The organism is Pediococcus ethanolidurans, from assembly GCF_001437405.1.
GTDB lineage: Bacteria > Bacillota > Bacilli > Lactobacillales > Lactobacillaceae > Pediococcus > Pediococcus ethanolidurans.
This window is the reverse complement of sequence record NZ_JQBY01000014.1, coordinates 1-57,671: the sequence shown is the minus strand read 5'-3', so window position 1 is coordinate 57,671 and position 57,671 is coordinate 1. Positions and strand designations below refer to the sequence as shown.

54 protein-coding genes, 1 tRNA gene and 1 pseudogene (1 of these 56 running past the window's edge) are annotated in these 57,671 nt (G+C 36.2%); 43 read left to right on the top strand and 13 right to left on the bottom strand.

Annotated elements, in window-relative coordinates; all coding sequences use genetic code 11:
* From IV87_RS07145 to IV87_RS07130, 4 genes are all read left to right on the top strand, one after another.
* Positions 1–616, top strand: partial view of an amino acid ABC transporter ATP-binding protein gene (locus IV87_RS07145; RefSeq protein WP_057806854.1) — the 3' portion only. It extends 128 nt beyond the left edge of the window; 616 of the gene's 744 nt are visible here — the last part of the coding sequence; the start codon falls outside the window, past its left edge; its stop codon occupies positions 614–616.
* A gap of 177 nt (positions 617–793) precedes the next feature.
* Positions 794–2,587: an excinuclease ABC subunit UvrC gene (gene uvrC / locus IV87_RS07140; RefSeq protein ID WP_057806852.1), complete on the top strand. Its 1,794-nt coding sequence runs from the start codon at positions 794–796 to the stop codon at positions 2,585–2,587.
* 120 nt (positions 2,588–2,707) lie between these two features.
* Positions 2,708–4,003 carry a GTPase ObgE gene (obgE, locus tag IV87_RS07135; protein ID WP_057806850.1) on the top strand — a complete coding sequence of 432 codons (1,296 nt, stop codon included), beginning with the start codon at positions 2,708–2,710 and terminating at the stop codon, positions 4,001–4,003.
* Positions 4,004–4,111: 108 nt separating this feature from the next.
* Positions 4,112–6,043 carry an acyltransferase family protein gene (locus IV87_RS07130; protein WP_057806861.1) on the top strand — a complete coding sequence of 644 codons (1,932 nt, stop codon included), beginning with the start codon at positions 4,112–4,114 and terminating at the stop codon, positions 6,041–6,043.
* Positions 6,044–6,105: 62 nt separating this feature from the next.
* On the opposite strand, the gene IV87_RS07125 is transcribed toward IV87_RS07130, so the two are convergent.
* Together IV87_RS07125 and IV87_RS07120 are read right to left on the bottom strand one after the other, a co-directional pair.
* Positions 6,106–6,891: a hypothetical protein gene (locus tag IV87_RS07125; RefSeq protein ID WP_057806848.1), complete on the bottom strand. Its 786-nt coding sequence runs from the start codon at positions 6,889–6,891 to the stop codon at positions 6,106–6,108.
* A gap of 16 nt (positions 6,892–6,907) precedes the next feature.
* Positions 6,908–7,180, bottom strand: a complete 273-nt coding sequence (locus IV87_RS07120) for a hypothetical protein (RefSeq protein WP_057806846.1) — start codon at positions 7,178–7,180, stop codon at positions 6,908–6,910.
* Between the two features lie 178 nt (positions 7,181–7,358).
* Between IV87_RS07120 and rnz the strand changes: the two genes are divergently transcribed.
* The 5 genes from rnz to IV87_RS07095 all read left to right on the top strand — a co-directional run bounded on the left by rnz (position 7,359) and on the right by IV87_RS07095 (position 12,445).
* Positions 7,359–8,285: a ribonuclease Z gene (gene rnz / locus IV87_RS07115; protein ID WP_057806844.1), complete on the top strand. Its 927-nt coding sequence runs from the start codon at positions 7,359–7,361 to the stop codon at positions 8,283–8,285.
* 15 nt (positions 8,286–8,300) lie between these two features.
* Complete coding sequence (locus IV87_RS07110; protein WP_057806842.1) at positions 8,301–9,116, top strand: SDR family NAD(P)-dependent oxidoreductase; 816 nt, start codon at positions 8,301–8,303, stop codon at positions 9,114–9,116.
* An 11-nt stretch (positions 9,117–9,127) separates the two neighbouring features.
* Positions 9,128–9,469, top strand: coding sequence for a lipopolysaccharide assembly protein LapA domain-containing protein (locus tag IV87_RS07105; protein WP_057806840.1), 342 nt, complete (start codon positions 9,128–9,130; stop codon positions 9,467–9,469).
* A gap of 111 nt (positions 9,470–9,580) precedes the next feature.
* Positions 9,581–11,926: a single-stranded-DNA-specific exonuclease RecJ gene (gene recJ / locus IV87_RS07100; RefSeq protein ID WP_057806839.1), complete on the top strand. Its 2,346-nt coding sequence runs from the start codon at positions 9,581–9,583 to the stop codon at positions 11,924–11,926.
* Complete coding sequence (locus IV87_RS07095) at positions 11,927–12,445, top strand: adenine phosphoribosyltransferase (protein WP_057806837.1); 519 nt, start codon at positions 11,927–11,929, stop codon at positions 12,443–12,445.
* A gap of 54 nt (positions 12,446–12,499) precedes the next feature.
* Here the strand turns inward: IV87_RS07095 and IV87_RS07090 are convergent, their stop codons facing one another.
* Positions 12,500–13,825: a replication-associated recombination protein A gene (locus IV87_RS07090; RefSeq protein ID WP_057806835.1), complete on the bottom strand. Its 1,326-nt coding sequence runs from the start codon at positions 13,823–13,825 to the stop codon at positions 12,500–12,502.
* 504 nt (positions 13,826–14,329) lie between these two features.
* Between IV87_RS07090 and IV87_RS11370 the strand changes: the two are divergent.
* The 4 genes and pseudogenes from IV87_RS11370 to IV87_RS07070 form a co-directional block, all read left to right on the top strand.
* Positions 14,330–16,483, top strand: a pseudogene (locus IV87_RS11370) (KxYKxGKxW signal peptide domain-containing protein); the annotation flags it as partial.
* Positions 16,484–16,988: 505 nt separating this feature from the next.
* Positions 16,989–19,259, top strand: coding sequence for an LPXTG cell wall anchor domain-containing protein (locus tag IV87_RS07080; RefSeq protein WP_057806831.1), 2,271 nt, complete (start codon positions 16,989–16,991; stop codon positions 19,257–19,259).
* Positions 19,260–19,350: 91 nt separating this feature from the next.
* Positions 19,351–20,064 carry a hypothetical protein gene (locus IV87_RS07075; protein WP_057806828.1) on the top strand — a complete coding sequence of 238 codons (714 nt, stop codon included), beginning with the start codon at positions 19,351–19,353 and terminating at the stop codon, positions 20,062–20,064.
* A gap of 13 nt (positions 20,065–20,077) precedes the next feature.
* The gene (locus IV87_RS07070; RefSeq protein ID WP_057806826.1) at positions 20,078–21,631 is read left to right on the top strand and encodes a glycosyltransferase; all 1,554 of its coding nucleotides are present in this window, start codon (positions 20,078–20,080) and stop codon (positions 21,629–21,631) included.
* A gap of 86 nt (positions 21,632–21,717) precedes the next feature.
* Here the strand turns inward: IV87_RS07070 and IV87_RS07065 are convergent, their stop codons facing one another.
* The 3 genes from IV87_RS07065 to IV87_RS07055 form a co-directional block, all read right to left on the bottom strand.
* Complete coding sequence (locus IV87_RS07065) at positions 21,718–23,235, bottom strand: glycosyltransferase (RefSeq protein ID WP_057806825.1); 1,518 nt, start codon at positions 23,233–23,235, stop codon at positions 21,718–21,720.
* 1 nt (position 23,236) lies between these two features.
* Entirely contained in the window at positions 23,237–24,742 is a 1,506-nt protein-coding gene (locus tag IV87_RS07060; RefSeq protein ID WP_057806823.1) for a glycosyltransferase, read from the bottom strand.
* Between the two features lie 144 nt (positions 24,743–24,886).
* Positions 24,887–25,462, bottom strand: coding sequence for a TMEM175 family protein (locus IV87_RS07055; RefSeq protein ID WP_057806821.1), 576 nt, complete (start codon positions 25,460–25,462; stop codon positions 24,887–24,889).
* 131 nt (positions 25,463–25,593) lie between these two features.
* On the opposite strand from IV87_RS07055, the gene IV87_RS07050 reads away from it, so the two are divergent.
* The 14 genes from IV87_RS07050 to IV87_RS06995 all read left to right on the top strand — a co-directional run bounded on the left by IV87_RS07050 (position 25,594) and on the right by IV87_RS06995 (position 37,621).
* Entirely contained in the window at positions 25,594–26,010 is a 417-nt protein-coding gene (locus IV87_RS07050) for a flavodoxin (protein WP_057806818.1), read from the top strand.
* A gap of 48 nt (positions 26,011–26,058) precedes the next feature.
* The gene (locus IV87_RS07045; RefSeq protein ID WP_057806816.1) at positions 26,059–27,480 is read left to right on the top strand and encodes an NAD-dependent succinate-semialdehyde dehydrogenase; all 1,422 of its coding nucleotides are present in this window, start codon (positions 26,059–26,061) and stop codon (positions 27,478–27,480) included.
* Between the two features lie 128 nt (positions 27,481–27,608).
* Entirely contained in the window at positions 27,609–28,001 is a 393-nt protein-coding gene (locus IV87_RS07040; protein ID WP_057806814.1) for a MerR family transcriptional regulator, read from the top strand.
* A 44-nt stretch (positions 28,002–28,045) separates the two neighbouring features.
* Positions 28,046–28,696 carry an NAD(P)H-binding protein gene (locus IV87_RS07035; protein WP_057806811.1) on the top strand — a complete coding sequence of 217 codons (651 nt, stop codon included), beginning with the start codon at positions 28,046–28,048 and terminating at the stop codon, positions 28,694–28,696.
* A 168-nt stretch (positions 28,697–28,864) separates the two neighbouring features.
* Positions 28,865–29,629 carry an MFS transporter gene (locus IV87_RS11235; protein WP_236698985.1) on the top strand — a complete coding sequence of 255 codons (765 nt, stop codon included), beginning with the start codon at positions 28,865–28,867 and terminating at the stop codon, positions 29,627–29,629.
* Positions 29,610–30,218 carry an MFS transporter gene (locus tag IV87_RS11230; RefSeq protein WP_236698984.1) on the top strand — a complete coding sequence of 203 codons (609 nt, stop codon included), beginning with the start codon at positions 29,610–29,612 and terminating at the stop codon, positions 30,216–30,218. Before IV87_RS11235 ends, IV87_RS11230 begins: the two co-directional genes overlap by 20 nt.
* 491 nt (positions 30,219–30,709) lie before the next feature.
* Positions 30,710–31,129, top strand: coding sequence for a MerR family transcriptional regulator (locus IV87_RS07025; protein ID WP_057806808.1), 420 nt, complete (start codon positions 30,710–30,712; stop codon positions 31,127–31,129).
* 96 nt (positions 31,130–31,225) lie between these two features.
* Positions 31,226–31,750, top strand: coding sequence for a cation:proton antiporter (locus tag IV87_RS11225; protein WP_236698983.1), 525 nt, complete (start codon positions 31,226–31,228; stop codon positions 31,748–31,750).
* On the top strand, positions 31,711–32,811 hold the full coding sequence (locus tag IV87_RS07020) for a cation:proton antiporter domain-containing protein (RefSeq protein ID WP_236698982.1): 1,101 nt from the start codon (positions 31,711–31,713) through the stop codon (positions 32,809–32,811). Before IV87_RS11225 ends, IV87_RS07020 begins: the two co-directional genes overlap by 40 nt.
* 24 nt (positions 32,812–32,835) lie before the next feature.
* A complete protein-coding gene (locus IV87_RS07015; RefSeq protein ID WP_057806806.1) occupies positions 32,836–33,441 on the top strand; it encodes an NAD(P)H-binding protein in 606 nt (201 codons plus the stop codon).
* A gap of 48 nt (positions 33,442–33,489) precedes the next feature.
* Complete coding sequence (locus tag IV87_RS07010) at positions 33,490–33,867, top strand: nuclear transport factor 2 family protein (protein WP_057806804.1); 378 nt, start codon at positions 33,490–33,492, stop codon at positions 33,865–33,867.
* Between the two features lie 253 nt (positions 33,868–34,120).
* The gene (locus IV87_RS07005) at positions 34,121–35,593 is read left to right on the top strand and encodes an FAD-dependent oxidoreductase (protein ID WP_177159943.1); all 1,473 of its coding nucleotides are present in this window, start codon (positions 34,121–34,123) and stop codon (positions 35,591–35,593) included.
* A 258-nt stretch (positions 35,594–35,851) separates the two neighbouring features.
* On the top strand, positions 35,852–37,171 hold the full coding sequence (locus tag IV87_RS07000; protein WP_057806801.1) for an MATE family efflux transporter: 1,320 nt from the start codon (positions 35,852–35,854) through the stop codon (positions 37,169–37,171).
* A gap of 132 nt (positions 37,172–37,303) precedes the next feature.
* Complete coding sequence (locus IV87_RS06995; protein WP_057806799.1) at positions 37,304–37,621, top strand: DMT family transporter; 318 nt, start codon at positions 37,304–37,306, stop codon at positions 37,619–37,621.
* A 31-nt stretch (positions 37,622–37,652) separates the two neighbouring features.
* Here the strand turns inward: IV87_RS06995 and IV87_RS06990 are convergent, their stop codons facing one another.
* Both IV87_RS06990 and IV87_RS06985 read right to left on the bottom strand, forming a co-directional pair.
* Positions 37,653–38,261, bottom strand: a complete 609-nt coding sequence (locus tag IV87_RS06990; protein ID WP_057806797.1) for a CadD family cadmium resistance transporter — start codon at positions 38,259–38,261, stop codon at positions 37,653–37,655.
* 21 nt (positions 38,262–38,282) lie between these two features.
* Complete coding sequence (locus IV87_RS06985; protein ID WP_074693928.1) at positions 38,283–38,603, bottom strand: ArsR/SmtB family transcription factor; 321 nt, start codon at positions 38,601–38,603, stop codon at positions 38,283–38,285.
* A 159-nt stretch (positions 38,604–38,762) separates the two neighbouring features.
* Here IV87_RS06985 and IV87_RS06980 point away from each other — a divergent pair, with 159 nt between their 5' ends.
* The 3 genes from IV87_RS06980 (at position 38,763) to IV87_RS06970 (ending at position 42,110) form a co-directional block, all read left to right on the top strand.
* On the top strand, positions 38,763–39,323 hold the full coding sequence (locus tag IV87_RS06980; RefSeq protein WP_057806793.1) for a MarR family winged helix-turn-helix transcriptional regulator: 561 nt from the start codon (positions 38,763–38,765) through the stop codon (positions 39,321–39,323).
* Positions 39,324–39,351: 28 nt separating this feature from the next.
* Positions 39,352–41,121, top strand: coding sequence for an ABC transporter ATP-binding protein (locus IV87_RS06975; RefSeq protein WP_057806791.1), 1,770 nt, complete (start codon positions 39,352–39,354; stop codon positions 41,119–41,121).
* A 137-nt stretch (positions 41,122–41,258) separates the two neighbouring features.
* On the top strand, positions 41,259–42,110 hold the full coding sequence (locus tag IV87_RS06970) for a TMEM175 family protein (RefSeq protein WP_057806788.1): 852 nt from the start codon (positions 41,259–41,261) through the stop codon (positions 42,108–42,110).
* A gap of 43 nt (positions 42,111–42,153) precedes the next feature.
* Here the strand turns inward: IV87_RS06970 and IV87_RS06965 are convergent, their stop codons facing one another.
* A complete protein-coding gene (locus tag IV87_RS06965) occupies positions 42,154–43,023 on the bottom strand; it encodes a DegV family protein (RefSeq protein WP_057806787.1) in 870 nt (289 codons plus the stop codon).
* 131 nt (positions 43,024–43,154) lie between these two features.
* On the opposite strand from IV87_RS06965, the gene IV87_RS06960 reads away from it, so the two are divergent.
* The 3 genes from IV87_RS06960 to crcB all read left to right on the top strand — a co-directional run bounded on the left by IV87_RS06960 (position 43,155) and on the right by crcB (position 44,158).
* A tRNA-Ser gene (locus IV87_RS06960) sits at positions 43,155–43,242 on the top strand.
* A gap of 176 nt (positions 43,243–43,418) precedes the next feature.
* Positions 43,419–43,808, top strand: a complete 390-nt coding sequence (locus IV87_RS06955; protein ID WP_057806785.1) for a fluoride efflux transporter FluC — start codon at positions 43,419–43,421, stop codon at positions 43,806–43,808.
* A complete protein-coding gene (crcB, locus tag IV87_RS06950) occupies positions 43,805–44,158 on the top strand; it encodes a fluoride efflux transporter CrcB (protein WP_057806783.1) in 354 nt (117 codons plus the stop codon). The genes IV87_RS06955 and crcB overlap by 4 nt, the downstream gene beginning before the upstream one ends.
* 370 nt (positions 44,159–44,528) lie before the next feature.
* On the opposite strand, the gene IV87_RS06945 is transcribed toward crcB, so the two are convergent.
* A complete protein-coding gene (locus IV87_RS06945; protein WP_057806781.1) occupies positions 44,529–45,959 on the bottom strand; it encodes a DHA2 family efflux MFS transporter permease subunit in 1,431 nt (476 codons plus the stop codon).
* 230 nt (positions 45,960–46,189) lie between these two features.
* Between IV87_RS06945 and IV87_RS06940 the strand changes: the two genes are divergently transcribed.
* Entirely contained in the window at positions 46,190–47,356 is a 1,167-nt protein-coding gene (locus IV87_RS06940; protein ID WP_057806859.1) for a hydroxymethylglutaryl-CoA synthase, read from the top strand.
* A 42-nt stretch (positions 47,357–47,398) separates the two neighbouring features.
* On the opposite strand, the gene IV87_RS06935 is transcribed toward IV87_RS06940, so the two are convergent.
* Complete coding sequence (locus IV87_RS06935; RefSeq protein ID WP_057806779.1) at positions 47,399–48,031, bottom strand: hypothetical protein; 633 nt, start codon at positions 48,029–48,031, stop codon at positions 47,399–47,401.
* A 141-nt stretch (positions 48,032–48,172) separates the two neighbouring features.
* On the opposite strand from IV87_RS06935, the gene IV87_RS06930 reads away from it, so the two are divergent.
* Together IV87_RS06930 and IV87_RS06925 are read left to right on the top strand one after the other, a co-directional pair.
* Positions 48,173–48,415 (top strand): hypothetical protein, encoded by a 243-nt coding sequence (locus IV87_RS06930; protein WP_057806777.1) that lies wholly within the window; start codon positions 48,173–48,175, stop codon positions 48,413–48,415.
* Between the two features lie 10 nt (positions 48,416–48,425).
* Positions 48,426–49,556, top strand: coding sequence for a glycerate kinase (locus IV87_RS06925; protein ID WP_057806775.1), 1,131 nt, complete (start codon positions 48,426–48,428; stop codon positions 49,554–49,556).
* Positions 49,557–49,613: 57 nt separating this feature from the next.
* Here IV87_RS06925 and lexA read toward each other — a convergent pair whose 3' ends face one another.
* Positions 49,614–50,243, bottom strand: coding sequence for a transcriptional repressor LexA (lexA, locus tag IV87_RS06920; RefSeq protein WP_057806773.1), 630 nt, complete (start codon positions 50,241–50,243; stop codon positions 49,614–49,616).
* 135 nt (positions 50,244–50,378) lie between these two features.
* Here lexA and IV87_RS06915 point away from each other — a divergent pair, with 135 nt between their 5' ends.
* The 4 genes from IV87_RS06915 (at position 50,379) to IV87_RS06900 (ending at position 54,672) form a co-directional block, all read left to right on the top strand.
* Positions 50,379–50,630: a DUF896 domain-containing protein gene (locus IV87_RS06915; RefSeq protein ID WP_177159944.1), complete on the top strand. Its 252-nt coding sequence runs from the start codon at positions 50,379–50,381 to the stop codon at positions 50,628–50,630.
* Positions 50,631–50,791: 161 nt separating this feature from the next.
* On the top strand, positions 50,792–51,019 hold the full coding sequence (locus IV87_RS06910; RefSeq protein ID WP_057782644.1) for a YneF family protein: 228 nt from the start codon (positions 50,792–50,794) through the stop codon (positions 51,017–51,019).
* 106 nt (positions 51,020–51,125) lie between these two features.
* Entirely contained in the window at positions 51,126–52,889 is a 1,764-nt protein-coding gene (locus IV87_RS06905) for an ABC transporter ATP-binding protein (RefSeq protein WP_057806770.1), read from the top strand.
* Positions 52,879–54,672 carry an ABC transporter ATP-binding protein gene (locus tag IV87_RS06900; RefSeq protein WP_057806767.1) on the top strand — a complete coding sequence of 598 codons (1,794 nt, stop codon included), beginning with the start codon at positions 52,879–52,881 and terminating at the stop codon, positions 54,670–54,672. The genes IV87_RS06905 and IV87_RS06900 overlap by 11 nt, the downstream gene beginning before the upstream one ends.
* A 69-nt stretch (positions 54,673–54,741) precedes the next feature.
* On the opposite strand, the gene IV87_RS06895 is transcribed toward IV87_RS06900, so the two are convergent.
* The gene (locus IV87_RS06895; protein WP_057806765.1) at positions 54,742–55,365 is read right to left on the bottom strand and encodes a lysophospholipid acyltransferase family protein; all 624 of its coding nucleotides are present in this window, start codon (positions 55,363–55,365) and stop codon (positions 54,742–54,744) included.
* Between the two features lie 85 nt (positions 55,366–55,450).
* Between IV87_RS06895 and IV87_RS06890 the strand changes: the two genes are divergently transcribed.
* The 3 genes from IV87_RS06890 (at position 55,451) to IV87_RS06880 (ending at position 57,544) form a co-directional block, all read left to right on the top strand.
* Entirely contained in the window at positions 55,451–56,203 is a 753-nt protein-coding gene (locus tag IV87_RS06890) for a tRNA1(Val) (adenine(37)-N6)-methyltransferase (protein ID WP_057806762.1), read from the top strand.
* Positions 56,193–56,477 carry a GIY-YIG nuclease family protein gene (locus tag IV87_RS06885; protein WP_057806761.1) on the top strand — a complete coding sequence of 95 codons (285 nt, stop codon included), beginning with the start codon at positions 56,193–56,195 and terminating at the stop codon, positions 56,475–56,477. Before IV87_RS06890 ends, IV87_RS06885 begins: the two co-directional genes overlap by 11 nt.
* 71 nt (positions 56,478–56,548) lie before the next feature.
* Positions 56,549–57,544, top strand: a complete 996-nt coding sequence (locus IV87_RS06880) for a D-2-hydroxyacid dehydrogenase (RefSeq protein ID WP_057806758.1) — start codon at positions 56,549–56,551, stop codon at positions 57,542–57,544.
* Positions 57,545–57,671: the final 127 nt, after the last annotated feature.

The window sequence follows — 57,671 nt, the reverse complement described above, 5'->3', positions numbered from 1 at the left end:
AAAAAGTACTTTTCTTCGTTGCTTAACTTTGTTAGAACAACCGACTGATGGGCATGTTTTATTCGAAGGCACTGATCTTACTAATCTTAAGGAAAAACAGCTAGACGAACTGCGTGAAAAAATGGGAATGGTTTTTCAAAGCTTTAATCTTTTCCCAAATATGACGGTGTTAGACAATATTAAATTAGCTCCGATGAAGGTCAAAAATCTGTCTGATGAACAAGCAACCAAAACTGCTCAGAAACTCCTTGAGCAAGTTGGTTTGTCAGACAAGGGTTCGGTCTATCCGAACAGTTTGTCAGGTGGTCAGCAGCAACGAGTGGCGATTGCTCGTGCGTTAGCGATGGAACCAGAGGTTATGTTATTCGATGAACCTACTTCTGCGTTAGATCCCGAAATGGTAGGAGACGTTTTGAAGGTAATGAAGGATTTAGCGAAGGAAGGGATGACAATGGTTGTTGTCACCCATGAAATGGGATTCGCTCGTTCAGTAGCTGACCAAATTTGGTTTATGGACGGTGGCTACATTCAAGAAAAAGGAACTCCAGAGGAATTTTTCAGTCATCCTAAGAGTGAACGTGCACAAGACTTTTTATCTAAAGTTCTTGTTCAATAATAAGCAGTGAGATTAGGAAAGTGTTCTTAATCTCACTGTTTTTTTATCTAGTACAAATATGAAGTCTAGAATTTATGGACAAACTTACAAACGAATGTATGTTTGCCTTTATTGTTGCTCTGAATCCTGAAAGGCGTTATAATGTTACAAGTTTATTACGCTGGGAGGTGAAATCGGTTGGCATCAGAACATATTGAACATAAATTGGCTTTATTACCAGATTTACCTGGCTGTTATCAAATGAAAAATATTAATAGTCAGATTATTTATGTCGGTAAAGCAAAAAATTTAAAAAATCGTGTTCGCTCTTATTTCAAAAGTTCCCATGATGGAAAAACTGCTCGTTTAGTATCTGAGATCGCCGATTTCGATTATATTGTAACTTCTAGTGATAAAGAGGCGTTTTTGCTAGAAATTACGTTAATTAAAAAGTATCAACCTTATTTTAATATCAAATTAAAACGAGGAACGGGGTATCCCTACATTAAAATCACCAATGAAAGAGATCCGCAAATGCTAATTTCTGGTGACCTAAAAAAGGATGGTGCGTACTACTTCGGCCCATATCCTAATGTTTATGCGGCAGAAGAAACTCTCCATTTTTTACAAAAAGTGTACCCATTACGACGATGCACCGGCTTTCAGCATCGGCCTTGCTTGTATTACCATATGGGACAGTGTTTAGGGGCATGTTTCAAAACAGTTCCAGAAGAAAAATATGCTAAACAAATTGCCCGGATTAAATCATTTCTAAATGGTAATGTTAAAACAATCAAAAAACGACTTGTTGTACAAATGAATGAAGCTGCACAAGCATTAGAATTTGAACGAGCTGCAGATATTCGTGATCAGATTCACTATATTGAAGTAACGGTTGAAAAACAAAAAATCATTTCCAACGATCATACCCCACGTGACTTGTTTAACTTTTATATTGATAAAGGATGGTTGTCAATTCAAGTATTCTTTATTCGCCAAGCCCGGTTGATGAAACGCGAAAAAAGACTTTTTCCGGTTGTTAGCACTGCTCCAGAAGAATTAACGACATTTATTCTCCAGTTTTATAACCAGAAGAATAATTTACTTCCAAATGAAGTTCTTGTGCCGTCCGGACTCGAGAATCAAGTCATTAGTGATATTTTAAAAGTACCGGTTCGGACACCACAACGAGGCCAGAAACGTGACTTAATGAATTTGGCTCAAGAAAATGCAAAAATTACATTAGAAGAAAAGTTTCGTTTGCTTGAACTGGATGATTCAAAAACAGTGGGTGCGATGAAAGAAGTTACAGACGCTTTAGGAATTCCGGCGGGTCATCGAATTGAAGCATTTGATCATTCGCATATTCAAGGAGCAGATCTAGTTTCGGCCATGGTTGTTTTTACAGATGGACAACCTGATAAAAAAATGTATCGCAAGTATAAGTTAACCACGGTTGACCATGCAGATGAAGCAGCTAGTACCCGTGAAGTTATCAGAAGACGTTATACACGGCTTTTAAAGGAGCATCAGAGCCTACCTGACTTAATTTTGATGGATGGTGGTGAGATTCAATTAAATGCGGTTAAGGACGTTTTAGTTAACGAATTGAATCTCCAAATTCCAGTAGCGGGAATGGTTAAAAATGATAAGCATAAAACCGCAGATTTACTTTTTGGACCTGAAGATCGACACGTTTTATTGGATCCTAAAAATCAAGGATTTTATTTAGTTCAGCGGATTCAAGATGAAGTGCATCGGTTTGCGATTACTTTTCATAGGCAAGTGCATACAAAGCATTCATTGAGTTCACGGTTAGATGACATTGCAGGTGTGGGTCCAAAGACACGGAACAAACTTTTGCGAAAGTTTGGTTCTATGCGGCGGATTGCAGAGGCAAGTGTCTCTGATCTACGTGGATTAGGTATTCCGGAAAATGTGGCCAAAACAATTAAAATTTCTTTAAGTGGAACGGTAAAAGGTAATGCTTAAATTAAAATGAACCTTGAAGTCAGAAGAGAATAGAAAGAATCATTATAAATTACCAACAATATCTGCTAGAATAAGAATATTAGAGTCGAAAAGTCACGCTAAATAGTATTGGAGAAAAATATGTTTGTTGATCAAGTTAAAATTAATATAAAGGCTGGTAACGGTGGTAATGGAGCCGTTGCTTTTCGTCGGGAAAAGTTTGTGCCTAATGGCGGTCCTGCCGGTGGCGATGGTGGCCGTGGTGGTGATGTTGTCTTTAAGGTAGATTCTGGATTAAGAACTTTAATGGACTTCCGTTATCAACGTAAATTCAAGGCTGCTTCCGGTAGCAATGGTATGAATAAGCAAATGACCGGACGAAGTGCCGAGAATTTAGTTGTTCGCGTACCGGGCGGAACCATAGTTAAAGATACTGAGACTGGTAAAGTTATCGGCGATTTGGTTGATAATGGTGATACTTTAGTAATTGCAAAAGGTGGCCGTGGTGGTCGTGGTAATATTCATTTTGCAAGTCCTAAAAATCCTGCTCCTGAAATTGCAGAGAATGGCGAACCTGGACAAGAAAAAAGTGTGCAATTAGAGTTACGTTTGTTAGCTGATGTTGGACTTTTAGGATTCCCATCTGTTGGTAAGTCTACTTTACTTTCCGTAGTGACTAGTGCAAAACCAAAAATTGCTGAATATCATTTTACGACATTGGTTCCTAATTTGGGGATGGTCCAATTAGACGATGGTCGTGATTTTGTTATCGCAGATATTCCTGGATTAATTGAAGGAGCTTCACAGGGTGTGGGGCTTGGTTTTGAATTTCTCCGTCATGTAGAACGAACGAAAGTTTTGTTACATTTAGTTGACATGAGTGGTGTTGAGGAAAGTAATCCATTTGAGAGTTATCAAAAGATTAATCAGGAATTAAGCAAATATGATCCTGATTTAATAAAACGTCGCCAAATCATTGTACCAACAAAAATGGATATGCCTGACGCAGAGGAAAATTTAAAGAAGTTTCGCGAAAAGATGCAAAAGGCGGTTGGCGCAAATGACATGCCGGACATTTTCCCGATTTCTTCTGTTACACATAAGGGATTACAGCCATTAATGCAACATACTGCTGATGTTCTTGAAGCGACACCAGACCCAATTAAAGCACCAGTTGTTTCTGATCAGTCAGTTACGTATGCTTATGAAGCTAAAAAGCCATTCACAGTTGAACAAGATGAGGATGGTACCTGGGTATTATCTGGTGAAAAACTCGAAAGATTGTTTAAGATGACTAATACAGAGCATGATGATAGTTTAATTCGATTTGCCCGTCAAATGCGTGGAATGGGTGTGGATGATGCTTTACGTAAAGCAGGTGTCAAAAATGGCGATTCGGTTCGTATTCTTGATTTTACGTTTGAATTTGTTGAGTAAGTTAATTTAGTTATAGAGGAATCGCGTATGGATTATGAAAAACAAGCTTCTCTGGGGAAACCTAAGAGAAAAAACGGCCCGATCCACGAAAATAGAAAAACGAGTAAAATGCCAACAGGAAAAAGGCTAAAAAATAGCCGGTATATTGCGGGCTTTGATGGTCTTAGAACGTTAGCATTATTAGGCGTTATTCTGTATCATCTCTTACCGTATGATCTTCAGGGAGGCTATTTAGGAGTCCCAATCTTTTTTGCCATATCAGGTTATTTAATCACTGATTTGTTTGTACAAGAATGGGATCAAAATGGGTCGATTAAAGTACTTTCTTTTTATGGACGACGCATAAAACGTCTTTATCCAACGCTATTAATTGTGTTAATAACCAGTACTGCCTATATGACCTTGTTTGCCCGTAATTTATTAGAAAATATTCGTAGCATAGTATGGACAAACCTCTTGTTTGTTTATAATTGGTGGCAAATTGGTCACGGACAATCCTACTTTGATCGTTACAATGGTGAGTCTCCGTTCACACATCTATGGTATTTATCAGTTATTGGACAATACTACTTTATTTGGCCGATTGTTCTTATTGGATTATTGATTGCTTTTAAAAATCGTGGTCATATCCTAGGAATTTTAAATGGCTTAGCAATTGTTTCGGCGATTCTAATGTTTATTCTTTATGATCCTTCTAATACCAACCGGGTTTATTATGGTTCGGATACGCGCATGACTCCTTTCTTGTTAGGGGCGGCCTTGGCATTCTTTTGGCCCTCTACACATTTGAATCCAAAACTAAATAAAAATGGCCGGTGGTTCTTAAATATTATTGGGCTGGGTTCTCTGGGAATGATTATTTGGATGGCCTTCTCATTAAGTGGAACTTCAAGTTTTACTTATCATGGCGGGATGTTGCTATTTTCAATTTTTTCTGTCATTTTAATTGCAGTGATTGCGCATCCTGGGACTAAGTTTGGTAATTGGTTTAGTAATCCACTTTTTGCTTGGATAGGTAAACGAAGTTATGGAATTTATTTATATCAGTTTCCGGTAATGATCTTCTATGAAAAAGCAGTGGTAAACATTGCTAATCACCCTATTCTTAATCCATTGATCGAAATTGCTATTATTGTTGCAATCAGTGATTTGTCTTATCGTTTTATCGAAAAGCCACTGATTCATTTTAATTATGCCTATTCTTTTAAATTTCTTAGAGATCTGGTCAAACGAGATTCGAAAATTGGTAATAAGCGTTATATAGCAATTCCAGTTATTCTGATTCTGCTTATTGCAGGTGTGGGAGTTGTTAGCGGATCAGGTAATAGTAATCATCATAGTAGTGCATTGCAAGTTAATATTTTAAAAAACAAAAAGAAATCAACGGCTCAAAATAATAAGGCGTTAAAAGCCCAAAAAGAAGCTCGTTTGAAGCGAAAACAACGTGCTGCTGAATTGGCTAGAATTAAAAAAGAAAAAGCAATAAAATTAACCGATGCTGAAACTAAAATTAAAACAAAATACCGGTTGGAACCTTCTGAAGTAAAACTAGCACAAAAAATGACTGTCACGGGTGTCGGCGATTCGATTATGGCGGATACTTCTGATGATTTACAAGAGGTATTTCCAAATGCTTACATTTCAGCTAAAGTAGGTAGACAAGTATGGCAGGCGGCTACATTATTAAAGCAGCTTGCGGCGCAAGGAAACTTAAGCAGTAATGTTTTAATTAATTTGGGTACTAATGGGCCATTTACGACTCAACAGTTAAAGACAATTGTTTCAATCGTTGGGACTAAACGACAAATATTTTGGGTAAACGTTCATGTACCAACGCAGAATTGGGAGTCGAAAGTAAATAAAACAATTACGGATGCAGGAAAGAAGTATAAAAACATTCACGTTGTAAATTGGTATGGGGCTAGCTTAAATCAAACCAATTGGTTCTATGGTGATCATGTCCATCCGAATATTGAAGGCAGTAAACAATATACGACGCTTATCACTAAAGCCATCGTAAAGTATGGTAGTGAAAACTAGTTTTAATCGTTTGCGTGATTAAAAAATGAGATCGGCAATTTAGCCAATCTCATTTTTTATTTTTAGAAATCAATGTCGGTTACAAGTGATTCTTTAGACAAATTTTTGCCATCAGTGCGATAACTACCCGAAAATTGAATGGTACAAGTTTTTAACGAATGAACGAGATTATCGGGGACCAATGTCATGACATTGGTACTGATTGTTTTACCAGAGCCAACATGTTTACCTGCAGAACCGTCAACCATATTACTGAGTGGTGTTCCTGCATAGCTACTAGACAGTTTTACGTAGTTAAGGACACCGATAATTGCTTCAGTATTTCCATCATTTTTAATCGTATATTTGATTTGCAAGGTATAGTAAGTTGAATTGATATCGGTATTGTTGAACGCTGTGGCAACCACTTTTTTTGCCTTTTCAGTTTTGGCTTCGTTTTTTAGAAGTCGAACTTGTGTAATTTGATATTTTAGCGGGCGGGTAATAATGGTTTGATTTACTTTTTTAAATTTATTCAGAGTAAGTTTTGTGCCAAACGAATCATATGAGAACTGCTTTGGTTGAGTTAAAGCACCATGAGACACATACTTGGCACTTTTTTTAATACTTTTTGGTACGACATACTGAGATGTCGTTTTAGAATTTTTGGCGTTTTTGGTCGAAGGTATCCGACTTGAAACAGATGAACTATTTTTTTGTTTGTCAGATTTACTAGGTACATGAGCATTCTTATTTTGATTTTTAAAAGCGGTCTTTCCCTTAGCCTGATAACGAGCTTCATGAGCGGAATTGCCACAACCACCTAGAATTAATGTGCTGAGAAGTAAAAATATAATGACTTTTTTCATTTTTTGAGTTCTTTCCTTATCCTAAAATCAACTTATCATTACGCAAATGATAGCCAAAAAGTTTGTGCGGTATTTGATCTAAAAATCCAAGCTGGGTAGCACCATTAATGTTTTGGGTCCGACTTTCAAATTGATTGAGTGTCAACGGTTTTTTACCAGATACCATAATGAGCCAGTGTTCGCTAATTTTTAACGAGTTTACAGGCAGATCATGGTTATCTTTAACAAAATACAATTGCAATTGCGGATCAAGTTCAGCTATTGATAAATTAAAATCAACTAATCGCATCAATTATTCTCCATTATATCGTTTGAATTTGGTTTATTTGTTACAAAATTAATTATAATTGATTACAGATGCCATTTGAAGTGTAAACTAAGTGGGTTGTCATAGCAAATTAGGTGAAATTTGTGGTATGGTATTTAGGTAGGATTTATAAACAAGAGTAAATGGGGAACGACGTGTTATGGAATTAGAATTTTTAGGAACCGGAGCAGGTGTTCCCGGTAAATTTAGAAATGTGACAAGTGTAGCTTTAAAGCTTTTAGATGAACGTAACTCAATTTGGTTATTTGACGTTGGTGAAGGAACGCAACAACAAATACTCCGGACAACAATTAAGCCTCGAAAAATTGATAAGATTTTTATCACACATTTACATGGTGATCATTTATTTGGGTTACCTGGATTATTAAGCAGTCGCTCGTTTCAGGGCGGTGAATCAGAGCTAGTAATTTATGGTCCTAAAGGGATTAGGCAATTTGTTCAAACCGCCATGCGAGTTTCCGATTCTCATCTATCTTATCCAATTCGTTTTGTGGAATTAGGTGACGAGGGCGTCATTTTTGAAGATGCAAAATTTAAGGTTTCTTTCTTAAGATTAGATCATCGAATTGAAAGTGTTGGTTATCGAATTGTTGAAAAATCACATCCAGGACAGTTACAAGTTGAAAAACTAAAAGAAATGCATATACCATCTGGACCAGTTTATGGCCAACTAAAACGCGGTGAAAAAGTGATGCTTGATGACGGTCGTCAAATCGATGGTCAAGATTTCTTAGGAGCACCACAACCAGGTCGAATAGTGACTATTTTGGGTGATACACGTAAAACCAAGAACAGCTTTTTACTTGCTCAAAATGCTGATGTACTAGTGCATGAAAGTACATTTGCTAAAAATGAAAGTAAACTTGCCCGTAATTATTATCATTCGACAAATGTTCAGGCTGCAAGCATTGCCAAAGAGGCGCATGTGCGTCGTTTAATTTTGACGCATATTTCTGCTCGCTATACTGGTAAAATGGCTAACGAGCTTCAAAAACAAGCTCAAACAGTATTTAAAGCAACAAAGGTTGTTCACGATTTTGATATTATTAACGTTCCACTTAGATAATTGAGGAGTGATCATATGTTAGCAAGGCTAAAAGAGTTGCGTGATTTAGATGGCAAACTGGTTTTGATTACCGGTGCGTCGAGCGGATTGGGTGAATTAGTTGCATATGAAGTAGCAAAACGCGGCGCAAGGGTGGTTTTATGTGCCCGAAATCTAGAAAAGCTTCGACAAGTGGCTGAAAAATGCAAAGAAATATCTCAAACAAGTGCTTTTGTGGTTCAATTGGATGTTTCTGATTCCGATGCGATTGATCAGCAACTGAACCACGTCTTAAAAGATATTGGTCCAGTGGATGTTTTAGTAAATAGCGCGGGTTTTGGTTTATTTGAAACTTTTCAACAAATTGATATGCATGTGACTGAAAAAATGTTTCGCGTTAATGTATTAGGTTTGATGTATGTCACACAAAAGATTGCCCAACAAATGATTGAGTCAGGCCGTGGACAAATCTTTAATATTGCTTCAGTAGCTGGTAAGATTGCGACGCCCAAATCAACAGTGTATTCGGCAACTAAATTTGCGATAGTTGGATTTTCTAATGCTTTGCGCCTTGAATTGCGACCTTTAGGTGTTCAAGTGACAACGGTAAATCCAGGACCAATGGCTACGAACTTCTTTAAACAGGCAGATCCTAGTGGTCGCTATTTTGATGCTGTGAAATTATTATCGCTATCACCAAATCGCGTGGCACATCAAATCAGTGAGGCAATAGGATATCGACGACGTGAAATAAATGCTCCGCTATATATGGAAGCCATCCACCGTGGGTATGAACTTTTCCCAAATTTTGGTGATTTGTTAGCAAGCAGTTCATTTTTTAATCGAAAGTAAGGAATTGAAATATGAAAAATCAATGGCGTGTTATTGTTATTTTGATCTTGGTTTTGGTAGTTGCCGTTTTTGCTGTGGTAAATGTGAATGAGGTTCCTTTAAGTTTATTGTTTACGACCGTGCATTGGCCGCTAGTACTTGTCATTTTGCTCTCTTTAGTTGCTGGTGCCCTAATTACTTTTCTAGTATCAATGGGGACGATGCTAGCACAAAAGAAGCAGCAAAAAATGGAAATGGATGTCGCAACTAAAAAAATTGATGCCCTTCGTGATGAAAATGCTGCCTTAAAGCGACGGGTAAACAATGTCAGTAACGAAGGTGCACAAAAGAATCGTAAGTTAGAGAAACTCTAGTTCTGGTTAGAGTTGTGAAGAATTAAATATTAAAAAATTTGGACGAAAGCGAAAATCTCAATGGAGAACGACTTTCGTCCACTCTGTTTTTATTGATTAGGAAGTGGAATCGTGCTAAAACCAAAATACCAGTGGCAACTATCTAGTGAAAAAACGTCACCTGTTCAAATTAAAGCTATCGCGGAGGCCTGCCAATTAAGTGAAGTTGCGGCAAAAGTCTTGATTAATCGTGGCTATGACACCCCTGAAAAGGCTAAAACCTTTTTAACTCCAGATCCGCAAAGTATTCATGATCCTTTTTTGTTGCATGACATGCAAAAGGCTGTGGATAGAATTCAAACTGCGATTGTGAATAATGAAAAGATTATTGTGTACGGCGATTATGATGCTGACGGTGTTACAAGCACGACAATCATGTTTGAAACTTTGAACGAACTTGGGGCAAACGTGGATTATTTTGTACCAGATCGTTTTAAAGATGGTTATGGACCAAATTTGGATGAATATAAACAATTCATTGAAAACGGTGTGACATTATTAGTAACCGTCGATAACGGTGTTGCAGGAAATGAACCAATTGAGTATGCGGTAACTCACGGAATGGATGTTGTGGTTACTGATCATCATGAATTGCCGGAAACCTTACCTAATGCCACTGCAATTGTGCATCCGCGTTATCCTGGTGCCCATTATCCTTTCTCAGATCTTTCGGGAGTGGGAGTGGCTTTTAAGGTTGCTTCCGCTTTACTTGATGAAGTTCCGGAAGAATTTTTAGATTTAGTTGCTATTGGAACCGTTGGAGATTTAGTTTCATTAACTGATGAAAATCGTTTTCTAGTAGCGAGTGGATTAAAAGTTTTGAGTGAAGGGCAACGAGTAGGACTCAATGCGTTATTGAAGGTTAGTGGCTTAGAAAATCAACAGATTAATGAACAAGATATTGGCTTTACGCTTGCGCCACGGTTAAATGCGGTTGGTCGAATTGGTAACGCGGGTGAAGCAGTGGAATTATTGACTACCTTTGATGAAGAGAAAGCGGAGTTAATTGCAAAACATATTGATTCTGTTAATGATCAACGAAAACAATTAGTTGATACTGTGTATAATGAGGCCATTTTACAAGCTAAAACGCCTGATAATCTTGCTCAAAAAACGTTAGTTATTACCGGCATCGGCTGGCACCAAGGTGTTCTTGGCATTGTGGCCAGTCGTTTGGTAGAGGCAACTGGTAAACCCACGTTAGTTTTAAGTGGGAACACCGAAGCGGATGACTTAAAAGGTTCTGGTAGAAGTGTTGACGCACTGAACTTGTTTGAGGCATTAAATGTTAATCGGCAATTATATGTGAATTTTGGTGGTCATCACATGGCAGTGGGCCTAACAATTAAGAGAGAAAAAGTACCAGAATTACGGAAGATCTTAGAGAACGCCGCAGAAACTGCTAATCTGGATGAAAATAAACTTGCACCTTTAACAATTGACGGTGTGATTAAAGCTGATCAAATTACAGTAGCAGCAATTAAAGATTTGGCTAACCTAGGACCGTTTGGTACGGATAATCCAACACCAGAATTTGAAATAGAATCTGAAAAGGTAACAAATGTGAAACAAATTGGAGCCAATCAGGATCATTTGAAATTTCAATTAAGTGGGAAAGATCAAACCATTGATGCAATTGATTTTAAACAGGGAAGATTAATGCCTTATTTGCAGGCACTTCCGGAAGATGTTCGTGTTGTGGGTACTTTGGAGCTGAATACATGGCGGAATCAAACTAAACCGCAAATTATGGTAAAAGATGTATTGATTGATGCAGTGCCAATTATCGATAGACGAACCACCAAACTTACTGTTGAAATGTTTAAGTCACAGACGACCTATGTTTTCTTTCACAAAAAAACTTACGAAAAATTACAAGCGTACTTGAAGCCAGAAATTCAAGTAGCGGTTCTAGATGATTCGGAACCATCCAATATCTCATTAGAGGGAAATTTAGCACTTGTGGATTGTCCTGATTCACTTGTCCAGTTTACAGATTGGTTATCTAAACAGAATCCGGACGCCATGACGGTATATTTTTATCAGCAAAATAATGCTTATTTAGATGGTATGCCCACCCGAGAACAGAGTGCAAAAGTCTTCAAGTTCTTTGCTAGTCATTCAGATATTGATTTAAAAAAACAGTTACCTGACGTAGTAAAACACTTGCATGTTGACAGAAGTATGTTAGTTTTCTTAATTCAGGTGTTTTTTGAACTGAAATTTGTTAAAATAGAAAGCGGTCGTGTTTCATATATTTCCAATCCAAAGCCACAAAAATTAAGCGTGGCTCCGGCCTATCAATTGAGAAAACAACAAATTGAAACACAAGAAAAGTTATTGTACAGCAAATCTGCCGATCTCACAACTTGGATGCAAGCATGTCTGACAGATAAAAACAAAGGAGTTGCTGATTAAATGGCATTAGATTTACATGATTATGTAGCAAGTATTCCTGATTACCCAGAAAAGGGTGTCATTTTTCGTGATATTTCCCCATTAATGGGTGATGGCAAGGCTTATAAACAAGCAACTAACCAAATCGTAGATTATGCACGTGGTAAGGGTGTTCAAATGATTGTTGGTCCTGAAGCTCGGGGCTTTATTGTGGGCTGCCCAGTTGCATATGAACTTGGAATTGGATTTGCTCCCGCACGTAAAAAGGGTAAATTACCTCGTGAAACGGTCAAAGCAACGTATTCACTGGAATATGGAACTTCTTCTCTTTATTTGCATAAAGATGCGGTTAAGCCAGGACAGCGAGTATTAGTTACAGATGACTTACTTGCTACGGGTGGAACTATTTCGGCAACGATTGATTTAGTTGAGAAACTCGGTGGCATCGTTGTTGGAACAGCATTTATTATCGAATTAAAGGATTTACATGGTCGCGAAAAAATTAAAGATTATGATATGCTTTCATTAATGCAGTATTAGATAAAATAAAATAAAAAATCCTGTTAGCCATTTTACTTGGTTAACGGGATTTTTTTAGTTTTCGTGTTCTTGATGCCAAGTTTTGATATAAGCCAAGCGTTGTTTAAAGCGTTTTTCATTGCCTTCTTCGGTTGGTTCATAATATTCGTGACCTTCTAAGTCAGGTGGCATAGTTTTCATTGTGGTGAGCTTATCTTTTTCAGAATGAGCGTATTGGTAGCCTTTGCCGTAACCCAAATTATCCATTAATTTTGTTGGGGCGTTTCTAATCTGAAGTGGTACAGGTTCGTTTCCCGTTGCCTTGACATCTTTTTTGGCTGCCAGTCGTGCCTTATAAATGGCATTTGATTTTGGTGCCAAGGATAAATAAACAACTGCCTCGGTCAAATGAACATCACATTCAGGCATACCAAGAAACTGGCAGGCTTGGAAGACATTGATTGTAAGCTCAAGTGCTTTTGTATCCGCGACGCCAATATCTTCACTAGCGAAACGGACCAATCGGCGGGCAATGTAAAGTGGATCTTCGCCTCCATCTAACATGCGTGATAGCCAGTAAATGGCAGCATTCACATCACTGTTGCGCATTGATTTGTGTAAAGCAGAAATGATGTTGTAATGTTCCTCACCGTGCTTGTCGTAACGCAACGATTTAGTGTTAATAAACTGACTCAAACTTGCTTCAGTAATAGTGACGTGATTATTTGAATGATCAGCGTTTAGTACTGCCATTTCAAGTGTGTTTAATGCTACCCGAGCGTCTCCATTGGCGAATTCGGCAATCAGTTTTAAAGTGCTTTTATCAATGTCAACAGTCAACTTCGGAAAAGCATTGGGATGATTGATCGCTTTTTGAAGAAGATTAATAATTTCGGTTAACGATAATTCTTTTAGCACAAACACCTTACATCGCGACAGTAATGCTGAATTGATTTCAAATGAAGGATTTTCCGTGGTCGCGCCAATTAATGTAATACTTCCTCGTTCAACAAATGGTAAAAAAGCATCTTGTTGTGCTTTATTGAAACGATGAATTTCATCAACAAAGACAATTGTTTTTTGACCAATTTCACGATTCTCTTCAGCCTCTTCCATAATTTTACGAATATCTTTAATTCCACTTGTTACAGCGCTAAAGGTAATAAAGTGGGATTTTGTTCTGTGAGCAATGATTTGTGCAAGCGTGGTCTTGCCAACACCAGGTGGTCCCCAAAAAATAATTGAAGGTAATTGGTCTTGATCAATAATTTCGCGTAGCACTTTGCCCTTGCCCAGTAAATGAGATTGACCAGTAAAGTCATCTAGGTTTTGCGGACGCACTCGATTAGCCAGCGGGCTATTTTGACTGTTTTGATCTGCAAATAACGATTCTTGTTTCAAAATGTCCTCCTTAAATTTTGTCATTTACTTGAATTTACCATGAAAACCAGGAAAAAGGTAATGAATGACGTTGATAGACTAATTTCTTTTTTTGATTTGAAGCTATAAGTACAAAATTTAAAAAACTTTTTTTAATATTTTTGTATTTTTTAAAAATAATGGTAAGCATTAATACATCAAATCTTAGAAACGATTGATAGACTATTTATTTATTCAAATCGAAAAATAAGTTATAATTTATACATATAAATTAATTTTTTATGATATTTGAACAACAAAATACGATAAAAGCTTTTTTATACTGTTTTTTAAAACAATTTGTACTTTTTACTATTAAAAAGTTTACATTCTTCAAAAATTGTTTATTATAGTATTTGAATACCTATTATTTATATTTTGATGTAGTATTGAACTTTATAAATGGTTTATTTTTATCACAGAGAAGCTAAAAATGAACTTTATTGTAATTTTAACCATTTAAAACAATTTTAAGGAGATGTTCGTATGCAACAAGGGTTCAAAAATCTATCAAGTCGGAATAGAAAGTTGCAGTTGCGTAAGGAAACCAGTAAGGTTCGTTATCGGATGTATAAGGCTGGTAAATTCTGGCTTTTTGCTGGTTTAACAACCTTTGCATTGGCAATTGGTTCTGGAGCTGTTGTGCAAGCTGATACAACCAATACTAACAGTGTTGAAACTGTTAGTCAGTCGTCCGCAACTTCTACTTCTTCTAGTTCATCGGTAAGTTCTGCTAGCAGTACCACAAGTTCGGCAAGTAGTTCTTCTGAGAGTGACAGCTTAAGTAACTCAAGTACAAACAGTACCTCTACTGATTCAAGTTCGACTAGCTCAAGTGTAAGTTCTGCTAGTTCGACCAAAAATACAAATACAAGTAGTGTTTCTTCGACATCAACTGATGCAACTAAAACATCTAGTGTTTCCAGTAATGAAACTAGTAGTGCTAGTGCATCTGTAGCATCAAGTAGTGCAAACTCTGAGAGCTCTAGTTCAGCTGTAAATTCAACAGCAACTAGTTCAACCGCAGTGACGGCATCAAGTAGTGCTGTTTCTTCTGTAAGTACAAGTACTGCTAAGAGTGCATCAAATACGTCAAATGCATCAAATGCATCAAGTTTGGTGGCAGTTGCTTCAGCAGTATCAACCACAACTGATTCCAGCAGTTCAACAGAGGATGCTTTATCGGCCGTTGAAGCTAATTTGGCTGCGAGTTCTGCGGCTTCAGTTATCACATTAATTGATCCTTCATCTGAAGAATTAAAAGCTGCATTGTCTTCTGCAGAAGCAGTTTATGAGGCCACCGGTGTAGCACAAGCAGTAGCGGTTGCATCAGCCACAACAACGGTTACACCCAAAGAAACTCCTTCTGCAGACGCTGTAACTATTTTTGGAGTTTACTTGACAACTGGAATTGATACCCAACCAACAGACTCAAACGTTTTAGTTGGTGGAGATGCAAGTATCATTACTAACCTTCATGAAGGAATTCTTGATGATTTAACTTCGATTTCTTTAACCGCAGCTTGGGGTGCAATCACATATACGCCAAGTTATACTTTATATTCAAGTACGGATGGTGTTACATGGACTCCTGTATCTGGTGATATTGATTCAAGTAGTGCAGACTTTACGGTAGATACTTCAAAAGTAGGAACAACTTACTATCAAGTTGAAGCAGATTTAGCATTTAAATACTATAATTTGCTAACTGGTAAGTATGTTACAGTACCGTTTACAAATACATCCATCTATTATACCAGAGTCGCATCGGTAACAGTGTTGGCGCAGGATGTGAATGCAACTACTGTAACTGCGGATGTAGATGGCTCAGATAGTATTAGTTTGATTACAGGAGCACAAACCACTATAAATGGGAATACTTCAGACCTTAACGGAACTGCTCAGGCTGAAACAACAACTAATCCTGAACATACTACCTCCAAAATTTCTTGGAATACCAGTGATGGTGCAGTCGTATCTGTAAGTCCCGATGGCGTGATTACCGCTGTAGGAAAAGGTACCGCGAAAGTTACAGCCACTGCTACCAATGCTGATGGTAGTACAGTTACTTCTAATGCAATTACAGTAACAGTTGGAACGGGTATTGATGATGAGACAGTTGCTGCAGGTGAAACAGCTACCTTTACGTTAAGTGGATTACCATCAGATGTTTCAGGAGCAACAATTTCTTATCAATGGTATGACAGCAATGACAACGCAATATCAGGTGCTACTGGAGATTCATATACAACGCCAGCTACTACACTTGATGATAACGGGAACACGTATTATGTAATTGCTACAGTTACTGCTGACAGTCAAAGTGAAACAATTAAAATAGCACCAGCAACCTTAACTGTGACTGATGCGAATGGAAATTCTGGTACCGGTAACTCTGGCTCGAATAATACCGGTGATAACAACACTGGGAACAGCAATAGCGGTTCCGGTAACACTGGAGACAACAACAGCGGAAACAGTAACTCCGGTTCCGACAACACTGGCTCGAATAATACCGGTGATAACAACACTGGGAACAGCAATAGCGGTTCCGGTAACACTGGAGACAACAACAGCGGAAACAGTAACTCCGGTTCCGACAACACTGGCTCGAATAATACGGGTGATAACAATACTGGANGTAACTCTGGTTCTAACAACACTGGTGATAATAATACTGGGAACAGTAATAGCGGTTCCGACAACAGTGGTTCTAACAACACCGGAAATAGTAACAGTGGTTCTGATAACAGTGGCGACAACAACACTGGAAACAGTAACTCTGGTTCCGATAACAGTGGTGATAACAATACTGGTAACAGTAACTCTGGTTCCGACAATAGTGGCGATAACAACACTGGGAACAGTAACTCTGGTTCCGACAACAGTGGCGACAACAACACGGGGAACAGTAATAGCGGTTCCGATAACAGTGGTGATAACAACACTGGAAATAGTAATTCTGGTTCCGATAACAGTGGTGACAACAACACTGGGAACAGCAACTCTGGTTCCGACAATAGTGGCGATAACAATACTGGGAACAGCAACTCTGGTTCCGATAATAGTGGTGACAACAACACTGGAAACAGCAACTCTGGTGATGGAAATGTAGGAAACAATAATTCCGGTTCTAACAACACTGGTGATAAATAATACTGGGAATAGTAACAGCGGTTCTGACAACAGTGGTGACAACAACACTGGAAACAGTAACTCTGGTTCTGACAACAGTGGTGATAACAATACTGGGAACAACAACTCTGGTTCTGACAATAGTGGTGACAACAACACTGGAAATAGTAACAGTGGTTCTGATAACAGCGGTGACAACAACACTGGAAACAGTAACTCTGGTGATGAAAACGTAGGCAACAATAATTCTGGTTCTAATAACACTGGTGATAATAATACTGGGAACAGTAACTCTGGTTCTAACAACACTGGTGATAATAATATTGGGAACAGTAATAGCGGTTCTGATAACAGTGGTAATAACAACACCGGAAACAGTAACTCTGGTTCTGATAACAGCGGTTCTAACAACACTGGGAACAGTAACTCTGGTGATGGAAACGTGGGCAACAATAATTCTGGTTCTAATAACACCGGTGATAATAATACTGGAAACAGTAACTCTGGTTCTAACAACACTGGTGATAATAATACTGGTAACAGTAACTCCGGTTCCGATAACAGCGGTGATAACAACACTGGGAACAGCAACTCTGGTGACGGGAATGTAGGAAACAATAATTCCGGTTCTAATAACACCGGTGATAATAATACTGGTAACAGTAATAGCGGTTCCGACAATACTGGTGATAATAATACTGGTAACAGTAATAGCGGTTCCAACAACAGTGGTGACAACAACACTGGGAACAGCAACTCTGGTTCCGATAACAGTGGTGATAACAACACTGGAAATAGTAACTCTGGTTCCGGAAACAGTGGTGATAACAACACCGGAAATAGTAACTCTGGTTCCGGCAATAGTGGTGATAACAACACCGGAAACAGTAACTCTGGTTCTGATAACAGTGGTGATAATAATACTGGTAACAGTAATAGCGGTTCCGGAAACAGTGGTGATAACAACATTGGGAACAGTAACTCTGGTTCTGATAACAGTGGTGATAACAATACTGGAAACAGCAACTCTGGTGATGGGAACGTAGGAAACAATAATTCTGGTTCTAATAACACCGGTGATAATAATACTGGAAACAGCAATAGCGGTTCCGACAATACCGGTGATAATAATACTGGTAACAGTAACAGCGGTTCCGATAACAGTGGTGACAACAACACTGGAAACAGCAACTCTGGTAACGGGAACGTAGGAAACAATAACTCTGGTTCTAACAACACTGGTGACAATAATACTGGAAACAGTAACAGTGGCTCCGGTAACACCGGTGATAATAATACTGGAAACAGTAATTCAGGTTCCGATAACAGTGGTGATAACAATACTGGAAACAGTAATTCAGGTTCTGACAACAGTGGTGATAACAACACTGGAAATAGTAACTCTGGATCTGACAACAGTGGTGACAACAACACTGGAAACAATAATTCTGGTTCTAACAATACTGGTGATAATAACATTGGTGACAACAATGATGGTTCCGACAATGTTGGTTCTGGAAATGTTGGTAATAATAATGTTGGTGACAATAATGTTGGAAACAACAATGTTGGAAACAATGATGTTGGTAATAACCTAGTTGGTGATAATTTAGTTGGTAACAATTTGCCATATGAATCCTTAGTTGGTAAAAACATTACAGTTAAGAACTCTGCCAATGGTGGAACTTGGACAATTACTGATAGCATTTCAACAATAACGGATAACCAAGGTAAAAATGCAAAATCAGAAGCTCGATACAAGAAAGTTTCAAGTTTTGATAGCGCAGATGTGCTTACCGGAACAGTTGAATATATTAGCAATGTCAACTTGTCCAAAGCGGGTGTTTATACAGTTAAAATTGAATATGTATCAACTGATGGTGTGATCAAAGAAGTCACAACCACAGTAACTGTTTTAGCTGCAACATCTACAGGCTCGAACAACGGTGGAACCACAGGTACTCATACTGGTGAAACCACTTCGAATGGTAAAGGCACAGGACACGGATATGTTTCTGAAAAGACTGGATTAGAATCTGGTACTAATGTAAATTCTTCCAGTTCTAATGCAACTGAAAACTCGCAAAGCAACACTAATTTGAATGAAAGCAATGTGAATGCAGGTGCTAAGGCAAATGAAAATAGTACTAGCACAAATAAACTTCCACAAACTGGTGAATCGGATGAGAATTCAGTTTCGATATTTGGTCTTTTGATGATGGCTTTGGCTTCGTTATTTGGATTTGGAGCTTGGCGTCAACGTCGTAAAGAAGATAAATAGATAGACTGAAAAACCTGATCGTAAAAGTTCAGGTTTTTTCATACATAGGTATAAAATTAATGTAAAAATATAGATAACCTAGGAGAAAAAAATGAATTACTTTTTTACAAAACAGATTCAGGATACTAATGATTATGATTTTCAGTTATTTCAAAATTTACGTAAATCTCAAGAAATTAAATTTGTGACTACTGATTATGATCGTTTTTATACTCGTAAAATACAACAATTGAATATTTCCGAAAATGAAGTTATTAACATGTTTAATAGCTTACAAGTTAAAAACAAAGAAGAAAGTAAGGCTGTTCATTTTATGCAACTCAATTTAAAAAGTGATCAAGGGCCACAAAAATTGAGTGATGGAAGACTAGCATTATATCACGAGGGGTATTGTTATTGTATAGTTTCCTTATTTCAAGAGACGGACTTAATTAATCAACTGACTTTCTATGACCAATTTCAGAATGTAATTGAAATCGATTCTTATGACGTTCGTGGTTTCTTAAGCTTAAAGACCATTTATGGACAAAATGGTGGGGTGGCAACGGATAAAATGTTTACTCCCAACAAAAAATTGGTTTACGAAGAATTTTACCAACGTATACCAAATAGTCAGAAAATTGAAAGTACTTTAAGTATTATTCATGCAAAAAACCAAATTAGCTTATTTGACAGTCGAACTGAACTTATCGCTAATTTTTTTCACGTATTAAAAGCGGCAAATACAGACAAAATTTATGCTTCACAAAACTTTCTCAATCAATATAATTTTGATAATGACATAAATTTTGTTGTAGCAAATTAAGGAGATTACAAAAATGTATTATTTTATCTCGGGAATGCTTTACTTCCGACTTTCAGGAATTGAAATTGCTCAGGTCAAAAGACTTAGTTTATTTAAAAAGCATCATGTCGATGCTAAAATTACAACACTCGAATATAATGAGTATATGCATGTCAATTTACCTATTTATGATCTTCACGATGAGGATGTTGTAAATTTATATGATTATTTTCAACAAGCAGAAATTGTAAAAGACAATCCGACAACTTTGAATGATATTGGAATTAACAAGCAATTTGAAAAACAAAAAGGACATCAAGATACCGTTACTTATACTAAAAATGGAAAAAAAAGAATTGAATATAAACTTTTTCCAACTGAAGAATTTGGGCATCATTTCCCTAAAGACCAAATTCATAAGGTAACCTACTTTGATTATTTAGGCCATCATATTCGTCAAGAAATATACGACGTAAGAGGATTTTTAAGTTTAGTTCAAACTTTTGGTCAAGACGGTGGTGTTAATCAGGAGAGTTTCTACACACCTGGTGGAAAATTAGCGATAGTTTGTGATTACGCTGAAGATGATAATCAGAAAAATGTAATTAGTTTAGTTCGAGCACGTTTTGGAAAATCATGGCATACGTTCAGTAACTTACTGGAACTAAGAGGATTTTTTTTAGACTGCTTAAACCTCGAAACACACCAACAAACAACTTTTATGTCTGATAAATCTAATTTAGCTGATGATGCGATATATAAAATGCAAACAAAAGCCATCAAAATTGTTGTTCGGCATTCGACACATACCTATGATCCGACTAAGCCTTTAACAAGTCGATTAAATGATGTCATTTTAAAACAGTATCAACATCGTAAAGAGTTATCAGCTGAAATTGTCTCAACGAAACAACAGGCAATCGATATGAAAATTCGTTTTAATCAGGAACTTCCAGTTTATACAATTCCGGTAGGATATGTTTCTAATAGCCTTGTTGCTAGCCGAGAGGCGAACACGGTAACAAGAAAATCACATACAATGTTAGCAATTGCTCGTGTAAATGGCGAAAAAAGAATTGAGCATATGGTTGAAGTGGTCAAGCTTGTACGACAGACCGTGAAGGATGCAAAACTGGAAATTTACGGGTATGTTCCGGACATTAAATATTTTGAGTCGTTACAACAACAAATCAAAAAAGAAAAGCTAGAGAATGCAATTAGTTTTCATGATTTTCAACCAGATTTGAATATGATTTATAATCAGTCCGCTATTCTCTTGCTTACTAGCGCATTTGAAAGTTTCAACCTTGCAATGCTAGAAGGAATTTCTCATGGAGTTGTACCGATTGCTTATGACATTAACTATGGACCCTCATCTTTTATTGATAATGATGAAAATGGCTTTTTAATCAAAAATGGAGACATTCATGAAATGGCAAAACGTGTAACTGAACTCATGACTAATGAAAAATTACTCAAAAAAATGAGCAAACAGTCATATAAAAAAGCAAAAAGTTTTTCTGAGAATAATGTCTGGAAACTTTGGCAGTCTTTGTTAATTGATAACGTCAATTTAAAAATTAAATAGTAAAAAACCTAGAATTAAATTGGCTTATCACTTTTGTGAATCACTAAATTTAATTCTAGGTTTTTATTTTGAAATTTATTTGAATTTTATTGAATAACTAAACTATTTTTCCATTCTTGCCATACCTGGTCAGTAGAATAAGTTTGACGAATTTTATAAGCATTCTGGCTCATTTGGATTAATAAGTCGGGATTCTTCAAATAAGAAATTGCAACTTTAGCCATTTCTTGATAATCTCCTTGAGGAACGATACTACCATCAAATTTGGATTTAATTATCTCCTCGGGGCCATAATTAATTTGGTACGAAATAACCGGAACACCATGTGATAGGGCTTCTACAACAGCTAAACCGTAACCTTCATAACGACTAGTAAGCAACATAAGTTGTGCGGTATCATATACGGCATTTAAATTGCGGGTGTATCCCTTTAAAGCTATTTTTTTGGTTAGATGCAGATCGTTAATCTGATTTTGCAAAAATTTAAATAGTTTTTGATCGTTGCTATATCCCCAAATATCGAGTGTTGCATCTGGAATTGCCTGCTGAATGAGATTAAATGCTGCAATCATATCTGGTAGATTCTTTTGTTCATGAATTCTGGCAATTGCAATAATTTTATGTGTGATACGATCGAATGAGTTGATTTTAGGTGCTTTATTTTGCTTGGAATTAACATATCCAAAAGGTAATGTAATTATTGGAAATATTGGATTAAATCTACTTTTAATATCTGCAGCTTGTTTTTTTGTGGGGACAATTAAGCCATCAAAACTAGCTGCATTTTTTAGTTCAAATTCATAATTAGCATAAATTGCACTATTCAGATCTGTAGGATCAGTTGTATGAATATTATGCCAAACTAAGAATTTTCTCATTTTGGTTGTTAACCAGGTCATGGGACGATCATAAACATAATCTAAATCTGCTAGAAGGGTATTTGGCTGTTTAGGATGAATAAGATTTAATTCGTCCAAAACAAATCGAATCAACTGATTCATGTTATCAAAATACCAATCGTTTCCTGCATAATTAAGAACACGATACAAAGTTACGGGGTACTGATTACCTTGATGACGGTAGCTGATTTCCACAGCCGGTTGATGATTTACAGTGTACATGATTTCTGTCACCACGCCACCACCATTTTGATCCATAAACTGAGAAAAACTTAGAAAACCACGCGTGTCATAGAAATCCTTTTGCACAATATGACCCGAAAAATCAAGATAGTGAACTTCACTCACTTGATTACTATCAAAAGAAAAGGGAATTACCTTTAAAATGATCTGTTTATTTATTATATAATTAATGTTCTCACCATCATGTATGATTTGATCACAGTTTCCAGGACGTTCTACGTTTGTGACCATGAATTTTTTCCCATGATAGGTTTCTGTGTGTTGTAACCAATCAAAGAGATTTAAAATTTCCGTATCATTTAATCCATTTTGTGAAGCATTATAATGAAAAAAACGGTCATATGCGTTTGTGAATATTTTTGCTTGAACATGATTTTCCTCAAATAAACGAAGTCTTTTAATTTGAGCATGTTCAATACCAGAAGGGTGTTGGGCTATTCTTTCGCTCAAAAAGTAGTACATACTAATTCTCCTCCTTACGCTCATTTATGATTGGTAACCATGCTTGCCAGGCAGCGTCATTTGAAAACTGTGGTCGACTGGCATAAGCATGAGTACTCATTATTTGTAACTGCGATTGGTCTTGTAATAGTTTAATTGCTTGGTTTGCCATTCCTGAAATATCTTTCTGTTTAAACAAAAAACCATCATAGTTTGATTGTATAATTTCGTTTGGACCATAGTTGATATCATAAGACATTACAGGCACACCATGAGACAAGGCTTCCATAATTGCTAATCCATAACCTTCGTAACGACTAGTAAAAAGAAATAACTGAGCAGTATCATAAATTTGATCTATATCTGATGAATAGTTTCTAAAGGTAATCGCAGAGTTCAAGTTTAATTGATTTACCAATGAAATTAGTTTTTTACTTAGGGGGACATCGTTAACATAACCATGTATATCAAGAGTCGCTTTTGGAATTTTATCATGAATTAATTTAAAAACATTAATTGTGTCTTCAAGACGTTTTTGTTCATGAATTCGAGCAACATTGATTAATTTGTATGGTATTCGTTCAGACGTTTTTACTGGTGTTGCGTTTAATTGTTTTTTTGAAATTGATCCGACTGGAATTTGATATTGTTTAAATTTTGGATGCCATCGTTGTTTAATGTCATCTAATTGATGCTGAGTGGGTGAAATAAGCCCATTTACTCTACTTTGATGCGCTAAGTATGCATTAATTGTTGTAAATGGTTTACTATTTTGAGGATCATTAGCGTCTTCTACCACTGTATTATGTGTATAGAAATAGCACCGAGCTTGGGCTTTCATATTGAAAATTGCCGATTCCACAATAAAGTTGCGATCTACTATAAACGTTGTTTGCTGACTGTCATTTTTTGCTAATTCATCAAAAAAGAAAGTATTCAAATTTTGTTTGGAAGTAAAAAAGTAGTCTTTACCTTTGTAATTAACTAATTGAAAGAAATTTTCATTTGAATTTGTGAAATTAGTTTTAAGTACAAGCTTTCCATCAATATCATAATAAAGGCGTTGTGCAAGTCGGTTATCAAAACCAAGTAGCTGACGTTGGCTTAAAAAGCCACGTTGATCATAAATATCAATTTGAGTAGGATTATTAAAGATGTCATAAAAAGTTATTTGATGAACATACCTGTCATGCCAAACTTCCACACGCATTAAAAGATGGTCTTGTCTGAAAAATTTGAATAAATTACCTTCTTGACGCATTTGTGTACCACGAGGTGCAGATATATCACCCAGTTTTGTTCGATGACCATGATAGTTTGTTGCTTTTTGAAAATAGTCAAATAAATTAATTAGATCCAAACTATTTAATTTATAGGTATTCATGTTCTGATGTTGAATTGTACTGTAGTCAATAGTTAAAATCTGTGCGTCAACATGATGTTCATGAAATAAATTTAATCGTTTAATTTGTGCATGCTCAATTCCAGAAAGATGAAAGTCGAGCATACTGGTAATAAAATAATACATATTATACATCTCATTTCAAATTCAAAATTTTGTTTATAGTTAAATTATAGACTAATATATCCTTTAAACAACCCAAATCTAAACTATTTGTACTAACATATACTACCTAGCTCAAGCATTATAAATCAATTGAAATGTTACTTTTTATTTCAAAAAACCAGTTTGATGACGGGATGCGTAACCTACTATAAATATGTCAATAAAAATAGCATAAATCATTGCAGGGGCGTAAATAGTTAAGGTAATAATTAGACCAATCAGTTTGATTACCACATCTAAAATAACCGATTCATTTGGTAACGAGTATAACCAACCAAAGTGTGCTTGAGGATTAATTTTCTTTAGAGAATGTGAAATTGCCATATTACTAAACGAGACGGTTAGGGCAATGATACCGTACAATGCTTGTGCGGTGACATTATTAAAATTTGTGGCAACTAAACTTGTTGTATAAGGGAAAAATGAAGCTAAAAATAACATGACGAGTGAGCAAGATACGGTTGAATTAGATACTTTTTTGACTGCATGCCAGTTGTTATGATGTGTCGTCCACATTAATCCTAACCAAAAAAAGGATAAAGTATAGGCAAAAAAGTTTGCACGTAGAGCCCAAAGTCCAGCCAAGTTAACTTCTTTGGGTTTTTCTAATTCCAAGACTAAAATAGTCATAATAATAGCTAAAACAGCATCGGTAAAAGCTGCTAAACGTTCTTTGTTCAAAATGGTAACCTCCTCTTTTATATATTTTTAGTATACATTAAAAAAATTAAAATATTTTGAAACTAATTGTTGCCTTGAAGTCCACACGAAGGTTTATGATGATCTTGTAATTAAGAAAGGAAGTGGCCAAAGTGACGGCCAAAAGATCATTAATTATTTATTTTTCAGTTTCAGGAACTACTAAAAAGGCTGCAGAAAAATTACAACAAAGGATTGGGGCTGATATCTTTCAATTACAACCAGCCGTACCTTATCCAACTAGTTATGATGGCCTTGTAGCTGCTGGACAAAATGAAAAGGATCATCAGATTCACCCGAAACTGGGGAATCCACTACCAAACTTAAGCAAGTATTCAAAAATTTATGTGGGTTATCCGACTTGGTGGTCTCAACCGCCAATGATCATCCATAGTTTATTTGAGCAAGTGGATTTTACTGGCAAAGAGGTTGTAGCATTTTCAACGAGTGCATCGACACCGTTAGCCGATACAATTGATGTAATTGAAAAATTAGCAAAGAAGAATGGTGCTACATTAGTATTAGAGTGACATTTTTAAATTAATTAGAGTAAACCTATTTAAATATGGAGGAAAATAATGGCATATAAAACAATCAATCCTTATACAAATGAACTTGTTAAAGAGTATCCTAATGCAACGGCCGATGACGTCGAAAACGCACTTTCTGCTGGCCATCAGCTATTTAAAAAATGGGAGCATGAAACACCAGAAAGTCGTGCAAATCAGTTACATGAAATTGCCCAACTTTTTCGTGACCATCAAGCTCAACTTGCTAAAGCAATGGTAACTGATATGGGAAAACTATATCGTGAAGCTCAAGGTGAAGTAGAACTTTGTGCAATGATTGCGGATTACTTTGCGGATCACGGTACAAAATTATTAGCACCGACTAAGATAGAAACAATTGCCACGGGTGATGCTCAAATTCAAAAACATTCTTTGGGCGTTCTAATGATGGTTGAACCGTGGAACTTTCCAATGTATCAAATTATGCGTGTGTTTGCACCAAACTTTATGGTAGGTAATCCCATGATTCTGAAACATGCTTCAAATACACCTGGATCTGCAGTTGCGTTTGAGAATGTAATTAAGAAATCTGCTGCACCAAATGCGAGTTTGCAGAATATGTTCTTAAGTTATGATCAAGTTAGTGAAATTATTGCAGATTCACGGGTACAAGGAGTTGCCTTAACCGGTTCCGAACGTGGTGGTCGGAGTGTGGCAAAAACTGCTGGTGAAAACTTGAAGAAAAATACGATGGAATTGGGAGGCACCGATGCCTTTATCGTTTTGGATGATGCAGATATTGATAGCGTGGCCGATATTGCTTGGCGAGCACGATTATATAATGCGGGTCAGGTATGTACTTCATCGAAACGTTTTATTGTATCGGCTAATTTGTATGATCAATTTCTAAAAAATTTAAAAGAGAATTTTGCAAACGTTAAGCCTGGAGATCCAATGGATAGTCAAACAACTTTGGCACCGATGAACTCCAAACGCGCAAAAGAAAAATTACAAGACCAAGTCGATAAGGCAATTGAAAATGGCGCCACTGTTTATTATGGTAATGAAAAAGTAGATTTGCCTGGACAGTTCTTCCAACCAACTATTTTGACGAATATTGAGAAGAATAATCCTGTCTATTCTGAAGAGATGTTTGGTCCCGTAGCCCAGGTATACAAGGTGAATAGTGATCAAGAAGCGATTGATCTGGCCAATGATTCTGATTTAGGTTTAGGTGGAATTGTCTTTAGTGGCGACCCTAAACGTGGAACTAAAGTAGCTAGTCAAATTGAAACCGGGATGGTTTTTGTTAACAACTTTATGGCCTCCTTACCAGATTTACCATTTGGCGGTGTTAAAAACTCAGGCTATGGCCGTGAAATGAGTCAGTTAGGTTTAAATGCTTTTGTGAATGAACAATTAATTGTGACGGCTGATAAACCTAATATGGCTAATTTAGCCGGTGGTTTAGTGGCAACTGATCCTGATTAATGAAATTAAAAAGATTTCCTATAGAATAAATGGGAGATCTTTTATTTTTCTCTTGCCTTGGAGTTCACACAAGGGTTTAGAATAACAAAGTAATGAAAAAATTGTTTAAAACAAAGAGGCGAGTAACGATGAATATTAATGGTGTCAGTAAAAAATTCGATTTAACTAAAGATACGCTCCGCTATTGGGAACGTTTAGGATTATTGCCTGAAATTAAACGTAATGACAGTGGTTATCGGGATTATAGTGAACGTGATATGAATTGGGTTTTCTACATTAAAGCTTTACGAAAGGCTGGTATGTCAATTGAAGCATTGATTGAATTTGTAAAACTATATCGAGAAGGAAAACAAACCGCGAATTCGCGAAAATCATTATTAATAGATCAACGGCAGGACTTAGATGAGCAACGCAAAGAAATTGAAAAAACAATTAAATATCTTGATTTTAAAATAGACCACTTTGAAGATCATACACTTAATTATGAGAATGAAAAATTGGCTTATGAGGCAAAGAACTAATGATTAAAAAGAATTGAAATAAAAATCAATCGGAGGAATACAAAATGAAATTATTAATTATGGCAGCAAACGGTCAAATTGCTAAAATTGTTGAAAAACGAATTTTGAATGAAACAGCTTTCAAAGATGTTGAACTTACTTTATTTTTACGTAGAAGTTCACGACTAAGCGATTTGACGGATAATTCTCGTGTAAAGATTATTGAAGGTAGTTTAGACGATAAAAATGATGTAAATGATGCTGTTGCCGGACAAGATGTGGTTTTTGTCGCTGTTGTTGACCACACTAGTAATAATGTTTGGACCAAGAATGTAATTGAGGCGATGAAAGCTAACAATGTGACGCGAGTTATTTTCACAAATATTTTAGGGATTTATGACGAAGTTCCTGGTGAGTTTGGACGCTGGAATCGTCAAAGTGTAATGAGTGGTTTACAGGCTGCCATCAATTCTGATAAATTACTTGCCGATTCTGGGCTAAATTATACGACGCTGCGATTGCCATGGTTAAATGATCGTAATGAAGTTAAGTACGTGGTAACTCATAAAAACGAATCATATAATGGGGTGTCAGGGTCACGTCAAAGCATTGCAGATGTTGTGTTGAAGATTGTTGCTGATCCGAAGTTTGGCTTTAAGGATAGCTTGGGAATCGCTGATCCAGCAACTCAAGGTTCAGATCGTCCCGTTTATTAAATAAAAAAATATTGAGTGATAGAAAAGTGTCATGTATTTTTAATTTTAAAATGCATGACACTTTTTTGAAAATGTTTACCAAATTTTTTCAAAAAAAGCTTGCCTTGCAGTTACTGTAACCCTTTATACTTCTTTCTTGTAGTCAAACAAGAAATGAGGAGAACAAATATGCAAAGTAAATTTTCAAAATATGAATTTACAGTTTTATCAATCGTTTTGGTTAGTTATTTTATGACCGTATTAGATGTTTCAGTGGTGATTACGGCACTACCGAAAATTCAGACAGATTTACATTTATCAACGGCTAATCTTACTTGGGTTCAAAACGCCTATACCATTATTTTTGGTGGCCTATTATTACTCGGCGGTCGCCTAGGTGATATTGCCGGACGAAAACGAATTTTTAACTTAGGATTGATTATTTTTGGTTTAGGTTCCTTATTGGTAGGCCTGGCTAATAACATGATTTGGTTAATTATTGCGCGAGGATTTCAAGGTGCTGGAGCCGCCGCATTAGCACCATCTACTTTGGCCTTATTAATGGATAGTATTCCGACCGGAGAAAAACGAATACGCGCTGTAGCTGATTATGGTGCTGTGGCTGGCATTGGAGCCAGTTTAGGTTTGGTTATTGGTGGGTTGTTCGCAAGCTTATTAAGTTGGCGCTATGCGTTTTTTGTTAATGTACCAATTGCCATTGGCATGTTTATTTGGTCAACTAAGGTTGTGCGATCCAGTAAATCACAAAAAGGTTCTTTTGATGGTCTTGGTTCAGTTCTGTCATTGATTGGCATGATTAGTTTGGTATATGGTATTTTACTCCTTTCTGATCGTGCTTCAGCTTGGTACTGGATTGGATTAGCGATTGTTTTACTTGCATTGTTTGTTTGGCGTGAAGCTAAAGCAACCCATTATGCCCTTACGTGTTTTTAAAAACTCTGAGCGTACAGGCGCCTATTTAGCGAGATTGTTATTTCTTGGTGCCATGATGGCGTTTTGGTTCTTTATTACGCAGTTCTTACAAGAAGTTTATGGTTTTTCTCCATTAATGGCTGGATTAGGATTTTTCCCAATGACTATTGCAAATTTCATCAGTGCGTTACAAGTATCCGAACTAACTGCGAAATTTGGAAACGGCATGACGCTCGTTTTTGGACTTAGTTTAACGATTATCGGAATGTTCTGGTTAAGTTTTGCTGGAAATGGTAGTAATTATATTTTGGCAATTGCTTTACCAATGATCCTAATAGGAGCAGGTCAAGGAGCCGCTTTAAGTCCATTAACAACTGCTGGTATTGCTCAGATTGATGCTCAAGATGCGGGAGCTGCTTCTGGAATTGTGAATGTTGCTCATCAAGTTGGTGGTTCATTAGGGTTGGCCATTTTAGTTGTTTTGAGTACATTTTTTGCGGGTTCAAGTGATTTAGTTAGTCGCACTGATTGGGCATTACGAGGTGGCGTGATTTTTCTTATTTTGGCGTTGTTGCTGACCTTTATTATGATTGTGCCAAAAAAAGGATAAATAAAAAAATGAATTGATGTATATTAAGGAATAACTGAAAATAATTTAAAACTGAAATTTAAATTTAAAGGTTGAAAGCATCAAAAATTACTTCAATAACTGACGTTAACCAACTTAGTTTACAAACAGAGTCCTAACTGCCGTCCTACGGCTCACCTGGTCTGGAACGGGGTGGGCACGATTTGAAGCCAAGAGGTGCGCTTGTCTTCAAACTCGGCCTTATTCTAAGTAATAAATTACTAAGAATAAGGCCGAGCTTAGAGACGTGCATTTCGGCTCTAAGTCGTGCCCACTACGTTCCAGCCCGAATTTGCTGGAAGACGGCAATTTAATCTAATTTTGTTATCATAAACGCTTTTATATCAGTTAACGAGATGTGCCTTTGTAGTTTCAACCTTTAGCTGAAATTTATTGTTCGTTATTAAATATACTTAAAGTATTATGATGTAGTTGTTGATAAGAATGAACAGTTAATAATAAGGAGAATTAAGATGAATATTAAAGAAGCTAGTGAAAAAACCGGAGTTTCTTCGGCAACGATAAGATACTATGAAAAAGAAACTTTAATTCCTGTCATTGATCGTAGTGAGGTTGGTAATCGCGAAATCGATGAACGCATTATTCGACGTATTAATTTTGTGAAACAGATGCGAGCGGCCGGAATGAGTATTGAGAATTTGCGCCGTTACATTCAATTATTTGATGATCAAGAAGATAATACTAAGGAACAAATCGCACTGTTGAAAGAACAAATGGTAGAGATGGAAGAAAAACGTGATGATTTACAGTCGGCGATTGACCATTTACATTTTAAACTAAATCATTTTTATGATCATGTTCAATCAAGTGAAGAGGAATTACGTGAACTTGAACGTCAACACAAAGACAAAAATGAGTCGAATAAAAATTAAAATGTTATTGAGAACTAAAGTTTAATTGATTGCATTTCTAAACGCATTTCTAAACACACATTTTTAACCGTTGTAAGGACTGAGAGGAGTTTTTACATGTCATTAATGTTATCGTCTTTTGTTATTCTGATTACTGTTGCAATTAGTGATATTCTTGCAAAAATTGTTCCACATATTTCTAGTACTTACGTTAACTTATTTGCCGGTATTATTCTGGGAATTATTCCGTTCACTAATCATCTAATTTTAGATTTTAACGATGGTATCTTTATGATGCTTATCATTGCACCACTATTATTTTTTGAGGGGCAAAGTACCCCGGTTCTGTTGGTAAAAAATAAAATTACTAATATTTTAGGAACTGCGGTGGGGTTAGCTGCTGCATCGGCCATTTTAGCAGCACTTTTGATTAGTCGGATATTCTCTCTAGCAATTCCTTTAGCCTTGGTTGTAACCGCAATCAGTACCCCTACGGATGCCACGGCTTTTGATTCAGTGATTGAGGGACGAACAATTGAAAATAGAATCAAAAAAATTTACAACTGGAATCATTATTTAATGATGCAACCGGAATTATTTTATTGCAGGCCGCCTTTCTTTGGTTGCAAACCGGTCAAGTAGCCTTTGAAAAAAATGTCTTTCTTTTTATTTTTTCAGCAGGTGGTGGTATCGCTTTAGGAACTATTCTAAGTTTAATGATTATGGCCTTTCGACAATTTTTGGTGCGGTCTTCCGCAAATGTTATTTCATCACAAACTTTAATTTATTTATTAACACCATTCTGTATTTATTTTCTTGCCGAAAAAGTGGGCGTTTCCGGTATTATTGCAGTAGTAACAGCAGGCCTGGTTCATAATAGTGAAACGACTCGGAGCCGTTTTTCATCCCCACGACAAATGCATTTAGGCATGCAATTAGTTAATTTTTCAAACGCCGTTTTAAATAGTTTTGTTTTTGTTGTCCTTGGCCTTAGTTTGGAAAGAATTATTTTTGATCAACGACACAATATTAGTAATTCGTTACGTTGGTTGATCATTGGTGGCTTAGTTTACTTCTTATTATTAATTGTTCGCTATGTATATGCACGGTTTTTTATTGTTGACTGTACAAACAGGACAGCCGTGTTATTTGCACTTGGTGGTGTTCACGGAACAGTGACCCTTGCGATGACTTTTTCGATCTTGAACAATGGTATTTCACAAGTCTTGTTTAACGAAATTATCCTTATTGAGACGGTGGTCATTATTTTGAGTATGTTAATGTCAACGGTTATTTTCAAAATTCTCCTTCCTGTAGATGTAGATGAGTTGAACAAAGCAACTCAGTTGAAAATTCTTCGAAATGAGCTTGTTATCGTTGGCATTCAACATGTAAAAACAATGAAGCTCAGTGACAAAGTCCGTGAAATTGTGATTTATGATTTGCGTGATCAGGTTCAAAAAAATACATTAAATGCTTTTTTCAATCAATGGCGTTCAGTTACCACTGACAAAACAACTTTGACCAGCATTCAAAGTGTCGAACAGAGACGAGCTTTAATGCAAGCATTTGATGCGGAGCGCAAATTTCTTTATGATCTGGCCAAAAATCATATGGTTAATTCTGAATATATTTATGATTTATTTAGCGAGATCTTGTTGTCAGAATCGTTGGTTTTAGATCCACAAAATCAGGTAATTTAATTGAATCTCAAGGAGGACTTAGTAATGGCAAATGTATTGATAATTGGTGCAACAGGTTCAGTTGGTAGTGCAACTCGAAAATATTTTCTGGAAAACACTACTGATAAATTAACATTAATGGCTAGAAATACACGTCGTTTGGGAAAGCTGGATGCAAGTCGGGAAAATGCAATCACTGGTAATGTTACAGACAAAGGTACTTTACTCAAGGCATTGAAGGGGCAAGATACAGTATTTGCCGCGTTAAGTGGTAATTTAGGCCAAATGGCAACCTCGTTAGTAAACGCAATGGATCAATCAGCAGTGAAGCGCCTTTTATTTATTACTTCGATGGGAATTTATAATGAGATTCCAACTTCTGTTGAGGCCAACGGTAATTTGGCGTCAAATCCTGTTTTACAAAATTATCGCGATGCTGCTGATGTGATTGAAGCCTCAGACTTAAACTATACAATTATTAGACCAGGATGGTTTGATAATGGTGACGATACGAATTATCAGATAACTAAAAGAAGAGAACCATTTGGTGGTCATGATGTTTCTAGAAAAAGTATTGCTGATTTAGTTGTTCGTTTAGCTCATGATGACAAATTTGGGTCGCGTGATAGTTTAGGGATTAATCGTCCGTAATGTCTAAGCAAATGTGGTATTGATTGATGTCGATAAGGGATGAAAAATATGGGAAATGATGATGAATTACAGATTATTCAGTTATATCGGGAGCATAATCAGTATATGGTGGCCGGAGACGTTGAACAGCTTGGAATGTTGTTAGATGATAATTTTCAGCTAACTCACATGACGGGAATGGTTCAAAGTAAGCAAAAATGGTTGGAAGAAATTAAGACAAAACAAATGCAATATTTTTCTTCAACCGAAGAAGCTGTAACAGTGAATATGAAAAATAGTCGCCAAGCAGATTTAATTGGTCAAAGTAAAGTTGATGCTAGTATTCATGGTAGTCGCAATACTTGGCCACTACAATTGACCTTACATGTAGAAAAGATTGCCGCCGCTGACTGGAAAATCATGAATATTGAAGCGGCAATGTATTAAAAAAAGAAATCAAATTGTTCATAAGCTTAAAAGTTCTCGATGATTCGCGCGGCAATTTTGCTGGACGTGTACGTTACCGAGAACTTTTTTGATTCAATTACTACTATTTTGAAGACCGGATGTCTACATTATTGGTAGGCCTAGTTTGAAATAAATTGTAATTAATGTCTGCCTTTCATCAACATGTTTTGTTACACTAAAGATGGAATACCTAAGAAAGCTAATAAAATTCTTAAGAAGGAGATCTTAAATTATGGAAGCCGACGTTGTAATTGTTGGAGCCGGAGCTGCTGGTATTGCAGCTGGTGTTAGTTTAGCCGAAGCAGGTGCCAAAGTTATCATGCTTGAAAAGGGTGATAAATTCGGTGGTGCGGGGATGTTTGGCGCTCAAGGACTTTTTGCGGTTGAAAGTGCGCAACAAAAGGCTGCCGGTGTTGAATATACGATCAAACAAGCTTATCAAGAGTTGGCCAACTACACCCACTATCGAAGCAATCTGGGGTTAGTTAAGGCAATTCTTGAAGAATCAGCTTCCACAATTGATTGGCTAGAAAAAAGAGGACTAAAAACAGAGCTCGTGAACAATACGCAAGAAGTTCACCAAGGTCATCCCAAGGTTTATCATCAGTACATTGATAAATTTGCGGGTTTTGATCGTCTTATGCAAAATTTTAAGTCTCATGGTGGGCGTCTCCTTTTAAAAACAGCCGGCACCAAGCTTATTCAAAAAGATGATCAAATTAGTGGTATTCAGGTTCATCAAGAAAAACAGGATTTTATCATTGAGTGTTCAGCAGTGGTTGTTGCGGATGGTGGCTTTATTGGCAATCAAGGTCTCGTAAAAAGTTATTTGACTATTGATCCGACCAATCTGTACAGCATGGGAGAACGGAAAGCTACTGGAGATGGCATAAAAATGCTAGCGGAATTAGGCGCAGATACTCGCCATATGGGAGTGTTTGAGAACCATGCAGCTTCAGTCATTTCTCCTCAAAATCATAAATGGCATAATGAGACGATTTTCTCATTAACAAACTTACCATTCTTATGGGTTGATGGGGCTGGTAAACGCTTTGTAGACGAGAGTGTTTGTTACGATTTTGCTTTGTGGGGAAATGCCACGTACACAGCTGGTGGTTACTACTATATTATTTTAGATCAACAATTTGTGGATTACATTTCGGAACATTCACTTAACTGGACAGATTCATTTGAACGAACTTTTGCAAGCCTAAGCCATAAACAGGTCACACACAAAGTTGGACCATTTTCTCAAATTGATGCTGATCTAGAAGAAGCCATTCAAAAAGAAGCCGGTTGGCGAGCTGAAACACTTGATGAGTTAGCGGATCAAATCCACGTTTCTCGTCAGAATTTTGCAAAGACAATTCAACATTATAATTCGCTTGTTAATCAAAAAGAAGATACTGATTTTTATAAACCCAATAAGTATTTACAATTTTCTCTTGCTAAAGGACCATTTTATGCAATTAAGGCGCGTTCAACATCTCTAGGGACCATTGGTGGGGTTGAAACGAATGCTAAACTGGAAGCTTTGAAACAAAATAAACAACCAATTAAAGGTGCATATGTTACTGGTAATGATGCTAGTGGCATGTATGATACTTCTTATCCCACTTTGGAGGGAATTAGTTGTGCCTTTGCTTGGAATTCAGGGCGATTGGCGGCTAAAGCGGTAATTCAATTTTTGGATAAGTTTTGTTAAATGACATTTGAAATAAATGGTTAGCGTTCATTTTGTCTTCAGTGTTATGCGTACCCTTTTTTGTGATTTAACTTTAGTATAAAGTGTTAAAGTGATCGTTTAAAACGGTTTCAAAGTAGATAGACAAAGGTAAAAAACAATGTTAATCTAAGAATAGTAACATAAATTAATTATTAAACCCCAAGGCAGTTAGCTGTGTCAAAAGCTAATTTGGCTGGGGATTTTTTTATGAAACTTATGAAACTGAGGAATTATTTTATGAATTTAGATTATTTATTCGCACATGCACCGATTCCAAAAGTATATATGAAACTAGCACTTCCTGTGGTTTTAGGAATGGTTGCTAGTATGATATATAATTTGGCAGACACCTTTTTTGTGGCTCAAACAGGGAATGCAGACTTAGTGGCTGGAATTGCTTTAGGTACACCTTTGTTCTCTTTTATGTTGGCCATTGGTGATATTTTCGGTTTGGGCGGTAGTGCGGCAATTTCACGGTTATTGGGCAAAAAAATGCATGTTGACAGTGCACATCTTAGTAGTTTTTGTTTCTATAGTGCTATTGTATTTAGTCTGGTATTGACGCTTGTTATGTTGGTTTTTGAACGTCCGATACTGGGATTGATGGGTGTGACTTCGCAAACCTATCAATATGCGGCAGATTTTTACAGAATGATTGCACTTGGTTCCGTATTTATCATTGTTTCACTAGTTCCGGGTAACATCATTAGAACAGAAGGTTTAGCGACTAAATCAATGATTGCGACACTTTCAGGTACAATATTAACAATTGTCTTGGATCCAATTTTTCTTTTCAGTTTTCATTGGGGAGCCCTCGGTGTTGGTTTAGCAAATGTAATTGGATATGTCGTTAATACATCACTACTTGTTATTTTCATGATAAAGGACTGCCAGATCCTTTCCTTATCAATAAAAAAAATTTATGTTTCAAAAAAAGCAATTAAAGACGTATTAAATATTGGGATTCCGGCTTCTTTGACTAACTTTATGCAAAGTTTTGGAATAATGCTTTTAAACAATTATTTGGCTCCATATGGTGCTAACGCTATTGCAGCGATGGGAATTGTCCTGAAAATATATATGGTGGTTATGTTAATAATGGTGGGATTTGCATTTGGAGCACAACCATTAATAGGCTATAATTATGGTTCTGGAGATACAGATCGGTTTAAAGCGGTTGTTAAATTTGATTTTGTGATTGAAGTCGTTTATGCGTTAATTTGTGCAGTGATACTGATGATCTTTGCACCACAATTGATGGCATTATTTATGCATAATACAGCGATTATTAAAATGGGAACGACTATGCTTCGTTTGTTACTGGCCACGGCTCCGTTAACTGGGGCCATCCTTGTATTTACCACTATTTTTCAGTCTGCTGGTAAAGCAATGGGGGCTTTGATAATGTCGATTTCTCGTCAGGGAATCATTTTTGGTATTTCGATTGTTAGTTTGGCAGCGTTGTTTGGTTACACTGGTGTAATTATTGCCCAACCAATCGCTGATATTTTAACTTTTGCAGTTGGTTATTGGTTGTACAAGCAAATTTTAGTTTAGTTAGCTATGAATTTTGTGTTACAATGAACAGATTAAAATAATAAAAAGCGCCACCGGGTGCAGAAACGCAATTATAAACTTCGTAAGGTCAAGTGAAGAAGTTTACAATTGCGTTTTTTTAGGAGAAAAAACATGATTTGGATTGAATTAATTATTGCGGGTCTATTCGAAACTTTGTGGGCGACAACGATGAAATACAGCCAAGGTTTTACAAAAATTGGTTTTACAGTTCTCACAGTTATTGGCATGATTTTAAGTTTTTATTTTTTATCGCGGGCAACTAAAATTTTGCCTTTGAGTATTGCTTATCCTATTTGGACTGGAATTGGTGCAGTAGGCAGCATTATTATTGGGGTAATTTTATTTCAAGATCGACTGTCGCCATTGACATGGATGTTTGTCGGATTATTAGTTGTGAGCATTATTGGAATTAAATTAACTAATACCTAACCAGAAAAAGCAAAAATTTTTAGGCCCGTTTTTATAATAAAGTGAGAAGTTTTGTAAAAGTGCCACTTTCTAACATGATGTAGATACCAAGTAAAATGTAAACAGCTGCTGTAATCCATCGACCATATTTTTCTAATAGGTTAGCGATTGCCGGAACTTTTACTAATAGATAGCCAAAATAACAAAAAAATGTCAACATAACAACAAATGTCAGTAAAACAATGAGTAGTTCGGAAATTGAAAGAGTGACAAAAAAAGGAACATAAATACCAATATTGTCTGCTCCGCAAGTGGCAATTGTAATAATCATGACATTTAAAAGCAAACTTCGATGAGTGGTAAGAGTCTGATTCACAATGGTACTTGTGTTGTCGTCATCGTCAGTAAGTAATTTTAATCCCATAACTATGGGGATGAGTCCTAAGAGACCAAGGATCCAATCAGCGGGAATAAAATGGAGAACAAAGGCTAAAATCAAGGCCAGTGTGACTAATACAGTGGTTCCAAGCAAATCACCTAAGAAAACTGTTATTCTTTCTTTTTTGGATTTTGTGCGATAAAAAATTAACATTAAGATAATTAAATAGTCAATGCTAGTTGAGATGTAGGCAGTTACGCCAGATAGAATTATTTTTGTCATCTATAACTCCTTTTCCGCTGATTAAGGCATATTACTTTTACAAGCTACCGAAATAGTTTTCTCTGGCCAGTTCAGGCTGTCGATAACCCGATCCAGTTCAGTTAAAAGTTGAATAATATTAGGGTTGGCAAGTTGATAATAATAAAATTTACCTTTTCGTGTTTGCTTAACTAACTCACAATCGCGTAAACAGGCCAAATGTTGAGAAATATTCGATTGACTTGAATCAATTTTGTTTGTTAGTTCTGTAACGTTTTGAGCACCATTTTTTAAATTTTCTAAAATGGCTAACCTGACATCATTGTTTAAAGCATGAATCAGTTTTTGTTGAGCAATACTCATGATTCTCATCTCCTCTACATATTAGTGTACACTAATATGAAAAAGACGGCAATTGAATAGTTAGTTTTATGTTGACAAAAGCTAACTAAGTAATTAGAATGTATTTTGTTAGTTACAGTACCCGTGAAACTAACTAAATAAAAAAAGAAGGTATTCAACATGGCAAAAGACTCTCAAGAATTATTAAATTTATTTGGTCATTTATTTCAACAGCGATTTTTTGTGGGAGCTGCAATTAGAAGCAGTCAAACAGAAGACAGTCAAGAATCAAATCAACGCGGTCAATTACGTGTCTTGCGATTATTGGCACAACAAGAACCATTGACAAACTCGCAGATTGTGGAAAAACTGGACATTCGTCCTAGTTCGGCTAGTGTGTTAGTGAGCAAGTTAGAAGAGGATGGACTGGTAAAGAAGACAAATTCTCCTGAAGATAAACGCGTTACTTTCATTTCGTTAACAACTGAAGGACGAGATGCAATTGAAAAATCGAAAAAATTAAAAAATGATTTATCGGATTCCTTTTTCGAATCACTAACTAACGATGAACAGGAACAATTAGATGGACTTTTAAGAAAACTATTGATTGATTTAGAAAACAATGCGCCTAAGTGGGACGATAAACGAAAATGGTCAGAATTTTTTAATTCTTCTCGGGGATTTAGTCCCTTAAATCATCGAAAGTTTCCTCAAGGTTTTAACTTTCATGATGAGAATTAATAATAAGGTAAAAGGGAGATAAATCGAGATGCAAAACAGAAGTTTGAGTCTTCAAGCACTAAACAAAAGTTCTAAACAAACGAAATTTAATTTTAAAAGTTTTGCCCATTTGATTAAGGAGATTAAACCACGATTTTGGCAATTGGGGATTGGACTCTTGCTAGGATTAATTGCAACTGGAATGCAATTAATTGTTCCCAAAGTTGCTCAGCAGTTAATCAATCAATTAAATCATAGTCTTAATATGAACTTAATTGTTCTAGCAATAGTTTTATTTGTTTTGAGTGCGCTAATTAGCTCTGGATCAGGGGCAATTTTGGGCTTCTTTGGAGAAAATGTCGTTAGTAATTTACGCCAATTTTTATGGAGAAAAGTTTTGTTACTACCAGTCGATTATTTTGATGAAACAAAATCAGGCGAAATTTCTTCACGATTAGTCAATGACACTTCACAGGTTAAAGATCTATTGGCTAATTCAGTTCCCAATATGGTCACATCAATTCTGCAATTAGTTGGTGCCTTGGTTTTGATGTTAGTTATGGATTGGAAAATGACGTTGATCATGTTTATCGGTGTTCCTTTAGTAGTTCGTTGCATTTTACCTATTGCCAACCAATCACGTAAAATTGCCCATGCTAGACAGGATACGTTAGCTGAGTTTAATGGCGAAGTTAGTGAAACGATGGGCGAAATTCGTTTGGTGAAAGCTTCAACGGCCGAAAATGTAGAGAAAAATGCTGGAGATCAAAAAATTCATAAATTATATAAAATTGGTCTTAAGGAAGCTATTTATGATTCCGTTTCTGGTCCTGTCATGCAAATGGTTATGATGGGGATGATGATTGGTATTTTAATCTATGGAGCTAGTCGAGTGGCACAAGGAACAATGAGCTTTGGAACGCTAATATCATTTTTTATGTATTTAGTTCAAATGATTGGACCATTTGCGATCATGGGACAGTTTTTTACCAGCATGGCTAAAGCAAGTGGTTCAACTGCAAGAATTCAAGAACTATTAGAAGCTACAGAAGAAATTCAAGATGAAGGTCAGTCAGTTGATGCACAAGGCAAAACATTAACAGTTAAACATTTGAGCTTTACTTATAAAAAAGGGAAAGCAGCTCTACAAGACGTTTCATTTGTTGCCAAACCCAATACTGTAATTGCATTCGCAGGTCCATCGGGTGGTGGAAAGTCGACTATTTTTAGTTTGTTGGAACGTTACTATCAACCGGCAGCAGGTGAAATTAAAATTGGGGATACTTCAATTGAAGATGTTAAGTTAACAGATTGGCGCAATCAAATCGGATTAGTTAGTCAAAATGCTGAATTGATGAGTGGTACCATTCGATATAATCTGACTTATGGGTTGAAAGGTAAATATACTGATGATCAACTTTGGAACGTACTTGAAATGGCCTATGCGAAAGAATTTGTAGAACAGATGGAAAATGGTTTGGACACGCAAGTAGGTGAAAGAGGTGTTAAAATTTCAGGTGGGCAACGACAGAGAATTGCCATTGCGCGTGCATTTCTACGTGATCCCAAGATCCTCATGCTTGATGAAGCAACGGCTAGTTTAGATTCTGAATCTGAAATGATGGTACAAAAGGCGTTGGAAAAACTGATGCATAACCGAACCACGTTGGTCATTGCTCATAGGTTAAGCACGATTGTAGATGCTAATCAAATTTATTTTATTGAAGATGGAAAAGTTAGTGGTCATGGAACCCATCAAGAACTGATTAAGTCATTACCGTTGTATCATGAATATGTAGAAAACCAATTTGCGGGTTAATTAATCTAGTTAAGGATTCAAAATTGTACCTGAGCAGTTGCTGAAAATAAGGTGTTTGGGTATTCTAGAACTGTAATCATATGAGGTTTAATTTTACGAATATTGAAATTAGTATACAGAAAAGGAAGCAGCACATAATGGAAAAACTAAAAGAACGACTGGACATGTTTAGTGATGCCGTAATTGCAATTATTATTACGATTATGGTGTTGGAGTTGCCAATGCCACAGCATGATTCCTTAGCAGAATATTTACAATTTGGTAAGGCGATCGGAATTTTCTTCATTAGTTTTTGTTTTGTTGCTAACATCTGGTACCAACATTCAATTCTTTATAACGATGCAGAGACTATGAATAATCATGTTTTTATTTTAGAATTTATTTTCTTAGCCTTTTTGTCCTTAACACCGACATTTACTAAGTTGATTACTGTCGATACCAATCGTCACACGGTTATGGCGTACGGTATTCTGACGTTTATTGTCAATGGTCTGTTTATGCTTGTCAGTTATTCGGTTATTCACCAAAAATATAATGATACGATCGACATCAAGAAAATATTTAATAAGATTTATCTGAATCATAGCAACTCTTTGGGTATGATTAACGTGGCCGTTTTAATTTTGGCATATTTCGAGCCAAATTGGGCTTTATGGTGCTATTTAACTTTGCCGCTAATTTCATTCGTTTTTAATCGGGATGATCATTCTGATCTGGAAGAGGTTACTCAACTCTCACCGGCAAATCAGGATAAGTATTTAGAGTTTTCCAATGTTGATTTACGAGATTTCCGAAAGAAACAACGTGAAATTGGTCAAAAGTATTCCCATCAAAGAAGAAGTAACCCCAATTGGCAGGCCGATATGGCTGAAGAAATGCGAAAACTTTTTAAAGATAGCGGGCTAGATGCGCAAAAGATAAATACTAACTATACTGGAAAAGGGCGACTAAATCGAGACTGGCTAAGTAAGGACAACACAAGAAAATAAATTCGAATGAAAAATGCTACCTCACTGAACTTAGGTAGCATTTTTATTTACGTTTAGTTTTTCCAAATGAAAAGACTGCCACGCACCCTAGACCGGTATGGCTAGCAATAGTGGGACCAATGTGTTCCAGTGAGATTTGTGCGTTTGGAATATGCCGCAGAATTTGTGTTTGCACTGTCCTAGCCGCCTTATTATCATCACTAGTTGCGATCAGAATTCGAGGATTTACAGTGTTTTTTAGATCTCTCACGGTATTTGAAGCTAGTGCCTCAAGTGACCGTCGCCGTGTGCGTACTTTCTTAACTGGTCGTAAGTGGCCAAAAGTATCCACGTCCATAACTGGTTTAATTTGTAAAAGAGAACCCAAAGTTGCAGATGTCCGCGAAACACGACCACCATGATACAGATAATTGAGATCATTTACGGTAAACCATTGATGATAATATAGACGATTCTCGGTTAACCAATCCGCAAGTTGGTCAATTTTCATGCCTGCTTTTTGCTTGTCAATTGCATCTAACAGCATGAGACCTTGTCCACAACACGCTGCTAAAGAATCCACAAGGACGATTTTTGCTTCCGGATAGGCATGAACTAGCATTCTTTTAGCCTGTTGCGCATTGTTGAAGGTGCCACTTAAGCCAGAAGAAAAGCCAAGATACAAAATAGGTACATTGGCCTTCACAAAAGGTTTAAAAAATTCAATAAATTGCCCGATATTAATTTGTGTGGTTGAAGGCATCACGCCGTTTGCAATTTGTTGATAAAATTTTGGTAAATCAAAGTTATGTTCTAGATCATCGATAGATTCTTTTCCATCAATTGTCACGTGCATGGAGATAAATTTTACATCATTATCCGCAAGAAGTTGATAAGGCAGGTCAACGGCTGAATCTGTTAGTAACTGATACATTTTATTCTCCTATAGTCATATTTATGGTTCTCATTTTACGCGCATTATAGGTTTGATGGCAATTAATAGTATTTACAATTGACTAATTTTTGCCAAGTGTACAATTTTTTGGTATACTGGTTCAGTACTTTGGAGAGTTGGCAGAGTGGTAATGCACCGGACTCGAAATCCGGCGAACCGGCTAATACCGGCGCGCAGGTTCAAATCCTGTACTCTCCTTAATAGAAATGTGACAAAGAACTGCATTAGTGTGGACTATATCAATGGTCAAACACTAATACAGTTCTTTTTTGAAACTATGAAACATTTATGAAAACTTTCAGCCTTTTCATAAACAGAGATTTTTGATAAACTTGAGGTTATGTTTTGCAGTAAATTAGAGAAGAGGCAGTTTAATGGATGAATTAATTATTGGCGTATTTGCTTTTATAGGTGGTATCTTGCGATATGAACTTGATCAATTAATTCCTTCATTGGATAATTTCCCGATTGCCACTTTTTTAATTAATGTTCTGGGCAGCTTTTTATTAGCCTTGTTAACCACCACTTGGAGTTTAAATGAACGAGTCTCGCAAAGATTAACTTTGGGGCTGGGAACTGGATTAATTGGTGCGTTCACAACTTTCTCCTCATTTTCGTTAGAAATATTTAAATTATTAGGAAATCATCATTATCTGTTGAGCTTTGTTTATCTCACGGCAAGTATTCTGAGCGGCATAATTGGTGCTTGGTTGGGAATCAAATTTGGTGAAAAGATATATCCACAAAAGGAGGATGCCAAATGATGACCGTTAGTTTGATTGGGGTAGGGGCAAGTGTCGGTGCTATTACCAGATATGAATTAACAAAAATTATTAAAAAACGGATACCTTCCTATTTTCCGTTTGGAACACTGATAATTAACATTTTGGCATGTTTTGTGATAGGCTTTTTAGCAGCAACTACTTTAGAGAGTAGTAATTGGTATGCGATCATGGCCATCGGTTTTTGTGGTGGCCTGTCTACGTTCTCTACAATGAGTCTTGAAACAATGGTTTTACTTCAGGAACGTCGCTATCGGATGGCGGTTGAATATATCCTGTTTTCCTTGGTTATTGGGATCATGGCTGTCAGCCTTGGCGCCTTAATTTGTTAGTGTAAGGTTTTCCTAGATTGTCAATAAAATTCTAGGAATATTCATTTTGAGTTGAATATAGAGAAAAAGACCTGTAGCCTTTTAATCGACGAAGATTAAAGGAAAGGATACAGGTCTTTCATGTATATTTTAGCAGATTTTATTGAATCATTGGGAAATTTAGACAGTTTATTTGTCTTTAAACTTTGTCTTATTGGTTATAGTGGTTGTTTTGGTTTCGACAGTCATTTTGGACGGTCTAAAAATTATGTACTATCATTATCAAAATTAATAAAAACATTTATTCAAAATAAAGTGCCTCATAATTGTTAGATAAATAGTCTAATGATTGTGAGGCACTTTATAGTTTTTTGTGAATAAACGCATTTTTCTATTTAGTTTCGGTTTTATCATTAATAGTGAACGAAAGTAAAAATGCAACGATAGCCAGTATCAATGGGAAAAACAAACCGAAATGAACGCCATTTGTAAAGGCGTTTTGTGAATTTAAAGGTGCTGAAGAGGCATGTTGTCCAAGACCAAGCAAACTTGTGGCAACTGCAGTCGAAATTGCACCAATAATTTGTTGAAAGGTATTCATAATTGTACTTCCATCGCCAGCAGTATGCGCGTCCAAAGCATTTAAACCAAACGTTTGCGTTGGTGACATGGCTAATGGGGCGCCAATCATGATTACAATATGGGCCAAAATAACGTACCAAACGGCTGAATGGGAAGTCGTAAATAGTAACATGACGACACCGATAATCACAATTAAAAAGCCCAGTAATGCTAACAAACGGGCACCAAAACGGTCATAAATTCGTCCTGAAATTGCTGAGAATATTGCATTCACAACACCGCCAGGTAACATAACAACCCCAGTTAATGCAACAGCAATAGCGAGACCGTTTTGCCAAAACATTGGTAATAAGTACATTGAAGAAAGAATAATGCCAAAATCTAACATAACCAGAATGGCACCAATTCTGAAGTTGGGACGTTCAAAAACATGAAAGTTTAAAATTGGTGCATTAGAGTGTAATTGTCGATAGATATAAGCAACAAGTACTAGCAGTGAAACAACTAAGGTAATCAACACGGTGGCTGAACCCCAACCATAATTACTTGCCATGCTGACTGCCGTGACCAAACCACCAAAACCGATTGTTGATAATAAGATTGAAAAAACGTCAATTCTTGGTTTGGTGAGCTTATTGACGTTTGGTAGATATTTGATGGCAAAAAAAGTACCAATCAACAAAAATGGCACAAACAACCAAAAAATCCAGCGCCAGGAAAGGACTCCTAAAATTATCCCTGATAAAGTCGGGCCAATTGCTGGGGCAAACATAATTACTAAACCAATTAATCCCATTGCCGTACCTAACTTATAGGGTGGAAAAATTAAGGTTGCGACCGTAAACATCAATGGTAACACCAGACCAGTGGCGATTCCTTGAATCATACGACCAATTAGTAAAACAGTGAAACTTGGTGCAATAGCTGAAATAATAGCACCAACCATAAAATCAACTAATCCAAAGATGATAAGTTGACGTGTTGAAAACCATTTGGTAAGTAAACTTGAAAGTGGTAGTACAATCCCAATGATTAACATGTAACCAGTTACTAACCATTGAACGGTACCAACACTAACGTTTAGCTTAACCATCAGGCTTGGTAAGGCAATGTTAAGTGAGGTTTCACTTAGCATTCCGACAAAACCACCAATCAACATGCCCATCATGGCAAGCATGGGATGTTTGACGGGGACTGCCGCTGATGGAGCGGCGGTATTATTCGCAGAACTTTCCGACATAATTAAAAACTCCTTTACTTTTTTATCAGACAAGTGATTACACTAGCATAAATTTTTTCTTCTCGTAAGTTTTTTAAGGAAAAAAGTCGAAGTAAACGCTTTATATATGTGAATCACTAATTTAAGCTTTTTTAAATGTCTGATATCAGATTCAAAGCGGAATCTTTTTATATGTTAAAATAAATACAAAAGTTTTATGTTTACAGAAAAATGGCGGAGGGTAAATGAACGTGAAAGTTGGAATAGATAGAATTGGATTTTATACACCAAAATGGTATGTAGACATGGCTAAATTGGCTCGTGCACGAAATGAAGATCCTAACAAATATCTAATTGGAATTGGTCAACGCAAGCAGGCAGTGATTCCAAACTCGCAGGATGCGGTAACCATGGCGGCTAATGCAGCCGATCAAATTATTGATGATGATAATCGTCAAAAAATTGATCTTATTTTGTTTGGTACTGAATCTGGTATCGACAATTCTAAGTCGGCGGCAATTTATCTTCAACACCTACTGAAATTACCCAATACAGTTCAAAGTGTGGAACTAAAACAAGCGTGTTATGCTATGACCGCTGGTGTTCAATTGGCAAAAGATCATGTATTAGCGCATGCAGATAGTCAGGTATTAGTGATAGGTGCAGATATTGCCCGGTATGGTTTGCATACTCCGGGAGAGCCCACTCAAGGTGGTGGTGCCATGGCGGTGATTATTAGTGCTAATCCTGCAATTTTAAGCATTGAAGAAGGGTCGGCTCATTATGTGGCAGACATTATGGACTTTTGGCGACCTTTATATGAAACTCAAGCACTAGTTGACGGTAAGTATTCATCACAACAGTACATTGATTTTTTTCAACGAACCTTTACGCAATATCAAAAACAAACCAATTTAAAGATTTCTGAGTTACAAGCAATTGTGTTTCATCTTCCCTATACAAAAATGGGTTTAAAAGCCTTAAGAGCTATTTTATCGAAAACCAGTGAAATACATGCAAATCAATTATTACGAGAGTTTGAGTATTCACGAATGTTTAATCGGGAAGTGGGAAATCTTTATACCGGTTCGCTTTATTTGAGTCTGTTGTCATTGTTGATTAATAGTGAAAGTTTGAATGCTGGTCAAAAAATCGGTCTGTTTAGTTATGGATCTGGAGCAGAAGGCGAGTTCTATGTGACGACTGTTCAACCGAATTTTAAAGATGCTTTAAATATACCAATAATCACTAAAATCTTGTCACAACGAGAAGAATTAGAAATTCCCGTCTACGAAAAGATGTTTGCTTCACAAATGCCACTGACTAATACAGACTTTGAAACGGACTACCAGGCAGACGATGCCAAATTCTATTTAAGCGGTCAAAAAAATCAACAAAGACAGTATCGAAGTCGTTAAAAAAATCAATCTGACAATTTTTATCAGATTGATCTTTTTTAATTATTTAAAATAGTTGTAAGTAATTGTACCATCTTTAGCGGTCAAAAGTGGCTTGGAATTATCATTTGGATTCATTAGGGATACAGAATAATTACTGCCTAAATTCTTTTTTATAGATAGAGAAAGTTTTTTGAAATTAGTGGCTATCTGATCAAAATTAGCAGACTTAGCGTTTGACGGTGTTTTGACTAAGGACTTTAAGGAACTCACAAACTGTTTATTGGTTGGTTTTACATAGAATGCCTTGTCTGATTTGTTGAAACTAACTGTACCCGTTCCTGTATAGTTTTTTTGTAAAGATTTCAAAATGTTGTTTTCTTTGACAGACTGAGCAGCTTTTTTCTGCTTTGTTGTTTCATCTGGAAAAGCATTTTTACCGGCACTGGAAAAAGTACTAGAAAAACTCTTAGAAGAATTTGCTTTTGTTTGTATAGAAGTGGATGTTGTGTTTTGTGTACTAGATTTTGATTTTTGCCAAAAAGGTAAATTAAATCCACTATAGATAATTAATCCCAAACAAACCACGGTGAATAGAATTGGTGAAAATAAACGTTCGCTGTTTTGAATCACCATACTTAGTCGAAGTATGGATAAAATAAGTGCAATGATTGCCATAATGAACAAAAATAACATATAAATTCCCCTTACTGATCATTTTCTTTAATTATCACGCAAACCAAGCAAAACTACAATATGAATACGAGCCATATTTGTTGTTTACACACAAAACTAATTGTTATCATGAATATATATTAATAATTGGTGGCGATAAAAATGCTGACTAAATTCAAAGTAGGAATGTTAATAAAATGTCGAAAATGTGATGATTTAGATTTTCCGTTTATTGGAAAGATTATCAATATCTTAAGAACAAAATTGGTAGTTGAAATTCTGCAAATTAATTATCAGGATCGTTACAAAGCCTCATTAATTCAGTATAATACAGTTGTTGAGGCAACAAACTGTCTTCCAATTCAGTTTATTCGTGCTAATAAAATAAAAAAACATTTTAAATGAAGGCCTTTCGATGAAAATTATTGTAGCTCCTGATTCTTTTAAAAATAGTATGACTGCAAAACAGGCAACCGATCAAATAATTAATGGTTTAAAATCAATAGACAGTCATTTAAATTGTATTCCTTTGCCAATGGCGGATGGTGGTGAGGGTACCATGTCTGTTCTGATGACTCAATTAGGCGGTACTATTCATAAAGTTCAGGTCAAAGATGCGTTGGGACGTCCCATAGATGCTCAATTTGGAATTAACACAACGCGAAGAATAGCTGTGATCGACATGGCTTCGGCAAGTGGTATAGAACATTTAAAACCAGAAGAACTAAATCCGTTAAAAACGTCTACCTTTGGTACTGGTCAATTAATTCAAGCTTGTTTAAAATATAAACCTAAAGAAATTTTTCTGGGTGTTGGTGGTAGTGCTACTAATGATGGCGGAGTTGGTGCGGCAACTGCACTTGGTTATCACTTTTATAATGATCAAGATAGACCAATTGCTTCTGGTAATCAGGGGTTGGCACAATTAACGAAAATTGAAAAGCCACAGAATTTAAGTTCTTTACCACGGATTTTAGTGTTTAACGATGTTGCTAATCCCTTGTTAGGGGAAAATGGTGCTTCCAAAATATTTGGACCTCAAAAAGGAGCCACCCCCAATATGATAATAAAATTAGAAAATAATTTGGCTCATTTATCGAGAATTGTGAAACGAGATCTGGGTACTGATTATACTAATGATTGGGGAACTGGCAGCGCTGGTGGGCTGGGCTTTGGTCTAAAAACCTTTTTTGATGCTAAACTTGTATCAGGGATTAACAAAATGTTAGAAGTAGCTCAGTTTGAGAAACTATGCCAAGATGCAGATTTTGTAATAACTGGTGAAGGTTCTTTTGATACTCAATCAAGAAGTGGCAAGGTTCCTTTTGGTATCGCAAAAGCTAGTTTGAAATGGAATTCAAATTGTCAAATTGTAATTTTAGCGGGCAAAGTGGCTGCAGATTTAGTTGACCTTCCCCAAAATATCAGATTAATCAAAAATATTAATGACGAAGTACCAGAGTCACAAAGGACTATTCAAAATGGTCAGGAAAATATTCGACAAACAGCTCGTTGGTTAGCACTTCACCATTTTGATAAGAACTAAAATAGCGTGAATAAAAAGCTCCGCGATGAAAAAGTCGCGGAACTTTTTATTTTAAATCTAATATATTTGATCGCGATACAATCCCACTACTCGGCCAAGAATGCTAACATTCTTAAGAATAATAGGTGCCATCGTATCATTTTCTGGTTGTAAGCGAATATGATCTGATTCCTTGAAGAATCTTTTACAAGTTGCTTCATTTTCGTCAGTCATTGCAATGACAATATCACCGTTATCTGCCGATGTTTGTTTACGGACAATTACTTGATCGCCATTTAAAATTCCTGCTTGAATCATACTTTCTCCACGAATGGTCAACATAAATAGTTCGCCATCCTCGTGTTCAAATTCTGGCGGAAGTGGAAAGAAGTCGGTTGCTTCTTCAACCGCTAAAATTGGGACACCGGCTGTCACAGTACCTAAAACCGGAATTTTATGTGGCGTGGCACTTACGCCAAGTTCCTCAAGGCCAAGAGGGGTAATTTCTAAAGCTCTTGGTTTTGTGGGATCTTTTTGTAGGAGTCCCTTTTTTTGGAGCCTTTCAATGTGTCCATGCACTGTGGATGTTGATGAAAGAGAGACTGCTTCGCCAATTTCTCGAACAGTTGGCGGATATCCTTTTTCGTTTACCTTATCATATATGTATCGAAGTACAGCGACTTGTTTGCTTTCTGAAGATTTTGACATATTGGGCACCTCGCATTTTCTTGTTCTCATTTTAACATAGCTTTTTGGTGGATTCAAACGAATGTTCGGTTTAATTTTTTGAAAAAATGAGTGTAACAGTGTAATATTATGAATAAAGAAATCGGGAGTGAAAAAATGACAGAAGATAAAGAATTTCAAAAATTAATCCAACGAATCAACGAGCTGGCACATAAAGCAAAAAATGAAGGCTTAACCGATCTTGAAATCATTGAGCGTAAAGAATTACGCCAGAAATATCTGAAACGATTTCGTGAGGGTTTTAAAAGCCAAGTTGAGATGATGCGTGTTTTCGATAAGAGTGGCAAGGAAGTCACTCCAGAAAAGGTCAAAAAAGTACAACGTAAAAAGGGTTTAAGAAATGATTAAAGACTCTATTTTTTGTTTTATAATTTTACTTTAATCTTTTCTTATTTAAAATTAATGTTAAAATAAGAGGTATTAAGAAATAAATCGAGACTACCTCTTTTATTTTGGAATAATTTTGTGTACTATGAATTAGTATACATATTTGTTAGGAGGTTAGGACTTTGTCAACTGGAATTTGGATTGTAATCGTTATTATTGCATTATTACTTGGAGCAGTCGGTGGATTTTTTGCTGCTCGTAAATATATGGAAAGTTATCTTAAAAATAATCCTCCGATCAATGAAGAAATGTTGCGGACTATGATGTTGCAAATGGGACAAAAACCATCGCAAAAAAAGTTACATCAAATGATGAACTCTATGCAGAATCAAGCAAAACATCAAAAGTAGTTTCAAACAATTTTATGAGTGATAAAGGACAAAGATTATTTTTGTCCTTTTTTTGTTGCCAAAATTTGGAGGAGATAACAGAAGTTAATTAGTAGGAGGGTAAATCGTGTCAATTTTTCGTAAATTAGCTTGGTTTTTTAAAATAGAAAAATGGAATTATTTAATTGGCGTACTATTCTTGTTGCTTGTTGCTATTTTAAATGTTGTACCACCAAAAATTATTGGTAATTTAGTTCAAGAAATAAGTACCAAGGGCTTAACTGGGGTTTCGTTAGCGATATCGTTAGTAATTCTTGCTTCGGTGGGAGTCTTACAGTATCTTTTTCGCTATATTTGGCGTGCACGAATTTTTGGCGGCGCGGCAAGACTTGAAAAGACGTTAAGAAGCCACTTATTTACGCATTATATGCAAATGGATCAAACGTTTTATCAAGAACACCGAACCGGCGATTTGATGGCACATGCGACAAATGATCTTCAGGCGATCCAACAGGTTGCTGGTTCTGGAATATTATCGTTTGCGGATTCTATTATTACCGGTATTACAACCATTATTGCCATGATGACCCTTGTAGATTGGCGACTCACTTTATTAGCGATGATTCCATTTCCATTGTTAGCAATCAGTGCGGGCTATTTAGGTACAAAAATTCATATTGCGTTTCGTAAATCACAGGCAGCTTTTTCTCGTCTGAACAATAAGACACAAGAAAGTATTATGGGAATTAAGGTCATCAAATCGCTCGGTCAGGATAAGGAAGATATTGCTGATTTTAAGCGGTTAGTTGATGAAACGATTCAAATTAACCGAAAAGTTAATATGCTTGATGCACTGTTTAATCCAATGACAACCGTTTTGATCGGTGTTTCATACATGATTACACTTGTTTTGGGAGGATCTTTTGTAGTTCATAATGTTATTAATATTGGGCAATTGGTTTCCTTCATTTCATATATCACTATGTTAATTTGGCCAATGTTTGCAATTGGTAACTTGTTTAACATTATGGAACGTGGAAATGCGAGTTATGATCGGGTGAACTTATTACTACATGCAAGATCAAGCATCATTGATGATAAACATGCATTGAAAAAACGTGCCACAGGTGATTTGAATTTTAATATTAAAAGTTTTACCTATCCAGGAGATGAACAAAGAAGTTTAACAGACGTACATTTCACGCTTCCTGCAGGACATACGATTGGACTTGTCGGTAGAGTTGGTACTGGAAAATCAACCCTCATGAAACTAATTTTGCGGGAGTTTGACGATTATAAAGGGGCAATTTCGGTTGGTGGCATTAATATTAAAGACTATGCTCTAAATTCTTATCTACCATCCTTAGGGTACGTGCCGGAAGAAAGTTTTTTATTCTCAGATACAATTAAGAATAATATTCGGTTTGGAAATTTTGAGGCTTCAGATGATGCAGTCATTGAAGCGGCAAAAAAGAGCGATTTATATGCAGATATATTAGATCAACCAAATCAGTTTGATACCGAAGTCGGTGAACAAGGTGTTTCTTTGTCGGGTGGACAACGGCAACGGCTTGCTATTGCCAGAGCTTTAATTATTAATCCCGAAATGCTCCTTCTTGATGATGCGCTGTCGGCGGTTGATGGTGAAACAGAACATGCAATTTTACAAGAATTACGACAAGAACGTAAAGATAAAACGACCATCATTGCGGCACATCGATTGAGCAGTGTCATGAATGCTAATGAAATTTTGGTTCTTGATGACGGAAAAATTATTCAAAGAGGTACTCATGCAGAATTGATGGCTCAAAAGGGTTGGTATCAAGATATGTTCCACCGTCAACAAATGGAAACTAAGATTGAAAAGGAGGGTGATTTGAATGCAGAGTAAAAAAGAATCAATTTGGTCACATACAATGACGACCAAGGAACAAATGCAAACCATCAAACGAATGCTACCTTTCACTAAACCCTTCTTAAAACAGTTTATTGTGGCGATTATTTTTGCAGGAATTGTAAGTGTCATCAATATTTTATTACCAAGACTGATTCAATTTTATATGGATCATTATTTAGTGCATAGTTCGACACCTCTTTCAATTATGTTTATGTTTGCTGGCCTATATTTTCTGGGCGCTATTCTACAAGCCGTTTTCCAATTTGGACAAACGTTTTTGTATGCAATGGGTGCTGAACGTACGTTGGAACGCATTCGTGTGTTACTTTTCCAAAAATTGCACAAACTAGGTATGAGCTATTTTGATGCCACACCTGCTGGGTCAATTGTTTCTCGAGTAACAAACGATACAATGAGTTTACAAGATTTCTGGACTCTGTTTTTAACGTTAATTGTTGGTGTTTTCGGCATAGCTTCAGCTTTAGTTGCGATGTTTACGACCGATGTTAAAATCACGTGGGCAACATTAGCATTATTACCATTTTTAGTTTTTATTATTTGGTTTTATCAAAAATATAGTTCAACTGTTTATCGACGAATGCGGGAAAACTTAAGTCAATTGAACACTAAAATTAGTGAATCATTAGTGGGAATTGGGGTCATTCAACAATTTCGTCAAGAGAAAAGAATTGAGTCTGAATTTGAAAAAACAAATAATGATTATTTATTTGCCCGTTTTTCGATGATTCGAATGAATTCTTTATTGCTTAATCCAATTATCAATCTAATGTATGCTTTAGGAGTTGTTATTGCACTGGGTCTGTTTGGTATCGATGCGTTCAAAAATCCAGTTGCGGCTGGTGTAATATATGCGTTTGTTAGTTACATTGATAGTTTTTATAATCCAATGTCATCCATGATGGATTATCTTTCTACCTTTCAAGATGGTTTGGTAGCTAGCACACGAATTTTACGAATCATGGATAATCAAAGTTTTCAACCTAAACAAAACGTAAAGTCTGATTTGAAAATAACAGAAGGAAAAATTGAATTTAAACACGTTACCTTTTCTTACGATGGCGAAAATGATGTTTTAAACGACATAGATTTTACCGTTAATCCAGGAGAAACGGTGGCTTTGGTTGGATCTACTGGAAGTGGTAAAAGTTCCACAATCAATCTATTGATGCGCTTTTATGAATTCCAATCGGGACAAATTCTGATCGATGGTCATGATATTCGTGAATATGCACCAGAGGAATTGCGCCGTAAAATTGGTTTGGTTTTACAAGAACCATTTTTATTTTATGGAGATATTGCTTCTAACATTCGTATGTATAATGATGATATTACTGATGATGACATTCGGCGTGCGGCACAATTTGTCCAAGCGGATCAATTTATTGAAGAACTGCCAAAAGGTTATCATAATAAAGTGATTGAACGTGGGGCAGAATATTCTGGTGGGCAACGTCAATTAATTTCATTTGCGCGCACGATTGCTAGTGATCCCAAAATTTTGATTTTGGATGAAGCTACAGCCCATATTGATACGGAAACCGAGGACATGATTCAGGGAAGTTTAAAGAAAATGAGTCAGAGCCGAACTTCATTAGTGATTGCTCACCGATTATCAACAATTCAAGATTCAAATCAAATTTTGGTTTTGAAACATGGTCGAATTATTGAACGGGGAACTCATGATGAGTTACTTGCTAAGCATGGAATGTATTATGATATGTACGAGCTGCAGGGAAATACGCAGTTTGATAAATAATTTTCTTGTAATTAAAAGTATTTCAAAAAAATAGGTGAGGCAGAGAACGTTAAATTCTCTTGGCCACACCTATTTTTTTGAAACATCTACATATTTAAAGTTAGGATCAATTTCTTTGTCCAATTTGTCAAAGGCACCTTGAAGTTGCTCATCAAGTGCATTACGACCTGCTTCATCCATGCGTTGCTTTCGATCTATTTGAATTGGATCACCAAACGCAACCGTTGTTCGTTTTCTAGAAAAAAGTGATTTAAAAGTTAGGGGACCTTGATACACAGTGGGGATAATTGGCACATTTGCCATCTTGGCAATGACCACGGCACCACCTTTTAGATGTTGTGTATGACGTGATCCAGATGGAAAAATGATCATCGATAATTTACCTTCACGAAGAATATTCACAGGTATTTTGATTGCTGAAGGTCCTGGATTTTTTCTGTTTACTGAAAAAGCGTAACAATGAATTAGAATCCACCGAATAATTGGATTTTTGAACAGTTCTTCTTTGGCCATAAAAGAAAACTTCTTTGGACTGGCTGCAAGTGCATAATAGATAGGATCAAACCAGGTTCGATGTGGGCCTACCAAAATATAAGATCCTTCAGGAAGCTTTTTTCGATTTAAATAATGAGGACGTCCATTGATAATGTATAATAATACTCGTATTAAAATTCTTAAAAATGAATAAACCACGGCACTTTTCTCCTGTCATACTGAATTAATGTCTTAAGTATGACCAAAAATTGAAATTGTTGCAAGTGATGAATAAGGGGATAGAATGAAAGATTCTGAATTTTTAAAAAAGAATGAAAGAATTGATCAACTTTATAGTCAAAATATTAAAATAATCCAAAGCCCAGATGTCTTTTCTTTTTCACTAGATGCTGTTTTATTGGCTGCATTTGCACAAATGAAAAAATCCTCAAAAATCAAAATAATGGATTTATGTGCGGGTAATGGTGCGATTGGCCTGTTTGCTAGTCAAAAAACACAGGGACTTATTGATCAAATCGAGATACAATCTAAATTAGCTGATATGGGCAATCGAAGCATCAAATTAAATCATCTCGAACAGCGAATGAAAATGTATAATTTGGATGTCGCCGATACTTTTAAAGAATTTGAAAAAGATACTTATGATTACGTGCTCTGCAATCCACCGTATTTTAAGAACCAAGTGGAAAGTAAAAAAAATCCAAACGCCTATTTGGCAGTTGCTCGGCATGAAATCAAAACTAATTTAAACCAAGTATTAGCGATTTCTTCAGGGTTGCTAAAAATGAATGGCAAACTGTTTTTAGTTCACCGTCCGGATCGCTTTTTGGAAATTCTAGAAACTTTAAAACAAAATCGATTGGCTCCTAAACGCATTAGATTAGTGTATCCGCGTCAACATAGTGAAGCTAATATGGTGTTAATTGAAGCTATAAAAGATGGCCGACCGGATGGTATTCGTTTTGTGGATCCGTTATACACATACAGTGGTAAAGAATACTCGGATGAAGTGAAGAGGCTTTTATATGGAAACTAATAAAATACGTCAATACTTTTTTTATGTTCTCTTATGTGCTGATGGAACCCTATATGGTGGTTTTACTGTCGATTTACGTGCACGTGTTGCGACGCATAATGCTGGCAAGGGAGCTAAATACACACGAGTGAAGAAACGACGACCGGTTAAATTAATTTATTCAGAAAGTTTTGACAATAAACATGCAGCTTTGAGCGCAGAATATCATTTTAAACATCAATTACGAGAAAATAAATTAGAGTTTCTAAATGCTCATGGTGTTCAGGTACACTGAAAAGTAAATTTACTTTAATTTTTAACGATGTGCTATACTAAAGATACATTTGTTAAGGAGGAATTTTTGTAATGAAAATTATTGCTTATGGTATTCGTGATGATGAAAAACCATATTTGGATGAATGGGTTAAAGACAATAGTGTTGAAGTAAAGGCTGTTTCAGACCTTTTAACTGAGGACAATATTGATTTAGCTAAGGGTTATGATGGGGTTGTTGCTTATCAACAAAAACCTTATACTGATGGCATCTTTAAGAAGATGGATGAATTTGGAATCCATGCATTCTCCTTACGTAATGTTGGTGTTGATAATGTGCCAGTTGAATCTGTTAAGAAATACAACATTAAGGTTTCTAACGTTCCTGCATACTCACCAAGCGCAATCGCAGAATTATCTGTTACTGGTTTGATGTCCTTGTTACGCCGTATTCCAAGATTTGAAAACAAAATGGCTAAGGGCGACTTCCGTTGGGCTCCAGACATTGCTCAAGAACTCAACGAATTAACTGTTGGTGTCATTGGTACTGGCCGTATTGGTCGTGCTGCAATGGACATTTTCAAGGGCTTTGGTGCTAAGGTTATCGGTTATGATGTCTTCCGTAATCCAGAATTGGAAAAAGAAGGAATCTATGTTGATACTTTAGATGAAATTTATGCACAAGCCGATGTTATCACACTCCATGTACCTGCATTAAAGGATAATTATCATATGTTAAATGATGATGCCTTCAGCAAAATGAAGGATGGTGTTTACATTCTTAACTATGCCCGTGGAACTCTAATCGATACTGATGCATTGATTCGTGCTCTCGACAACGGAAAAGTTGCTGGTGCTGGCCTTGATACTTATGAAAATGAAGTTGGTATTTTCGATGTTGATCACAAAGGCGAAAAGATTAACGATGATGTATTTAACAATCTTTTTGCACGTGACAACGTTTTGATTACACCACATTCAGCTTTCTATACAACTAAGGCTGTTAAGAACATGGTTCAAATTTCTTTGAATAATAATAAGAGCTTTATCGAAAATGGCAAAGCTGATAATGAAGTTAGCTTTGACTAATTTGTGAAAACTCAGTTTAATGAAGGAAGTTTACGCGTCGATTGATGTGTAAACTTCTTTTTTATTGTGTTGATGTTAGCAAAATTGAAACTATTACTGTCAATCATTTTTGAAAATGTCCGAATTT

Excerpts from the sequence above, each read along its gene's own strand:
- IV87_RS06890 (WP_057806762.1), top strand. The coding sequence starts at position 55,451 with ATGAAAGATTCTGAATTTTTAAAAAAGAATGAAAGAATTGATCAACTT.
- IV87_RS06980 (WP_057806793.1), top strand. The coding sequence starts at position 38,763 with ATGGCAAAAGACTCTCAAGAATTATTAAATTTATTTGGTCATTTATTT.
- IV87_RS07025 (WP_057806808.1), top strand. The coding sequence starts at position 30,710 with ATGAATATTAAAGAAGCTAGTGAAAAAACCGGAGTTTCTTCGGCAACG.
- IV87_RS07005 (WP_177159943.1), top strand. The coding sequence starts at position 34,121 with ATGGAAGCCGACGTTGTAATTGTTGGAGCCGGAGCTGCTGGTATTGCA.
- IV87_RS06955 (WP_057806785.1), top strand. The coding sequence starts at position 43,419 with ATGGATGAATTAATTATTGGCGTATTTGCTTTTATAGGTGGTATCTTG.
- IV87_RS06900 (WP_057806767.1), top strand. The coding sequence starts at position 52,879 with ATGCAGAGTAAAAAAGAATCAATTTGGTCACATACAATGACGACCAAG.
- IV87_RS11230 (WP_236698984.1), top strand. The coding sequence starts at position 29,610 with ATGCCCTTACGTGTTTTTAAAAACTCTGAGCGTACAGGCGCCTATTTA.
- IV87_RS07095 (WP_057806837.1), top strand. The coding sequence starts at position 11,927 with ATGGCATTAGATTTACATGATTATGTAGCAAGTATTCCTGATTACCCA.
- IV87_RS07035 (WP_057806811.1), top strand. The coding sequence starts at position 28,046 with ATGAAATTATTAATTATGGCAGCAAACGGTCAAATTGCTAAAATTGTT.
- IV87_RS07040 (WP_057806814.1), top strand. The coding sequence starts at position 27,609 with ATGAATATTAATGGTGTCAGTAAAAAATTCGATTTAACTAAAGATACG.
- IV87_RS07120 (WP_057806846.1), bottom strand. The coding sequence starts at position 7,180 with ATGCGATTAGTTGATTTTAATTTATCAATAGCTGAACTTGATCCGCAA.
- IV87_RS07125 (WP_057806848.1), bottom strand. The coding sequence starts at position 6,891 with ATGAAAAAAGTCATTATATTTTTACTTCTCAGCACATTAATTCTAGGT.
- IV87_RS06995 (WP_057806799.1), top strand. The coding sequence starts at position 37,304 with ATGATTTGGATTGAATTAATTATTGCGGGTCTATTCGAAACTTTGTGG.
- IV87_RS07010 (WP_057806804.1), top strand. The coding sequence starts at position 33,490 with ATGGGAAATGATGATGAATTACAGATTATTCAGTTATATCGGGAGCAT.
- IV87_RS06965 (WP_057806787.1), bottom strand. The coding sequence starts at position 43,023 with ATGTATCAGTTACTAACAGATTCAGCCGTTGACCTGCCTTATCAACTT.
- IV87_RS07130 (WP_057806861.1), top strand. The coding sequence starts at position 4,112 with ATGCCAACAGGAAAAAGGCTAAAAAATAGCCGGTATATTGCGGGCTTT.
- IV87_RS07075 (WP_057806828.1), top strand. The coding sequence starts at position 19,351 with ATGAATTACTTTTTTACAAAACAGATTCAGGATACTAATGATTATGAT.
- IV87_RS07110 (WP_057806842.1), top strand. The coding sequence starts at position 8,301 with ATGTTAGCAAGGCTAAAAGAGTTGCGTGATTTAGATGGCAAACTGGTT.
- IV87_RS06985 (WP_074693928.1), bottom strand. The coding sequence starts at position 38,603 with ATGAGTATTGCTCAACAAAAACTGATTCATGCTTTAAACAATGATGTC.
- IV87_RS07000 (WP_057806801.1), top strand. The coding sequence starts at position 35,852 with ATGAATTTAGATTATTTATTCGCACATGCACCGATTCCAAAAGTATAT.
- obgE (WP_057806850.1), top strand. The coding sequence starts at position 2,708 with ATGTTTGTTGATCAAGTTAAAATTAATATAAAGGCTGGTAACGGTGGT.
- IV87_RS06935 (WP_057806779.1), bottom strand. The coding sequence starts at position 48,031 with ATGTTATTTTTGTTCATTATGGCAATCATTGCACTTATTTTATCCATA.
- IV87_RS11225 (WP_236698983.1), top strand. The coding sequence starts at position 31,226 with ATGTCATTAATGTTATCGTCTTTTGTTATTCTGATTACTGTTGCAATT.
- IV87_RS06990 (WP_057806797.1), bottom strand. The coding sequence starts at position 38,261 with ATGACAAAAATAATTCTATCTGGCGTAACTGCCTACATCTCAACTAGC.
- IV87_RS07065 (WP_057806825.1), bottom strand. The coding sequence starts at position 23,235 with ATGTACTACTTTTTGAGCGAAAGAATAGCCCAACACCCTTCTGGTATT.
- IV87_RS06945 (WP_057806781.1), bottom strand. The coding sequence starts at position 45,959 with ATGTCGGAAAGTTCTGCGAATAATACCGCCGCTCCATCAGCGGCAGTC.
- IV87_RS06880 (WP_057806758.1), top strand. The coding sequence starts at position 56,549 with ATGAAAATTATTGCTTATGGTATTCGTGATGATGAAAAACCATATTTG.
- IV87_RS06975 (WP_057806791.1), top strand. The coding sequence starts at position 39,352 with ATGCAAAACAGAAGTTTGAGTCTTCAAGCACTAAACAAAAGTTCTAAA.
- IV87_RS06970 (WP_057806788.1), top strand. The coding sequence starts at position 41,259 with ATGGAAAAACTAAAAGAACGACTGGACATGTTTAGTGATGCCGTAATT.
- rnz (WP_057806844.1), top strand. The coding sequence starts at position 7,359 with ATGGAATTAGAATTTTTAGGAACCGGAGCAGGTGTTCCCGGTAAATTT.
- IV87_RS07070 (WP_057806826.1), top strand. The coding sequence starts at position 20,078 with ATGTATTATTTTATCTCGGGAATGCTTTACTTCCGACTTTCAGGAATT.
- lexA (WP_057806773.1), bottom strand. The coding sequence starts at position 50,243 with ATGTCAAAATCTTCAGAAAGCAAACAAGTCGCTGTACTTCGATACATA.
- IV87_RS07045 (WP_057806816.1), top strand. The coding sequence starts at position 26,059 with ATGGCATATAAAACAATCAATCCTTATACAAATGAACTTGTTAAAGAG.
- IV87_RS06930 (WP_057806777.1), top strand. The coding sequence starts at position 48,173 with ATGCTGACTAAATTCAAAGTAGGAATGTTAATAAAATGTCGAAAATGT.
- IV87_RS06925 (WP_057806775.1), top strand. The coding sequence starts at position 48,426 with ATGAAAATTATTGTAGCTCCTGATTCTTTTAAAAATAGTATGACTGCA.
- IV87_RS07015 (WP_057806806.1), top strand. The coding sequence starts at position 32,836 with ATGGCAAATGTATTGATAATTGGTGCAACAGGTTCAGTTGGTAGTGCA.
- IV87_RS06915 (WP_177159944.1), top strand. The coding sequence starts at position 50,379 with ATGACAGAAGATAAAGAATTTCAAAAATTAATCCAACGAATCAACGAG.
- IV87_RS11235 (WP_236698985.1), top strand. The coding sequence starts at position 28,865 with ATGCAAAGTAAATTTTCAAAATATGAATTTACAGTTTTATCAATCGTT.
- crcB (WP_057806783.1), top strand. The coding sequence starts at position 43,805 with ATGATGACCGTTAGTTTGATTGGGGTAGGGGCAAGTGTCGGTGCTATT.
- IV87_RS06885 (WP_057806761.1), top strand. The coding sequence starts at position 56,193 with ATGGAAACTAATAAAATACGTCAATACTTTTTTTATGTTCTCTTATGT.
- IV87_RS07105 (WP_057806840.1), top strand. The coding sequence starts at position 9,128 with ATGAAAAATCAATGGCGTGTTATTGTTATTTTGATCTTGGTTTTGGTA.
- IV87_RS07060 (WP_057806823.1), bottom strand. The coding sequence starts at position 24,742 with ATGTATTATTTTATTACCAGTATGCTCGACTTTCATCTTTCTGGAATT.